Source organism: Fulvivirga sedimenti (genome assembly GCF_020328055.1).
The window spans coordinates 230,686-288,356 of the sequence record NZ_JAIXNE010000005.1; the positions used below are offsets into that span (position 1 = coordinate 230,686).

The 57,671-nt window shown below is 44.5% G+C and carries 48 protein-coding genes (2 of these 48 only partly in view); 22 read left to right on the top strand and 26 right to left on the bottom strand.

Features of this window, described 5'->3' with window-relative positions; all coding sequences use genetic code 11:
• The 4 genes from LDX50_RS24770 to LDX50_RS24785 form a co-directional block, all read right to left on the bottom strand.
• Positions 1-616 carry the start of a sensor histidine kinase gene (locus tag LDX50_RS24770; protein ID WP_225698962.1) on the bottom strand. It extends 872 nt beyond the left edge of the window, so the window shows 616 of its 1,488 coding nt (coding positions 1-616); the start codon lies at positions 614-616; its stop codon lies off the left edge, out of view.
• Between the two features lie 95 nt (positions 617-711).
• Entirely contained in the window at positions 712-1,215 is a 504-nt protein-coding gene (locus LDX50_RS24775; protein ID WP_225698963.1) for a phosphoribosyltransferase family protein, read from the bottom strand.
• The gene (locus LDX50_RS24780) at positions 1,212-1,685 is read right to left on the bottom strand and encodes an Lrp/AsnC family transcriptional regulator (RefSeq protein ID WP_225698964.1); all 474 of its coding nucleotides are present in this window, start codon (positions 1,683-1,685) and stop codon (positions 1,212-1,214) included. Before LDX50_RS24780 ends, LDX50_RS24775 begins: the two co-directional genes overlap by 4 nt.
• Before the next feature lie 46 nt (positions 1,686-1,731).
• Positions 1,732-5,253 carry a T9SS type A sorting domain-containing protein gene (locus tag LDX50_RS24785; protein WP_225698965.1) on the bottom strand — a complete coding sequence of 1,174 codons (3,522 nt, stop codon included), beginning with the start codon at positions 5,251-5,253 and terminating at the stop codon, positions 1,732-1,734.
• A 299-nt stretch (positions 5,254-5,552) separates the two neighbouring features.
• Here LDX50_RS24785 and LDX50_RS24790 point away from each other — a divergent pair, with 299 nt between their 5' ends.
• Positions 5,553-6,653 carry a glycosyltransferase gene (locus tag LDX50_RS24790; RefSeq protein ID WP_225698966.1) on the top strand — a complete coding sequence of 367 codons (1,101 nt, stop codon included), beginning with the start codon at positions 5,553-5,555 and terminating at the stop codon, positions 6,651-6,653.
• Complete coding sequence (locus LDX50_RS24795; protein WP_225698967.1) at positions 6,643-7,716, top strand: glycosyltransferase family 4 protein; 1,074 nt, start codon at positions 6,643-6,645, stop codon at positions 7,714-7,716. Before LDX50_RS24790 ends, LDX50_RS24795 begins: the two co-directional genes overlap by 11 nt.
• On the opposite strand, the gene LDX50_RS24800 is transcribed toward LDX50_RS24795, so the two are convergent.
• Positions 7,668-9,002: a hypothetical protein gene (locus LDX50_RS24800; protein ID WP_225698968.1), complete on the bottom strand. Its 1,335-nt coding sequence runs from the start codon at positions 9,000-9,002 to the stop codon at positions 7,668-7,670. The genes LDX50_RS24795 and LDX50_RS24800 overlap by 49 nt on opposite strands.
• A gap of 78 nt (positions 9,003-9,080) precedes the next feature.
• The gene (locus LDX50_RS24805; RefSeq protein WP_225698969.1) at positions 9,081-10,274 is read right to left on the bottom strand and encodes a tetratricopeptide repeat protein; all 1,194 of its coding nucleotides are present in this window, start codon (positions 10,272-10,274) and stop codon (positions 9,081-9,083) included.
• Positions 10,275-10,381: 107 nt separating this feature from the next.
• Between LDX50_RS24805 and LDX50_RS24810 the strand changes: the two genes are divergently transcribed.
• Positions 10,382-11,014, top strand: a complete 633-nt coding sequence (locus LDX50_RS24810) for a hypothetical protein (RefSeq protein WP_225698970.1) — start codon at positions 10,382-10,384, stop codon at positions 11,012-11,014.
• Between the two features lie 102 nt (positions 11,015-11,116).
• On the top strand, positions 11,117-14,095 hold the full coding sequence (locus LDX50_RS24815; protein ID WP_225698971.1) for a glycosyltransferase family 117 protein: 2,979 nt from the start codon (positions 11,117-11,119) through the stop codon (positions 14,093-14,095).
• Positions 14,096-14,191: 96 nt separating this feature from the next.
• Here LDX50_RS24815 and LDX50_RS24820 read toward each other — a convergent pair whose 3' ends face one another.
• The 4 genes from LDX50_RS24820 to LDX50_RS24835 form a co-directional block, all read right to left on the bottom strand.
• The gene (locus tag LDX50_RS24820; RefSeq protein ID WP_225698972.1) at positions 14,192-15,394 is read right to left on the bottom strand and encodes an acyltransferase family protein; all 1,203 of its coding nucleotides are present in this window, start codon (positions 15,392-15,394) and stop codon (positions 14,192-14,194) included.
• Positions 15,387-17,966: a family 20 glycosylhydrolase gene (locus tag LDX50_RS24825; RefSeq protein ID WP_225698973.1), complete on the bottom strand. Its 2,580-nt coding sequence runs from the start codon at positions 17,964-17,966 to the stop codon at positions 15,387-15,389. The genes LDX50_RS24820 and LDX50_RS24825 overlap by 8 nt, the downstream gene beginning before the upstream one ends.
• A gap of 13 nt (positions 17,967-17,979) precedes the next feature.
• Entirely contained in the window at positions 17,980-18,768 is a 789-nt protein-coding gene (locus LDX50_RS24830; protein ID WP_225698974.1) for a glutamine amidotransferase, read from the bottom strand.
• A 72-nt stretch (positions 18,769-18,840) separates the two neighbouring features.
• Positions 18,841-19,614, bottom strand: a complete 774-nt coding sequence (locus LDX50_RS24835) for a class I SAM-dependent methyltransferase (protein WP_225698975.1) — start codon at positions 19,612-19,614, stop codon at positions 18,841-18,843.
• 110 nt (positions 19,615-19,724) lie between these two features.
• On the opposite strand from LDX50_RS24835, the gene LDX50_RS24840 reads away from it, so the two are divergent.
• Together LDX50_RS24840 and rlmB are read left to right on the top strand one after the other, a co-directional pair.
• Positions 19,725-20,912, top strand: coding sequence for a GWxTD domain-containing protein (locus LDX50_RS24840; RefSeq protein ID WP_225698976.1), 1,188 nt, complete (start codon positions 19,725-19,727; stop codon positions 20,910-20,912).
• 8 nt (positions 20,913-20,920) lie between these two features.
• Positions 20,921-21,676 carry a 23S rRNA (guanosine(2251)-2'-O)-methyltransferase RlmB gene (gene rlmB, locus LDX50_RS24845; protein WP_225698977.1) on the top strand — a complete coding sequence of 252 codons (756 nt, stop codon included), beginning with the start codon at positions 20,921-20,923 and terminating at the stop codon, positions 21,674-21,676.
• On the opposite strand, the gene LDX50_RS24850 is transcribed toward rlmB, so the two are convergent.
• Positions 21,677-22,753, bottom strand: coding sequence for a mannose-1-phosphate guanylyltransferase (locus LDX50_RS24850; RefSeq protein WP_225698978.1), 1,077 nt, complete (start codon positions 22,751-22,753; stop codon positions 21,677-21,679). It abuts the gene before it with no gap.
• 10 nt (positions 22,754-22,763) lie between these two features.
• Positions 22,764-23,732, bottom strand: coding sequence for a KpsF/GutQ family sugar-phosphate isomerase (locus tag LDX50_RS24855; RefSeq protein ID WP_225698979.1), 969 nt, complete (start codon positions 23,730-23,732; stop codon positions 22,764-22,766).
• Positions 23,733-23,807: 75 nt separating this feature from the next.
• Between LDX50_RS24855 and recQ the strand changes: the two genes are divergently transcribed.
• From recQ to LDX50_RS24895, 8 genes are all read left to right on the top strand, one after another.
• A complete protein-coding gene (recQ, locus tag LDX50_RS24860) occupies positions 23,808-25,997 on the top strand; it encodes a DNA helicase RecQ (protein ID WP_225698980.1) in 2,190 nt (729 codons plus the stop codon).
• A gap of 138 nt (positions 25,998-26,135) precedes the next feature.
• Positions 26,136-27,374, top strand: coding sequence for a hypothetical protein (locus tag LDX50_RS24865; RefSeq protein WP_225698981.1), 1,239 nt, complete (start codon positions 26,136-26,138; stop codon positions 27,372-27,374).
• Positions 27,374-28,060, top strand: a complete 687-nt coding sequence (locus tag LDX50_RS24870; protein WP_225698982.1) for a hypothetical protein — start codon at positions 27,374-27,376, stop codon at positions 28,058-28,060. The genes LDX50_RS24865 and LDX50_RS24870 overlap by 1 nt, the downstream gene beginning before the upstream one ends.
• 68 nt (positions 28,061-28,128) lie before the next feature.
• A complete protein-coding gene (purD, locus tag LDX50_RS24875; protein WP_225698983.1) occupies positions 28,129-29,421 on the top strand; it encodes a phosphoribosylamine--glycine ligase in 1,293 nt (430 codons plus the stop codon).
• Positions 29,422-29,533: 112 nt separating this feature from the next.
• Positions 29,534-30,685 carry a PSP1 domain-containing protein gene (locus LDX50_RS24880; RefSeq protein ID WP_225698984.1) on the top strand — a complete coding sequence of 384 codons (1,152 nt, stop codon included), beginning with the start codon at positions 29,534-29,536 and terminating at the stop codon, positions 30,683-30,685.
• Entirely contained in the window at positions 30,682-31,161 is a 480-nt protein-coding gene (locus LDX50_RS24885; protein ID WP_225698985.1) for a gliding motility lipoprotein GldH, read from the top strand. Before LDX50_RS24880 ends, LDX50_RS24885 begins: the two co-directional genes overlap by 4 nt.
• Positions 31,162-31,173: 12 nt before the next feature.
• Complete coding sequence (gene trkA / locus LDX50_RS24890) at positions 31,174-32,514, top strand: Trk system potassium transporter TrkA (RefSeq protein WP_225698986.1); 1,341 nt, start codon at positions 31,174-31,176, stop codon at positions 32,512-32,514.
• Positions 32,515-32,520: 6 nt separating this feature from the next.
• Entirely contained in the window at positions 32,521-33,975 is a 1,455-nt protein-coding gene (locus LDX50_RS24895) for a TrkH family potassium uptake protein (RefSeq protein ID WP_225698987.1), read from the top strand.
• A gap of 53 nt (positions 33,976-34,028) precedes the next feature.
• Here the strand turns inward: LDX50_RS24895 and secDF are convergent, their stop codons facing one another.
• Both secDF and LDX50_RS24905 read right to left on the bottom strand, forming a co-directional pair.
• Positions 34,029-37,046, bottom strand: a complete 3,018-nt coding sequence (gene secDF / locus LDX50_RS24900) for a protein translocase subunit SecDF (RefSeq protein WP_225698988.1) — start codon at positions 37,044-37,046, stop codon at positions 34,029-34,031.
• A gap of 90 nt (positions 37,047-37,136) precedes the next feature.
• Positions 37,137-37,496, bottom strand: a complete 360-nt coding sequence (locus tag LDX50_RS24905; RefSeq protein ID WP_225698989.1) for a hypothetical protein — start codon at positions 37,494-37,496, stop codon at positions 37,137-37,139.
• A 213-nt stretch (positions 37,497-37,709) separates the two neighbouring features.
• Here LDX50_RS24905 and LDX50_RS24910 point away from each other — a divergent pair, with 213 nt between their 5' ends.
• Positions 37,710-39,113: an MATE family efflux transporter gene (locus LDX50_RS24910; protein ID WP_225698990.1), complete on the top strand. Its 1,404-nt coding sequence runs from the start codon at positions 37,710-37,712 to the stop codon at positions 39,111-39,113.
• Here LDX50_RS24910 and LDX50_RS24915 read toward each other — a convergent pair.
• Genes LDX50_RS24915 through LDX50_RS24935 form a run of 5 tightly spaced genes read right to left on the bottom strand, consistent with a single transcriptional unit; the run spans position 39,110 to position 43,190 of the window.
• Positions 39,110-39,733, bottom strand: coding sequence for a uridine kinase family protein (locus LDX50_RS24915; protein WP_255647395.1), 624 nt, complete (start codon positions 39,731-39,733; stop codon positions 39,110-39,112). The two genes, LDX50_RS24910 and LDX50_RS24915, sit on opposite strands and share 4 nt — an antisense overlap.
• Before the next feature lie 3 nt (positions 39,734-39,736).
• Entirely contained in the window at positions 39,737-40,333 is a 597-nt protein-coding gene (gene rdgB / locus LDX50_RS24920) for an RdgB/HAM1 family non-canonical purine NTP pyrophosphatase (RefSeq protein ID WP_225698991.1), read from the bottom strand.
• A 9-nt stretch (positions 40,334-40,342) separates the two neighbouring features.
• On the bottom strand, positions 40,343-41,215 hold the full coding sequence (locus tag LDX50_RS24925) for an FKBP-type peptidyl-prolyl cis-trans isomerase (protein ID WP_225698992.1): 873 nt from the start codon (positions 41,213-41,215) through the stop codon (positions 40,343-40,345).
• An 8-nt stretch (positions 41,216-41,223) separates the two neighbouring features.
• Complete coding sequence (locus LDX50_RS24930; RefSeq protein ID WP_225698993.1) at positions 41,224-42,159, bottom strand: FKBP-type peptidyl-prolyl cis-trans isomerase; 936 nt, start codon at positions 42,157-42,159, stop codon at positions 41,224-41,226.
• Positions 42,159-43,190, bottom strand: coding sequence for a DHH family phosphoesterase (locus tag LDX50_RS24935; RefSeq protein WP_225698994.1), 1,032 nt, complete (start codon positions 43,188-43,190; stop codon positions 42,159-42,161). The genes LDX50_RS24930 and LDX50_RS24935 overlap by 1 nt, the downstream gene beginning before the upstream one ends.
• A 180-nt stretch (positions 43,191-43,370) precedes the next feature.
• Between LDX50_RS24935 and LDX50_RS24940 the strand changes: the two genes are divergently transcribed.
• Positions 43,371-43,790 carry a nucleoside-diphosphate kinase gene (locus tag LDX50_RS24940; RefSeq protein WP_225698995.1) on the top strand — a complete coding sequence of 140 codons (420 nt, stop codon included), beginning with the start codon at positions 43,371-43,373 and terminating at the stop codon, positions 43,788-43,790.
• A 28-nt stretch (positions 43,791-43,818) separates the two neighbouring features.
• Here the strand turns inward: LDX50_RS24940 and LDX50_RS24945 are convergent, their stop codons facing one another.
• Genes LDX50_RS24945 through LDX50_RS24955 form a run of 3 tightly spaced genes read right to left on the bottom strand, consistent with a single transcriptional unit; the run spans position 43,819 to position 47,062 of the window.
• Positions 43,819-44,823, bottom strand: coding sequence for a coiled-coil domain-containing protein (locus LDX50_RS24945; RefSeq protein WP_225698996.1), 1,005 nt, complete (start codon positions 44,821-44,823; stop codon positions 43,819-43,821).
• 3 nt (positions 44,824-44,826) lie between these two features.
• The gene (locus LDX50_RS24950) at positions 44,827-46,269 is read right to left on the bottom strand and encodes an aldehyde dehydrogenase (protein ID WP_225698997.1); all 1,443 of its coding nucleotides are present in this window, start codon (positions 46,267-46,269) and stop codon (positions 44,827-44,829) included.
• A gap of 1 nt (position 46,270) precedes the next feature.
• On the bottom strand, positions 46,271-47,062 hold the full coding sequence (locus LDX50_RS24955) for an SDR family oxidoreductase (RefSeq protein WP_225698998.1): 792 nt from the start codon (positions 47,060-47,062) through the stop codon (positions 46,271-46,273).
• Between the two features lie 44 nt (positions 47,063-47,106).
• Between LDX50_RS24955 and LDX50_RS24960 the strand changes: the two genes are divergently transcribed.
• Genes LDX50_RS24960 through LDX50_RS24970 form a run of 3 tightly spaced genes read left to right on the top strand, consistent with a single transcriptional unit; the run spans position 47,107 to position 50,317 of the window.
• Positions 47,107-47,634 (top strand): 3-hydroxyanthranilate 3,4-dioxygenase, encoded by a 528-nt coding sequence (locus tag LDX50_RS24960; protein WP_225698999.1) that lies wholly within the window; start codon positions 47,107-47,109, stop codon positions 47,632-47,634.
• A 39-nt stretch (positions 47,635-47,673) separates the two neighbouring features.
• Positions 47,674-48,999: a kynureninase gene (gene kynU / locus LDX50_RS24965; RefSeq protein ID WP_225699000.1), complete on the top strand. Its 1,326-nt coding sequence runs from the start codon at positions 47,674-47,676 to the stop codon at positions 48,997-48,999.
• Positions 48,980-50,317: an FAD-dependent oxidoreductase gene (locus tag LDX50_RS24970; RefSeq protein ID WP_225699001.1), complete on the top strand. Its 1,338-nt coding sequence runs from the start codon at positions 48,980-48,982 to the stop codon at positions 50,315-50,317. The genes kynU and LDX50_RS24970 overlap by 20 nt, the downstream gene beginning before the upstream one ends.
• Here LDX50_RS24970 and LDX50_RS24975 read toward each other — a convergent pair.
• Complete coding sequence (locus tag LDX50_RS24975; protein ID WP_225699002.1) at positions 50,304-51,770, bottom strand: MltF family protein; 1,467 nt, start codon at positions 51,768-51,770, stop codon at positions 50,304-50,306. The genes LDX50_RS24970 and LDX50_RS24975 overlap by 14 nt on opposite strands.
• 90 nt (positions 51,771-51,860) lie before the next feature.
• Between LDX50_RS24975 and LDX50_RS24980 the strand changes: the two genes are divergently transcribed.
• Positions 51,861-52,166 (top strand): DUF4286 family protein, encoded by a 306-nt coding sequence (locus LDX50_RS24980; protein WP_225699003.1) that lies wholly within the window; start codon positions 51,861-51,863, stop codon positions 52,164-52,166.
• 2 nt (positions 52,167-52,168) lie between these two features.
• Here the strand turns inward: LDX50_RS24980 and LDX50_RS24985 are convergent, their stop codons facing one another.
• Together LDX50_RS24985 and LDX50_RS24990 are read right to left on the bottom strand one after the other, a co-directional pair.
• Positions 52,169-52,645 (bottom strand): GNAT family N-acetyltransferase, encoded by a 477-nt coding sequence (locus tag LDX50_RS24985; protein WP_225699004.1) that lies wholly within the window; start codon positions 52,643-52,645, stop codon positions 52,169-52,171.
• Positions 52,645-54,795, bottom strand: coding sequence for a prolyl oligopeptidase family serine peptidase (locus tag LDX50_RS24990; RefSeq protein WP_225699005.1), 2,151 nt, complete (start codon positions 54,793-54,795; stop codon positions 52,645-52,647). The genes LDX50_RS24985 and LDX50_RS24990 overlap by 1 nt, the downstream gene beginning before the upstream one ends.
• Positions 54,796-54,890: 95 nt before the next feature.
• On the opposite strand from LDX50_RS24990, the gene LDX50_RS24995 reads away from it, so the two are divergent.
• A complete protein-coding gene (locus LDX50_RS24995) occupies positions 54,891-55,616 on the top strand; it encodes a TspO/MBR family protein (protein WP_225699006.1) in 726 nt (241 codons plus the stop codon).
• Here LDX50_RS24995 and serS read toward each other — a convergent pair.
• Positions 55,606-56,886: a serine--tRNA ligase gene (gene serS, locus LDX50_RS25000; RefSeq protein WP_225699007.1), complete on the bottom strand. Its 1,281-nt coding sequence runs from the start codon at positions 56,884-56,886 to the stop codon at positions 55,606-55,608. The two genes, LDX50_RS24995 and serS, sit on opposite strands and share 11 nt — an antisense overlap.
• Before the next feature lie 300 nt (positions 56,887-57,186).
• On the opposite strand from serS, the gene rho reads away from it, so the two are divergent.
• Positions 57,187-57,671 carry the beginning of a transcription termination factor Rho gene (gene rho / locus LDX50_RS25005; protein ID WP_225699008.1) on the top strand. 1,150 nt of this gene lie beyond the right edge of the window, so the window shows 485 of its 1,635 coding nt (coding positions 1-485); it begins with the start codon at positions 57,187-57,189; the stop codon falls past the right edge of the window.

A 57,671-nucleotide genomic window follows, 5' to 3' on the forward strand; every position in this document is an offset into this window, starting at 1 on the left:
CCAGCACATCCCGAAAGTGAAAAGTTTCACGATCGTTCGCGGGAACTTCCAGAAAAGTCCAGAATTTTTCATTGCCCTCAAGGATTTCGGTGAGGTCGGGTCGCATTGTACCCATGGCTACAAGTGAGTTCTGGAAAAGGTTCCGGTATTTGCGCTCACTGCGTTCCAGCGCGCTGGCAGCCTTCTTTTGCTCTGTAATGTCTCTATGTGATCCCGACACACGTATGAGCTTATCATCGGCGTCACGAATGGCAGTCGCTTTGGAAAGGATCCATCGATATTCACCATTTCGATGTCTCAGTCTGAATTCCTGGTTGTAGTGGTCCACGTTTCCTTGGATAAAATCTTTAAAATTTGCGATAGCCCTTTCCCTGTCGTCGTGGTGCAGCAATGATTCCCAAAGATTATTGGGGACCGTTTCTTTTGCCCTTATGCCCAGCATTTCCTTCCATGCACTGCTCACAAAGACTACATTATCGATCAAATCCCAGTCCCAGAGTCCTTCTCTGGCGCCGGAAGCTGCTGCTTCATAGTGCACTAATCTGTCATTCAGGGCACTTTTCTCACGCTCAAGGCGAGCAATGCGCTCCCCAAGATCTTCTTCCCTAACTTTCACGTAACCTGTTTTAGTATACCCTTAAGATAATTGAGTATCTATGAATTTCAAATGAGATGTACCTTTCGTGCAAGGTTTAGGATAACATTGTAGTATTACTGAAGAAATACTGAAAGTTTTTGTTTTCCTAACTCCACTTTTACATGCTCATTGATGGTGGTGGCTAATTCATATCCGGTGTATTGGGTGGAAACCGGAAACTGTGTGTGACTTCGGTTAACCAGAACAGCAATTTCAAGTCTTTTCACCTTAACCTTTAAAAATGGCTTTAAACTGTAAGCAAGTGTTCTTCCGGTATTCAACACATCATCTACAAGGACAATAGACTTGTTTTTTAATTCCTTTTCATCGCAATCCAGTGATATTTCACTTTGTGTAGGTGCGAATTTATCCAGGTTGACTTTAATAAGACGTACCCGAATCGGTGAAATATGTTCCAGGGCTTCTGCAATTAGCTTTGCAAGTTCAAATCCCTGCTCAACAATTCCGGCCATAACCAACTCCTTCTCACCATAATTATTTTCATAGATTTCATAGGCAATCCGGCGAATCTTCTGCCGAATCTGCTCATCATTAAGAATGGGAGTGTTGTCTTTCATTTTAGTGGCATTACTTTGCTGTCCTTGAAAGTGGAAAGAATAACCATCGATTGCATATTATCGACGATATCAATGTTGCTTACTGTTTCAAGCATCAGCATCTGGTAGGAAGAAATATCTTCTGCCACAATTTTCAAAATGAAATCGCCGCTGCCGGTGACATGATGACATTCGACAATCTCAGGAATTGATTCAATTCTGCTCACAAACCGTTCAATATTCTCCTTGTTATGCCCCTTTAAGGACACCATTACGAACGTACTCACTCCCAGACCAATCTTATTTGCGTCAAGTTTTGCATGATAACTCTGTATCACACCTGAATTTTCAAGCTTTTTGACACGTTCCAGCGTTGGAGCCGGAGAAAGGCCGATTTCCTGTGAAAGCTGCGCATTGGTGATTTTTGCATTTTTCTGCAAAATCTCAAGGATCTTCCTGTCTGTGGCGTCTAATTTAATGTTGCGTTTCATCGAATCTCATTGAATGGCAAAGATAATCAAAAATGATTGGTGCGTGTTAACGACTGATCACGATTCTGTGCATATGTACCGCCTGTCCGTCGTTGATCATCAGGAAATATACACCCTGCCGCAGAGCTGACGTATTCAATGTGACCGTAGTAATTCCCGAACGTTCCGTCTGAGCAGCAGGTGTATTTACAAGCTGTCCAAGGCTGTTAATAATTTCCATTCTCACTTCAGAAGCTTCACCTGAATAAATCTGAACATGAAGTTCGTCACCGGCGGGGTTGGGATAAGGCACAGATGTTTGAACGGTGGTTCCGAAGGTGACGCATGAGGAATTATTTGAAAGATCTGAATCGGGAAATCCCCCGATCTCATCAGCAATTTCGACACACATATACCCAAAATTCTTATCCTCCAGATCGAAAGGAAGCAATACGACAATCTCAGACCCGGGGGCAATGGGTGCATTAACAATGCCATTTATAGACACCTGATCATCAAGCTTTAGCTGAACGGGAAACGACTGAACGTTAATTGAACCGTTATTTCTCACATTCATCTGAAGTTGAATCCGGTTGTTATTTCGGATTGCCACCAATTTACCTGCGACCATGTCCATAAATGGCTCTACCACGTCGATCATTTGCGTGGCAACTCCTGCACAATCGCTACTGTTGTAGGCAAGCAGCATAACATCATAGGTACCAAATTCACTGAAGGTAAATTGAAAATTGGCAGTTTGTGCAATTAATTCGCCGTTCACATACCATTCAAATCTTTCTGCATTAGCCGTTGTATTTGTGAAATTGACACTTAACGGCGGCGCTCCTGCGATAGTGCTTGCCGTAAAGGAAGCAGCCGGAGGGTTTCCAATTGAAATCAGCTGCTGCGTGGAGTACGAGCATCCGCTTTGGGTCTCTACGGTGAGCGTAACGGAATATGTACCTATGCCGGGAAATTCAAAGGACGCTACATTTCCTGAGGCTACTCCAAGGCCAGCAAAGTCCCATTGATACGAAACCAATGGATCCTGTGGTGATTGAGAAATATCCGTAAATGTTACAGCATCGCCAACACAGGGATTATCAACCTGAAAAGCAACATTTGGTGGCTGCGGAACCCGTACTGTTTGTGTCACCGTACCGATACATTGATTTGAACCTGTCACAATCAGTGTAACCTCATAATCAGATGGAAAATCGAAAACATAATCCGGATTCCGGCGCGAGCTGAATTCTCCGCCAATATCCCAGGCCCATGACGTAATGGATGTTCCGGCAGCGGGGATCGATTCATCGGTAAAGAAAACAGTTTCATTTACGCATGATGTGCTAAATGAAAAGGCCGCATCAGGCGAAGGAAGCACATTAACTGATTTTGTAATTGTGGCTTCGCATCCAAACGTACTGGTAACGGTGAGATTCACCAGGAATGTTCCTGAATCATCAAACTGAAACTGGGGCGACTGGTCGGTCGACGTATTGCCATTCCCAAAATCCCACAACCAGCCTTCGATATTTGCATTTTGCACGGTTGATTCATCGATGAATTGGATGGGGTTACCGGCACATGCGAGCTCGGTGCTAAATTCTGGTAACGGTTCAGCATAAACCGAGACAATCTGATCAATAAATGATACACACCCCGCGCTGTTAAAGGTGGTCAGACGAACCGTATAATCACCTGGTTGATCGTAGGTATATAATGGATTTTCTGCTGTGGACGTCGTGCCATCACCAAAGTCCCATATATAGGATGTAATAGCCCCCTGGGAGGTATTGTTGAATTGGATTCCCGCTTCGATACACGCATCCGAAACGGAGAAAGAAGGGGCAGGCCCGTCAATTACATCAATACTGCGCGTAACCGATGAAATACACCCTGAAACTCCGGTCACCTCCAACCGGATGTTGTAACTGCCGGAATTGACAAATCCCAGTTGAGGGTTCTGGTCCTGTGAAACAAGTACACCGTTGCTGAACCATGCCCACTCCCTGGGCATATCATTGGTAAAGGTTGACTCATCAGTAAACAAATTGGACGTATTCGTACATACGACTGCATCTGCGGAAAATCCTGCCTGCAGATCATCGGCAGGAAAAATATTTACCTCGCGGACCAATGATTGGGATTCACCGCAGCCATCTGTCATTGTGAGCGTTACGTTAAAAGTTCCTGAGGAAGAAAATGTATGGCTCGGATTTAAATCAGTACTTGTAGTTCCATCACCAAAGTCCCAAAAAGCAGTTCCGGGCGTTACATCGAGAATCGTTTCATTTATAAATTGCGACGCAGAGCCAATGCACTGACCCGATACGGAAAACTGTGGATCAGGACCTCGATTCACTAAAAGTGAATCAAAGTAAATCCATTTCCCAACCCCGCGGGTTTCCGTAAGTGAAATCAGTTTGACGCCTGCCCCACTATATTGAATAGCGGGAGGATTCGCTGCATCTGAGGTAAAAACAGATGCATCACAGGTATTGTTGATATCGAGTCGATATAGACTGTTATTACCGGGATTCGATAAAAAAGCATGATAACGACTGTCTGACTTGATCCAACCGAAGTCGAAGGCTAACGTAAAAGTTCCGAAATTACCAATATAATTATATGCCGGAATCACGTCGGTATCTGATGAATAGATTAATTGATGTAATTCGCCAGTGCGTGATAATACTAAGGAAACCAGCTTATCCCCCTGCGGAAAGAACTCAACTGAATATGGTGTGTTCATAGGTGGGAGTGCCTGGTTGATCTGTTTAACCTGAATTTCACTCCCCGGCAGCATGGTTGTCTCAAGTTGATAAATCTCTCCGTTCTCATAGACTGCAAGACCAATGTAGGTGCCATTGAAATATTCAAATGCTACATTCCTGAAAAAATTTGTCACCGGAAGTTGCTTAACATCCAGGACCGGTGGGTTGGCGATGCCATTATTAAAATCGAGCTTCAGCAGTCTTCTTGACGACCGGTCCGCAATAAAGAGAATAGGGTGATCAGTAAGAACAAGATCTGCTCCAAATGGGGTAGTAATCTGACCTGAAAAATTTCCCAGGTTACGAACAGTCGGAATATTGACAGGATCATTTCCAAATTCAAGGATAAGGAGATCATTCCCGCTACTTGCGTTCAGGCTAAAGGCAAACCAGTTACCATTTTCACGAAACAATTTGATTTTTGTTGGGCGGGAAAGGATACCCAGGTCGCCAAGGTTTGTAATTATCGGGGTATTTGTAAGTGATGTACCAAACTCAAGCCGTACCAGATCATTGGAGTTGGCAGCCAGAATAAACCCAAAGAAACGTCCTGAATGCTCGATGATCTCAATTCCATCTATTCCTGCGGCCCCGGGTATTCCTGTTAGAGTAATTCCATTGCCCGAAATATCAAGCAGATCATCATCACAAAAATCCCACTCTATAGAGTCATATCCGGTAATGGAGGTGGAGAACAAGACATCCTGATTTCTGCATGCCTGGGCAGGCCCATCAATCGGATTCTGGGCCATTGAATTAACACAGCATACCAGCGCGATAAACAAAAAGAACCCAGGAATAAGAATCTTCATATGATTCAAAAATAAAAAAAAACTGATGCATGGCGTAAAGTATAACCATACTGCCGTAAGATAAGATATTTATCTATTTTTGGTTTCGAATATTTACCGAAACCATACGAAGGAAGTTTTTGAAGGAAACTCTCCCGGAAGGAACCTAATTCATTCGATCGTTGAGCAGTCATATACTTTACATCACATACGACGGAATACTTGATCCTCTGGGGAAATCCCAGATTCTGCCTTATATATATCTCCTGAGGTCAAAAGGTTACACCTTCCATATTCTTAGCGTCGAAAAACCTTCGAACATGGGTGTCCCCAAAGATGAAATGGAGAAAGAACTGGATAATCATGGGATCCAATGGTCATTCCTTCAGTTCAACTCTTCAAGTATTGGGAAGATTACTGATATGATCTCCTTTTCACGAGCCGTCAACTCTATAATAGAATCGGGAGGGATAGATCTTATCCATGCGAGGAGTTATGTTGCCGGGGATGTGGCACTGAAAATGCATAAAAAATATGATATCCCCTATCTGTTCGACATTAGGGGATTCTGGATTGATGAAAGGGTTGAACGCGGCATTTGGAATTTACGCAACCCGATTCGCTATATCGCTTACAGGTATTTCAAAAAAGTGGAAGGTGAATTATACAGAAATGCTGCAGGTGTGATCACGCTCACCCACCTTTCAAAAGGAATAATATCTCAAAAATGGTCAACGGATTCAGATTGCATTACTGTTATACCTTGTGCCGCAGACTTCTCTGTCTTCAGACCTGAAAACGATCAACAGAAAAAAGAATTCAGAATTGAACAGGGCATTCCAGCTGACGACTTAGTAATTTCATACTCAGGATCCATCGGAGGTGTATACCTGCTGGACGAAATGCTGGATTTCTATGAGTTACTTCAAAAGCGTTACCCCGAAGCCTGGTTTTTATTTTTAACTCCTTATCCTGCCGAATTAATCCTGGCCAGGTGCAAAACCAGAAACACGAATAGTGACAGGATTCGAGTCACTTATGTTGACCACAGGGATATAAACCGATTCCTTAACTTGTCAGATATAAATATCTTTTTCCTTCGGGAAAGCTATTCAATAAGTGCCAGTATGCCGACTAAGCTCGGGGAGATATGGGCAGCTGGTATTCCTGTTATTGCGAATGAAATTTCTGATTTCCCCCGATATTTTGTTGAAGGAACTAATGGCTTACTAATACAATCGATTACTTCGGCTGCCATGCAGCAGTGTGTTGATCAGGTTGATCGATTGATTTCGACCGACCCGGAAGAGATCAGATCACATGCGCAATGTTATTTCAGTCTTGAAGATGCTATTAAAAAATATGATCTCGCATACAGCAGGATTTTAGGAAAGTATAATGAGCCTGCATATGACGAATAAAAAGAAAATACTCTTTCTATTGCCATATCAATTTGATGAAATAGCGGGGCAGCGGTTTCGATGCGAACACTTTTATCCGCTGCTTAGGGAAAAGGAATATCAATTTGAAATAAGGGCTTTTTATGATGCAGAAATGCACCGTATCATGTATAAGCCAGGTCACGCGCTGAAAAAAGGATTTAAAGTGCTTTCCGGATTTATACGGCGAATTGGTCATACATTTAAAAGCCTGAAGTACGATTACGTTTTCATATATCGTGAACTAACCCCGATCGGTCCGCCATTTTTCGAATGGGTCATTAGCAAGGTTTTTCGCAAAAAGATCATTTTTGATTTTGATGATGCCCTTTGGCTGCCTGATGAAAATGAATCTGCATTCAAATCTTTGGTGAAGTGTAAATGGAAAATAAAATATTTAATCAAATGGAGTAGCGTGGTCTCTTGCGGGAATCCCTATTTGGCTGAATATGCTGCGCGATTCAACGTTAATGTAACAGTCCTGCCGACAGTGGTAAATACCCGCGATAGTCATTTCCCGAGAAAATTAGAAAAATCTGAAGTGCCCGTAATCGGCTGGACCGGGAGCCATTCCACATTGATTTATCTGGACCAGATGTATCATACCCTGGAAAAGCTGAGGGAAACCAAAGAGTTCAACTTTAAAGTAATTTGCAATAAAAAACCACCGGTAGATTATCCGTGGCTTGTTTATAAAGAGTGGACAAAAGATACTGAAATTGAGGACTTGTCTGAAATAGATATTGGTATCATGCCCCTGGCAGAAACTATGTGGAGTGAAGGGAAATGCGGTTTTAAAATTATACAATATTTGGCGCTGGAAATTCCCGCAGTTGCAAGTCCGGTTGGCATCAACCAAAACCTGATTAAGAATGGCGAAAACGGTTATTTGTGTTCAACTCAGGATGAATGGATGAATAGGCTGGGTGAACTACTTGACGATCCCGAAAAAAGAAAAAAAATGGGAATTGCAGGAAGAAAGGAGATTATCGAATCTTATTCTGTAGCCTGTGCATCACCTATATTCCTGTCGCTCTTTGAGTAATCCAGAATCATTACGAGCATGGAGAGATAAAACGGTATCAGTGGAATTTTATATCGGGCCAGTGAACCGAAATTATACGTTGAAACGCCAACCGCAAAAGCAAAAACCAGCGAAAAAACCATACAAAAAAATATGACCGGATTTGATAGAGATCTGAAAAATCGAATTCCTCCTGCCCGGATTAGTACATATATTGTAAGCAATAGAATCAGAAAGGACTCAATCGACAGAAATGCCATCAGGGCGTTTCGTATTTCCCATGGAAACGGCCTGAAGAGTGAAACTAAAACACCTTTAGGAGCCAACCGCAGTAATCCAACAAATGTACCATCCATTTCCCCCAAATCGTACGTAGAACCTGCAGACCTTCCCGTCCAGAACGCTATATCATAGGCTGTAGTTCTTGCGGTTTTTGCAAGCGCATCCACCGAATAGCGAGGATCATCCCTGGTTACATTTATGGCGGAATAGTAGGCCGCTAGGATACCAATGATTAACAGAACCGGGGCTACCAGGGATCTTAGTACGATATTACGGATCGAACTGATCTGACGCAGGAAAAACCAAATCATGATGGCCGGTATGATGGCTAGTAAAAGGTAAATCTTGATCTGAAAAATGAGCCAGGAAGAAATTAATATTATCAATGAATTCCTGAATACTCCATTTCTAAGGAAGAACACCTGATGGATACCAAATACGAGCCATCCTAATGCTCCAAGGGTAATGGTATCCTTCAGGATTCCTGAACCCCAGAATATCACAGAAGGAACAAAGAGCACAGAGTAAGCGAGCAAATTGGTTTGACGTGGAAAATAATAAATGAAAACGTTATACAACACCCACAGACCGCTGAATGAAAAAAGCGCAAAGAATAAGGCAGTTGCCGAATATGTACTGAATGTGATCAGATCAAATACAGCAGCGATCCGAATGATCATGAATGAGCTGCTGTCACGGTAGAACGGAATTTCAGAGGTCGCATAATAGAGTCCTTTAATATTGTTGCCGTTTGAAAATAGTAATTTGAGGCCGCTTATCGGGTTTTCCCAAAAGACATCAGCAATGATCTCACTGCCTCGGGTATGAAAGTTATAGGTATCCCCACCATTGTAATAATACTGATAAAGAAGGCCCAGAAGAATAGCAGCCACCAATCGTGCTGATAGGGCAGGAATAAAATACTTTCGTGTAGTTTCAGTCGTAAAATACGGGCGTAAAACAAACGCCACAAACAGGATCAGTGAAAAATATATGGGGGTTACGATAAGATCTTTGAGATCCATAATTTCAAATATAGAATTCTAAATTTGAATTTACCTTCAGAATCACAGAAGTGATTTGTATCTCCGTCTCAAAGTTCACTAAAGATCATTAAGCTTCTCCCGTGCCAGCTTATGCACACGGTCCCCCCGTTTGGCTTCATCCTTAACCAACCGGTAGTATTCCTTCGCCTTTTTTTTATCCCCGTTTTTTGCGGCAATATCACCCATTGAAAGAAGTGAATAATGATAATAGCCGGAATCATCTGCTCCAATATCCCTGGCAAAATCAATAGCACGCTGGTAGTAATTTGCTGCCAGGTCATATTCCTTCCGGTTTTCGTAAATCTGCCCAAGGAAAAAGGCAGCATACCTGCCACTCGTCGATTCATACCCGATCATACCACGGTCAATGCGATCCATTATTTCCTGCGCCACCGGAAGTGTTTCCCTGAATCTGCCTGCCGAATACAGCATTCGCGCATAATAGCGATGGAAATACGGGTTATCGGGATAGGTCTGATGCAGATATTCAGAAATCTGCATGGCGCCCCGTTGGTCATTTTCATAACTGTTCAATATGCGCATCAGAAACACCTGTGCTTCGGTTCGGGTATAGAATGCATTAAACGAAACTTCTTTGAGTTGTTTCAATCCGAGCTCCTTATCCCCCTTCGGGAAAAAGGCCATAACAGGACGAAGTAAAACATAGTTTTCAGGAACCCAAACAGAAAAATAATTATAAAGCCCGTCGCCAAAGAGAAGTTCAACGCTCAGGTATTGCTTGTCTCTCACCTCCTGCATATATCGCAGGGCGTTCTTACCCGCAACCGCCGCTTTTCTCCAGTTTTTTCGCTCCTCACTGCTGTAGAGCCTTCCCTCGAAACCGTATGCGGCCGCAAGGAAAAATGTGGCCTCCACCTCATGCCTGGGAATCTCGTATAAACGCTCAGAAATCATGACTACCGTATCCATATAGGCCAGGAACTTTTCATCATGACTGGTATCATTCATGTTCGGCATGATCTTCCACCACTCACTCAAACCCAGCAAAAAATACGGCAATGGATGCCAGCCATATTTATGCTTCATGTAGCGGAATTCCCTCTCTGCCTTTTCAAATTTGAAGTTGTAGAGATTATTCATCGCCTGATTCACATCAATCTGCGTCTGCATATCAGAGATCAGGATGATCTGATTTCCATCATCACCCAAACTATCCAGCTTCAATTCAGAATCCTGGGCAGAAGCATGCCATGAAAGAAGCACCCCAACGAAAAATAGTAATTTCCGCATACCACAAAGTTACGTCATTGCATTGAATCAATACGGAAATCGTGTAAAAGGTTCCACCCTCAAATGAATGGAGAAGTTAGTTTGTGAGAATTCTGTAATTTTCGGTCATGCTGAAAAGAAATTATCTTCCTGTATACAAGACCAATATGTGGGGTGTATTTGTGCTTCTTTGCATCGCAACACTTTCTCTCCTTCTAATAAAAAAATCGTTCATTGAGAATGAAACTGCTGCATTTGAAGTACTTGAAATGGAAGGTAATGCAGGTTTTCTTCACTTCCTGAACACACTGCAATATCTATCCATCCCCGTCGTCTACCTCTTCAAGTTCCTTATTATCGCTTTTTTGCTCTGGGCGGGTTGCTTCCTGTTCGGGTACCGGCTCACATTTCGTGAGGCGTTTCAGACCGCCATTATCGGGGAATTCATTTTTCTCATTCCGGAATTCCTGAAGATCCTCTATTTCCTGTTTATTGAATCAGATCCAACCCTGTTCGAGGTGCAGAGTTTTTATCCATTGTCGTTGATGAATTTTGCCGACCCCGGGACGCTCGACAGAAAATGGTTCTATCCGATGAAGGCTGCAAACCTGTTTGAAATTGCTTACTGGTTTTTATTGGTCTACCTGCTGCATTCGGTACTTAGAAAAAGCATTAAAATAACCGCAATTTTGGTTGTTGTAGCTTATGTTGTTCCTTTCATCGGTTGGCTTTTCTATTATGCCGGCATTTACAAGGGCTGAACAGCTTTTTCACCAGATTTTAGGGTAAGTTCGTATGTTTATGGCAGCGGCGTCCGTTTAACATTTAATAATTTATTAATTTCGCCATTTAATTTTTAAGGAATGGAGTTTAGAAAAATCAACAACATTGCAGGCTGGACTGTTTTTGGCATTGCTACACTTGTCTACCTGTTAACGATTGAACAAACAGCCAGCTACTGGGATTGTGGGGAATTCATCGCTGTTTCATACAGGCTCATGGTACCACACCCTCCCGGAGCTCCCTTTTTCCTGCTGGTAGGAAGAATTTTCTCATTTCTGGCGTTTGGCAATGTTGAAAGTGTTGCCTTCTGGATCAATATCGTAAGTATATTAAGCAGCAGCTTTACCATACTGTTCCTTTTCTGGACTATCTCGATGCTCATACGAAAAACACTGGGCATCAAGGCTGATGATACGATTTCTGATGCACAAACCTGGAAGATCATTGGCGCAAGCCTGGTTGGCTCACTGGCCTACACCTTTTCAGACTCATTCTGGTTTTCAGCAGTAGAAGCTGAAGTATATGCCATGTCAAGTTTCTTTACCGCAATTGTGGTGTGGGCCATGCTTAAATGGGATCTGATCGAAGACAAATCACGCGCCAATCGCTGGCTTATTTTTATTGCCTATATGATGGGTCTTTCCATTGGGGTTCACCTTCTTAACCTGGTGACAATCCCTGCACTCGGACTTATCTACTACTTTAAGAAATATTCACCCAGTACAAAAGGTATCCTGTTCACGCTGATCATCAGCGGCCTGATCGTGATTCTGATCAACGACCTCATTATTCCGGGCCTGCCCAGTATTGCCGGAAGTTTCGAGCTTTTATTTGTGAATACACTCGGACTCCCGTTTGGGTCAGGCGCTGTATTTTTCGCGATTATTGTGATCGCTGCGATGGTCTTTGGAATACGATACTCTCAACAGCATTCCAAACCCCTGCTCAATACAGCCATGTTATCACTGGCATTTATCCTGATCGGATATTCGTCCTATTCTATTATTGTGATCCGGTCTAACTATAATCCGCCGATCGATGAGAATAATCCTGAAAATGTGATGACATTCGTCAAATATCTGAAACGGGAACAATACGGCAGCAGGCCGCTTCTCTATGGACGGTATTACACCGCCGATCTGTTACGGGATGCAAGTGGCCGGCCTGTTTATGAAGAAGGTGAAGCTAATTACAGAAAAGGTGAAGATAAGTATATTGAAGTAGACCGGAAGATCACTTATAAATATGATCCAAAGCAATCCACACTGCTGCCACGGATGTATAGTGATGATCCGAATCATGTGCAAAAATATTTATCTGTTACCGGTCTTCGGCCAAATGAGAAGCCAACTTTTATCGACAACCTTCATTTCATGTTCTCCCACCAGATCGGTCATATGTACCTGAGGTATTTCATGTGGAATTTTGCCGGGCGCGAAAGTGATATACAGGATGCAGGCTGGCTGGGACCTGTCGAAGCCATGAAAGATGTCCCACAGGAACTTGCAGAGAATAAGGGCCGAAACAATTATTTCATGATCCCCTTGCTGTTTGGTATTATCGGTCTGGTATTTCAGCTTCAAAAAGATGTTCGCAACTTCGCTTTTGTAGGTTTACTCTTCATTCTAACCGGTGTTGCGCTCGTACTTTACCTGAACTCGCCCCCGATTGAACCACGGGAACGCGATTATATTTATGTAGGATCGTATTACGCGTTTGCTGTCTGGATTGGGTTCGCCGTACTGGCTTTTGCCGAGGTTCTGGGCAAATTCCTTTCCGCGCGTGTAGCCGCCATCGCCGCAACATTGATCGGGCTGGCAGCCCCTGCGATCATGGCGCAACAAAACTGGGATGATCACGACCGTTCAAACCGTTATTTTTCAGTTGATTCCGCAAAAAATTTCCTGGCTTCAACGGCCGAAAACGCCATATTGTTCACCGGGGGTGACAACGATACATTCCCGCTCTGGTACGTTCAGGATGTCGAAGAATTCCGCACGGATGCACGCGTGGTAGTGTTGAGTTATTTTAATACCGACTGGTACATCGAACAAATGATGCGAAAGGTCTATGAATCAGAACCATTCCCATTTACCCTTACCCTCGAGAATTATCGCTCGGGAGGTCCGAATGACTACCTCCCGTTCGAGGATATGAATATCAATTCACTGGATATCAGAGTATACATTGATCTGCTCAAGAATAACGACAAACGACTTCGGGCCTATCCACAGGCGAACATTGTACCCAGTCGTAACTTTACCCTTGCCGTTGACAAGGAAAAGGTAAAAAGCCTGGGGATCATTCCGGAAGGTATGGACAGTCTGATCGTCGACCGAATGACCTTCAGCCTTAAACCCGGACGCAACGGACTTGAGAAAAAGGATCTGGCTATTTTGGATATCCTTGCTACCAATGACTGGAGCAGGCCTATTTATCTTAACAATACCTCACGGGAACAAATAAGTTTTGATCTTAGTCAGTACGCTATTCAGGAAGGTAATGCATTCCGTATCCTGCCCATCAGAAACCCCAACCAGCAGGAAGCATTTGTGAGTTCAGAAGTGATGTACAAAAACCTGATCGAGAATTTCCATTACCGGGAACTTGATAATCCAAATGTATACTATACTGAAGATTACAGGAATTTCGTGCTGAATCATCGTGGCAGTTTTAATAATCTGGCGGCGGCCCTGATCGATGAAGGAAAGCTGGATATGGCACGTGCCGCTTTAACTTTCTCACTGGAAAAGATGCCGGACGAAGCCATTCCGTATGACTATACCACCCCGCGAACAGTGGGGCTGCTTTTCATCCTTGGTGAAAACGAGAAAGCACGGGAGATTGGTGAGGTTGTAGGAGACCGATCCATAGAAATGGTCGACTATCTGATCAGGGAGAATAAGCCCCTGGGATACGAGCTCCAAAGTAATCTTATCATATTGGGTGAATTACAGCGAACTATGCTCATGAATGGTGAGGAAGACCTGGCCAAAAAATATGAGGAAGCATACCAGGAAGCGGTAGGCACCTATCAACGCCTTCGCGGTAACTTCTAAAAAAGAAAGCTGCCTTCCGGCAGCTTTCTTTTTAGGGAATAGGGAATAGGGAGTAGGGAGTAGGCGGTCTATTCCCTATTCCCTATTCCCTATTCATTAAACTTTGATAAATATCTTCTTTCGATACAGGATCAGGGCCGGTATGTAAATGATCAGCATGTAAATGATGGCATAGAGAAAAGAGGCAAGTTTAGCCGACATTCCGATACTGGTCATGCCGTCCATAAATGCACGGTTCGGTGCGAACCCAAGTACCGCATCACTGTAAAATATGATCGTGAGCATACCCGCTAAAACGTATGACGTAATAGCATTTGCTCCATAAACCCGACCCAGACCTGTCCACTTAGTGTATCCAAGTAAATCAACTACCAGCATACAGGCTGCCAGGCCCATGGTTGCCATCCCGGCGGTCCAAAGGGTATAGGAGCTTGTCCACAGGTTCTTATTTAATGGCATGGACCACGACCATGCTTCTGCGAGAAGGTACATGGCAAATCCGGCAAAGAATATCCAGGTAAGCTTTTCCCATTCATTCTGAACCTTCAGCACCAACCTGCCGATCAACATTCCTATGATACCGGTAACAATTGCAGGCAACGTACTTAGCAAACCTTCAGGGTCCCAGGTAACTTCCCAGAATCTCCCGGGTAAAACTTTGCGGTCGAACCAGGCGGCGATGTTGATGCCCGGCTGATAGTTGGCGGCAATAGTGCCTTCTGAAAGTCGCTCAATTTCACCCAACTCTACAATACCGCCACCACTGCGCTGTACAGTACCCGTGTCCAGAGCAGATTGAATGACGTCGTCAACCGGAACAGGTATCCATTCAAACAACATCCAATAAAGAAGCAGAATACCTCCTCCGATCCAGAATTGTTGTTTCCAGTTCGTATTCAGGAAAAGCACGGCACATGCCAGGAAAACCAATGATATTCTTGGCAGAACTCCTGCATACCGCATGCCCTCAAAACTAAAATCAGGCCACAGCCATAAAAACCATCCCAGCAGCATGATTTTCACTGCCCTCGACAGAATCTTTTTATACATGTCAGGCTTCGACGCCCCTTGTTGCTTTCTCTTTTCATAGGCAAGGGTAATGGAAACTCCCACCATAAAAAGGAAGAAAGGAAAGATCAGATCTGTAGGTGTCACCCCGTTCCAGTTCGCATGCAACAAGGGGTCATAAACCGAACTCCATGATCCGGGATCATTTACGATCACCATCGCGGCAATGGTAAATCCGCGAAGTGCATCAAGCGAAATTAATCGCTTGGTAGGGTTTAGTGTTTCAGTCATTGATTTGGGATAAATATGTGGTTAAACTTTTCCGCCCACGCGAATCTACGGTCACCAGCTTCACATTGCCGCCGTTATAATCAAATGGGCCTTCATAGAGATCAGAATTGGCTGTCGGTTCTGAACCATCCGTTGTATAATAAATCTTCAACCCTGGATAAAGTGTGTTGGCATTCACTTTGCCATCTAATATCACTGCACCCGGGGGCGGTAACCTGAAATTATAGCCGCTATTCAGATATGTGAGTCGTTGTAATTCTATTTGCCCGATGCGATTTGCCATTTCATTCCAGGCTTCATCGGCTGCTTTTTCCCTGGATTCAGGGTATAGCCTGGACCAGGCCGGGGTTCCCACCCATGCACGCTCTGCCAGACCCAGCAGTTTAGGCAGGACATAATATTCAACCATATCACGTCCTTTTATAGTTTCAGACCAAAGCTGTGCCTGAATACCAAGCACATTGCCCCTGCCCTCATTGGTAAGCCGCTCCATGTCTGTAAAGTCTTCCGGGGTGTAGGGCACACCCATTGCAGAAACCTCGAGCGACTGGAACATATCATACGGCACAAAGGAAAAAGCATCACGGGTATCTACAAATCCACCCCAATACAATCCTGGCTCTCTCGGATCTTTGTTATAGGCCAGATCAAAATACAGATTTGCCACACTGCAAAGGATAACAGGATAGCCCGCGTTGGCCATTTTATTTCCAAGATCTTCGGCACCCCAGAGACTATTCCAGACGTATGGAATAACCTGTCCTCCAGCAAAATCTTCGTTAACGGTCCAGGATCCGTCCTGACTGAAATTCTGTGCTATTTCTTCCCAGCCAGCCGCCTTCAGCCCCTTCTCTTCCAGGTATCCGTTTACCCGTGCAAAAAAGTACTTTTGAAGATTTCGTTCGTTATCGATTTCAGGATGACTTTGCATAAACTCCTGGCAAAGGGGTGACTTCGTCCATGCTCCCCGGGGTACTTCGTCCCCTCCAACATGGAATGTCGTTAAAGGAACCCCGGCTTCATCATACATTTCGATGATATCATCAATTACCGTGGTTACAAACGTAAAAGCAGATTCCCTGCACACACAAACCGTATTATCCGTATACCATTGGGCAGACCGATATTCAGATTCGTCATTAGGATCGGCCAATCTGAATTTTTCAGCCTCCTCCATATTTCCCTCAGACTGGTACTTACGGAACCTGTATTCCATACTTTTAATAGCCGCTCTTGAGTGTCCGGGAACATTGAACTCCGGAATTACATCGATATGACGCGCATGAGCGTACCGGATCAGGTCTTTGAACTGTTCCCGAGTATAAAAGCCACTTCCATACCCCTTTTCAGGATCAGTAAACGGACCCGAGCCGTATGCGGGAGCGAGATGATTCATTTCATCTGTTGTATGACCTCGATTCGATCCGTATTCTGTAAGTTCAGGCAACTCCTCAATCTCAATCCGCCATGCTTCATCCTCGGTCAGGTGAATATGAAGCTTATTCAATTTATAAAGTGCCATTACATCGATCAGTCGCTTGATGGTTTCAGGCGAGTTATAATTTCTGCATATATCGATGAAGAATCCCCTGTACTGGAATTCAGGTTGATCTTCCACATGTATGGAAGGAACCGTAATGTTGGTATGTTCCTTGCCAAAACTACCAGGAGGAAAAAGGGCAATCAACGAGCGTGTACCATAAAACACACCTGCCTGGTCGCCTCTGATCACGATGCCTCCAGAAGCTGAGATGTCGAGTGTATACGATCCCGGAACGTCCACTTCTTCCAGCAACAGCGTGATCGCCGTGGAATCGACCGTAATCTCCCCTTTAACCGTAAAGGATCCCTGAAATAACGTGTTTAATTCAGAAGCAAATACTGCTACTTCCGCTTCCAGGCCTGCAGAATGTTGTATAACACCGCCTGATTTGATCTGAATTGAATCCTCCAGGTATGTGTATAATACCGGGGATGGCAAAATGGGTGTGAGTTCGCTCCGTTTAGTCATGGATATCGTACCATACTCCGCAAAAAGCTGCTGTGCTGTAGGAATAGGCTCCTGATCAAAAGACGTTCGGTTCACCTGATCCGGGGCATCAAATGCCATGATCCTGTAATCTCCGGCCGAAACGATCTTTTCTGTCCCGTCGATTTGAAGAACGAAATACACGCCCAGCGGTGCATCCGACTCCTTGATCATCCATTCACTGCCGGTATAGGTGATTTTCACGGAATCCCCGGGCGGAAGGGAAAATCCCTCCATGGGAACCATCTTGTAGAAGTCCCCGTTAATCCATTCCATTTTTACCGGCTTGTCGATACTGTTTGGGTCGATATCTCTCGGTGCCATATTCCAGTACATTGCCCAGTTCTCACCCGTTAATGCTACATTCCCTTCGTTTTTCAATAAAAACCACGCCTGGTGATCCCCTTTATCGGAATTAGCAACCAGATTCCAGCGGACTGCCGCCATAAAGGAATCCCCTCCCGCTTCATCAGGACGCTGGCAACTTCCAGTCAGCAATAATAGTGATACCGTTATTGCAATGTTTATTCCTCTTGTAATCACCAATTTCATTTAACTAGTATCTCGTAAATAATTGCGCCCATAATTGTCTGTACTGAGGCCACTTAACCAGATTAATCCCCCAATGAGGGGAAGCGCTGGTCGTGAAGGCTGTTACTTTACCCTTACCGACATGATGTCCTGCTAATAAAGGATGCCATTCCCCCCATGCGTGTATTTCAAGTAATGCTTCAGCTCCGGGCCGGAGGGTAGTTTGATTAAATCCCAGTATGGGAGGTATTTCGCTTACATCTATGCCGCTCATTACGGCATGGCCTTCAACCTGGGTACGAACCATGTAACTCGACGTCGATTCAATCAGGTCATCACCTTCCCTGCAAACTACCGGAAGCGCATCGTGAAAAACCGATCGCCCCCAGCCTCCTTTACCAAGCTCTCCTCCAAAGCTGTACCATCCGCCATTCATATGAAAATGCCCCCCTTTGGCAACCCAATCACGGAGTATCTCAAATCTGTCGGGAAAAGTAACGTAGCCCTCGGTCCATTTATTCCGGTTAAAGAAATCAGGATGAAGCATGAGGCACTTGGTTTCCACATCACCAAATATTATGCAGGTTGCCCAGGAAAGTCGCTCTTCAAACGCTTCGGGCGACATATTGTATAAGTCCCAGGAAGGCTCTGAGATTACTTCCGAATCAGGGATATCCCGCAACGAATCCACAAATTCTTCCGCATAATTGAGGATTTCAACACCTTTGGTGGGGCCCAGAAAAGGAGATTCAATGTATTTTTGACCGGTGTGAATACACCAGTTTCCAACATGCCAAAAACGATAGGTGCTCATTGTTAAAACAGAAATCTGCCTCCCAATATAATAATTGATTCAACATCAACCTATCCGTTAAAATAAAAGACGTTATCGTTTTAGAATGCAAAACAGGTCAAGAGCTGAACCTGCGTCTTCTGTTAATATGTAGTCATCATGCTGAATCGAAAGAGTTAAAGCATCATCGGTTTCCTTTAATTTATTCCTGTTCAGCCTGTTAAAAAATTCATAGGGTATCCTGAGTATTGGAGCCGGCAGCCTGTACTGAAGATTAAAGATATCAAAACGGGTAAATTTCCTGACGGATGCCTTATTCAATTCATAATATCTCATCACTTTATCATTTCCCGTAATTCCCTTCATTTCCACCTCAGGGAAATATTTCTTTGCCAGGGAAGTAAGTTCAGCGGCGGTATACTCCCGAATATGCCAGGGGTTTCGGGATAGACTCATTTTCCGGTTCGGTGTTGTAAGCAGGGCTACTCCTCCGGGCTTTAAAACCCGATACAATTCCTGCAGATAGGCGTGATCGTCCCGAATATGTTCAATTACCTGGAAGGAAACAATGCTATCGAAAGAGGCGCTTTCGAACATACTCAGAGGCGGAATATTTCCACTAATAAACGTTTGATCCGGATATTGTGCGCGGAGTGAGTTGATTACTTCCTCAATTTTATCAATTCCTGTATAGGAGTCACAATGAGGCAGCAGAACAGCAATCCCTCGCCCTTCTCCACAACCTACTTCGAGCAGGTCCCCCTTCAGATAATCCCTCGACAAATAATATGCCTCCAGTAATCGTTGGTGAATCGGATTATCAGAGGTAATCCGGTCAGATGCTATTTCAGTGGTGTATACAGCCATACGCTTATTTTATGCGGCAAAAATAGAGGATCAGGGCGAGAATACCCGATTTTGAAATGAATCTGATCATTTTGGCTCTCTTTTTGATGTATATTTATAAAAAGAGTCGAATGAAAGCTTTAGTATACGCGTCCATTTTCCTTTTATCAATAACCTCACTGTATTCCCAGAATACACCTGAACGCATAAATTATGCGCATCAGTATAATCCGGAGGAAGAGATTGATATGCATGTTATTTACGGACTCCGGCCTTCGGGAGAGTATGAAATAATGATCGGCATCACCGACCGCACCGAGCAGGTGGATCCGGAATATGACTTTTCATTTTACGGACTTTCAAACTACGAGGAGACTCTGGAAGGCAATGAAATATATCCCATATCAAGTCAGCTGATCAAAAGATTGGGCAGTGAATCCGTCTATTCTTTCCGGTTTTCAAGTTTATCTGATCCCCTTATCATCAGTGAAGTAAAAAGTGCTTCCAGCGGTTTGTCATTCTATGAAAATATTGATTTTGAGGAACGCCCTTTTCCGGCGCTGTTGATCAACACGTTTGGAATACCCATGCTTAAAAGCTATCTGAATGAGGGCAAATATGATATATCGGCCGCGGTCCCGATCACATTCGATATTTATGACCATGAATTTCCGGTTGCTCTGCCGCCTATGAGCACAAGTGAACCGGAAGTTGCCCGTACACTGTCGTTGAAATCCAGTTTTCAAATGGACTCGTCCTTCAATCACATTTTCGATGAGCCCGGGTTATACGTAGGTAGGTCGGCAGATAAGGAGATTCGCATGGTATATCGCATCCAGGGGCCCTACTTTCCTGAATACGTCACTATATCTGATCTCATCGAACCACTGGTATATATCACTACACGGGAGGAGCGTGAGCGCCTGATGTTGAATATCGAAAACAAACAGGTCTTTGACCGCTTCTGGCTGGATATGACCGGTTCGAAGGAAAATGCGAAATGGATCATTAAAAATTATTACCGGCGTGTGGCCGAGGCGAACGACCTTTTCACTTCTTACAAGGAGGGCTGGAAAACAGATCGCGGAATGCTTTATATCATTTTCGGGCCACCCGATGAAGTGATACGTACCGGCAAGCAAGAGATCTGGAGTTATAAAGGTGGGGATAATATACCAGCGTTGATCTTTAAATTCGTTACTTTGCGGAGCCCCTATGCACCCCGACAATACGTCCTTGAACGAAATCCGGTTCTTGCTGAAGATTGGATCAAGGCGGTTAAGATCTGGAGGCAGGGTATGCCAATAAATGACCTTTAATTAACCTGATGAACGCATCACAAAGCCCCAAGGATTACCTTTTTGGAATACGGGCCATCATGGAGAATATTCATGCGGGCAAGGAAATCGACAAAATTCTTCTGCAGAAAGGAACCAATAACCCCCTTATGAAAGAACTGATTCAGGAGGCAAAAAAACACCGTGTTCCGATCAGCTATGTACCTGGTGAAAAACTGAACAGGATCACAAGGAAGAATCATCAGGGTGCGATCGCGTTTGTATCCGCAGTTCAGTATGCTTCGCTTGATCATGTCATACAGGAATGCTATAACGCTGGCAAGGAGCCATTTATTCTTATTCTTGACCGGGTTACTGATGTTCGGAATTTCGGCGCAATTGCGCGTACAGCCGAAGGCGCCGGAATGAACGCAATTGTAATTCCTTCCCGTGGAAGTGCAGCAATAAACGCCGATGCCATGAAAACGTCGGCAGGAGCCCTGGGCTATATCCCCGTATGCCGCGAAGAAAATTTGAAATCCACCCTTAACTACCTTCGCGAGAGCGGGATCCGTATCCTGGCATGTACCGAAAAAACAGAGGATCTGCTGTTTGAAGTTGATATGACAGGACCGCTCGCAATATTGATGGGATCTGAAGAGGACGGCATTTCACCGGAATACCTCAAGCTTTGCGATGCACGTGGAATGATCCCGATGTTTGGAAATATTGAATCCCTGAATGTATCTGTTTCAGCGGCTATCGCGATTTATGAAGCGGTAAGGCAGCGTTCGCTTACCTCCTGATCAAAGGAACTCTTTGCCCTTCTTTTCCTTAACATCTGCGACGTAATCACGAAACCGCTTTTCGTCACCTCTTTTGCAAACGAGAAAAACATTGTCGCAGACCGTAACCAGGTAATCATCCAATCCCTGAACCAGGATCAGCTGGTCTTTTGGGCCGGTGATCAATGACCCAGTCGTATCATACAGCAGGGCATTGGCTTTTACCACATTCCCATCCTCATTTTTTTCAGACATGTCATACAGGGCATCCCAGGATCCCAGGTCAGACCAGTCAAAATCACCGAGCACAACGTACACATCCGAAGATTTTTCCATAATCCCGTAATCGATCGAGATATTGGCAGTATGGGAGTAAGCATTGTATATCGAATCATTTTCGTGACTTGTCCCCAGGTCAGCCCGTATTTCGTCGAATGTAGCCGCAACTTCAGGGAGATGTTGATGAAACCCGGTAATAATGGCCCGGACTCCCCATACAAATATTCCTGAGTTCCAAACAAAATCACCGCTTTCAATAAATTTTTCGGCAAGGCTCTTTTCCGGTTTCTCGGTAAACGTTTTAACCTTTTTCAGGTCATTGCCGGTATTTTCCAGGTATTGAATATAGCCGAAACCTGTTTCAGGCCTGTTTGGATTAATGCCGATCGTAATCAGCTTTTCCTGGTCAGCCGCCTGTTCCACCGCCGTTGAAACCGTTTTTATAAAAAGATCAGTATTCAGGATAACATGATCTGACGGTGCAACGATCATAACAGCGTCAGGATTTTGCTCTTGGATTTTATAGGCTGCATAGGCAATGCACGGAGCGGTGTTCCTGCGAAACGGCTCCAGCAGAATTTGCTCCGAAGACAATGCAGGCAATTGTTCTGCCACCAGATCGGCATATTCAGCATTTGTGACCACCAGGACATTTTCTGGCGGGCATAATGAAGTAAATCTTTCAAACGTCAGCTGGATCAGTGATTTCCCGATCCCCAAAATATCAAGAAACTGTTTCGGTTTATCATTTCTGCTGAATGGCCAGAAACGGCTTCCGATACCCCCGGCCATGATGACCAGATAATTATTTTTATTCATCAGGATTGATTTAAATTATACCTTCCTTAAGAAGATCATGCAAATGGACAAATCCACATACTTTCCCTTCTTCAATTACGATAACCTGGCTGATACTGTTTTGCTGCATGAGGTGAAGGGCCCGCACCGCATACTCGCCTTTCTCGATCGTTCTTGGGCCAGGACTCATGAGTTGTGCCGCATTCGCATCCACGACATCAGCACCTTTCTGAAGATATCGTCTTAAGTCACCATCGGTTACGATGCCTTGGAGAATCCCCTCTGTATCGACTACCGCTGTGGCACCCAGTCGTTTTGAGGAAATCTCAATTATAACATCTTTCAGCGGAGTGTCCAGCCTTACGACAGGTACCTCATTATTGACCATAATATCATCCACTTTCAGGTAGAGCTGTTTACCCAGTGAACCTCCCGGATGAAAGCGTGCAAAATCCCGGCTGTCAAAATTCCGTAGTTCGAGCAGGCATATGGCCAGTGCATCGCCGAGGGCCAGCGCAGCCGTTGTTGAGGTTGTCGGAGCCAAATTTAACGTACATGCTTCTTCCCCGATGGTCGCGTTCAACACGTAATCGGCCTGGCGGGCGAGAAAGGATTCAATATTGCTTACCAGGGCAACCAGTGGAGCACCGGTCCGTTTTATCAGGGGGACGAGCACTTTAATTTCAGGTGTCTCGCCGCTTTTGGAAAGGCATATAACTATATCATCCTTCTGAACCATTCCCAAATCACCATGGATAGCATCGGCTGCATGCATGAAAATGGCAGGGGTGCCCGTTGAATTAAGTGTAGCTACAATTTTATTGGCTATGATCGCACTTTTACCGATTCCGGTAACGATAACACGTCCCCGGATTTGCAAAATAGCCTGCACACAGGAAGCAAATTCATCGTTAATGAAAGTGGATAATTGACGGATAGCGTCGGCCTCATTTATGAGGACTTTTCTAGCTATGTTTTGAATATTTTTTACTAACTTCAAATGAGTTGTAATTGTGATCAGCACAAAAACAAAGATACACAAATCGATATGAATTAATCCAAACTTATTGTCAAGATGCTGGTTGAAGAGAAGAAGGATGCGCTAAAATCCAAACTAAAAGAAGTTTTTGGATTTAGTCAGTTCAGAGGGAATCAGGAAGCTATAATACGTAACATCCTGAGTGGAAAAAATACGTTTGTGATCATGCCGACTGGTGCGGGAAAATCATTATGTTATCAACTACCCGCTATTGTTTCCGACGGACTTGCCATCGTTATTTCACCCCTGATCGCATTGATGAAAAATCAGGTCGACCAGTTAAATGCCTTCGGTGTAAACGCACATTTCCTGAACTCTACATTGAGTAAAGGTGAAATCAACAAGGTAAAAAAGGAATGTCTGACGGGTTCCACCAAACTCCTTTATGTAGCTCCTGAGTCACTTACAAAACAGGAAAATATTGATTTTCTTGAAACCGCCAACATTTCATTTGTGGCCGTAGATGAGGCCCACTGTATTTCAGAGTGGGGTCATGATTTCAGGCCGGAGTACAGGCGGATCAAAGAAATTATACAGCGAATCGGAAATCTCCCGGTCATCGCCTTAACTGCCACGGCAACACCCAAGGTACAGCTGGATATTCAGAAAAACCTTCAGATGGAGGATGCTGACATATTCATGTCATCATTTAACCGCACCAATCTCTACTATGAAGTGCGGCAAAAAGTTCATGCAAAGAAGCAGTTGATCCAGTTCCTTGCCAATCACAAGGATAAAAGCGGCATCATATATTGTCTGAGCAGAAAAAAAGTCGAGGAGATCGCAGAATTGCTTCAGGTGAACGGGTACCGGGCAGCTCCCTATCATGCCGGACTGGATGCATCCGTTCGGGAAAAAAATCAGGATGATTTCCTGAATGAAGATGTGGATATCATTGTTGCAACCATTGCATTTGGTATGGGGATCGACAAACCTGATGTCCGGTTTGTTATTCATTATGATGTGCCCAAATCACTTGAAGGTTATTACCAGGAAACCGGTCGTGCGGGGCGGGATGGCCTCGAGGGTGTATGCCTGATGTTTTACAGTCAGAATGACATCAATAAACTGGAGAAATTCAACAAGGATAAATCTGTTCAGGAACGAGAAAATGCACGACTACTCCTTCAGGAAATGTCTTTCTATGCTGAATCTCCTGTTTGCCGCAGACGTCAGCTCCTCCACTATTTCGGAGAGGAATACGATCGCGACAATTGTGAGGGGTGTGACAATTGCCTGCACCCCAGGGAACAGTTTGAGGGCAGGGAATTTGTAAAGCTGGCACTTGAAACCGCCAGGGATACCGGTGAACGTTTCGGACTGAAACATTTGGTTCACGTTATTCGCGGCTCCGAAAACCAGTATGTGCTTTCCTATCATCACAATGAACTTGATGCATATGGCAAAGGCGCGGATGAATCAGAGGATTTCTGGAAATCAGTAATTCGCCAGGCGCTTATTTATGAACTGCTACTGAAGGACATTGATAATATCGGTGTGCTTAAACTTTCCGACAGAGGCAGAAACTTTATTGAAAACCCCGAATCGATCATGCTCTCCAAGGATCATGATTACGATTCCAACCTTCCAGAAGAAGAAGAAGCAGCACGGCCTCTTAATAACAGCAAAGCATACGACGAAAAACTTTTCGGTATGCTGAAGCATCTGCGTAAGAAAGTGGCCGATAAGAAAGGACTGCCGCCATTTGTAATTTTCCAGGATCCTTCGCTGGAAGAAATGGCAACCACCTACCCAACAACGGAGGCAGAACTTGCACAGGTTAACGGGGTTGGCATGGGGAAAGTGAAAAAGTTTGGAAAAGACTTTCTCGCAATGATTTCAGAATATGTTGATGAACATGATATTGTCACCGCCTCCGAAGTGGTAGTGAAATCTTCCGTTAATAAATCGAAAATCAAGATCTTCATTATTCAGCAGATCGACAAGAAGGTTGACCTTGAAGAAATTGCAGAATCACTGAATATACCCTTTGAAGAGATGCTGGATGAGATCGAAAATATTTGTTATTCAGGAACAAAATTGAATCTGGATTACTATATTGATGAAATCCTGGATTATGACAAGCAGGATGACATATTCGAATACTTCATGAATGCTGAAACGGATAGCATCGAGGATGCTCTGGATGATGAAGATAATGATGAATATTCCGAAGAGGAACTGCGATTAATGCGTATTAAATTCATGTCTGAATACGCCAACTAAAAATAATTACCCCCGAGACAGCCGGATTCCGAAAGGGTCCGGTTTTTTTTTGACCGTGGCCATACAATGGCCGTCCCACACGATATTCTTGTTTCAGTTTCAATGGCCATTGAATTCATTTTTCAAACAAAACTACATATGAGAAACTGGATAATACTATTTGCCTTTGCGGGTGTATTAGCCGCCTGTCAGGACGAGGCGGAAATAACCCCCGGCCATTCCCGAGACCAACGAATGAATCCTGTCTTCATCAGAAATGGTGGTGAGTTCATTGCCCGTGCCCTTTCCGTTCAACTAAAGAACCCGGATCTGAGGCATTATTTAAAAGAAAAAATCCTCGAAAAATTTGATGGTGACTATAATTTTCTGCTGGCACTGCATCAGAAAGATCTGATCAACTCCGAAACAGCCTTTGGTGATTTGTTCCGCCAGGACTTTGAAAGGTTTTCACTGGATGAGATCGTAAAATCAGACCCTTTATTACAGGTTGCGATGCCGAGTTTAACTAATCTGACAGCCGATAACTGGGAACCTGAAAATGAAATTCCGCTCGTGGTATACAGACCGCCGGACATAGACTTGTCATCTACAGATCATCTGGTCGCATTTCGCGACGGGATACCGGAACTCTTCTCGCTGAAGAAGGAATCATCCGAATTAGTACTGGTAATAAGTCACAACGAACGAACAATCGTCGTTCGCGAAGGCGAAGACCCGCGCAAGGAGCTTAACGGCCTGGCGAGGAGTGAGTGTATTGAAAATGTACGTTCGGAGGGTACCTTTCATAATCTTGCTTTTTTCCTAAAGGAATCACTCCTTCAGTGCTACTATGAAACCGAGCCGGAACCACCGGTTAGTGAAGGCTGTGAGCGGGATATGTACCCTGGAATGGATCAGGTAACAAGAGCAAAATTTACAACCATGAACTACATGCGGGAAGCAGAACATTATCTTGACGGTAACCCGGAAGTCTATTTCATCGTGACACTCGCGTCCAAAAACCCTTCGGGATTTGCCTCTTTAAGGAAATCATTCCCCTCGAATGACCGCAGCCAATGGAAAAATTGTGGAATATTCAGCTGTGTTCCTGAATGGCATGAAAAAAATCAACCCGTCTTCATATGGGATAAAGAAGTATTCGGGAACCTGGTGCGCTATGACTGGTTTGAAGAGGATTTTTCAACGGGTAAAATTGATATTACCCTTGGTCTGACATCAAAATTTGAAAATTTAACTGTCTCCGGGAATGTCAAGATCACTATCAGTAAGAAGGACTATTTCCTGGATCAGGACTTTGTAAATTTCTGTGACAGGGCCAACGGAACCGGCACTGATTACAACACCGGAAAACTTTATTTCACCATCAATCAACATTGATGAAGGTCCTGCTTATACTTTTCCTGATGATTTTATTAGTGAATACCAGCCCGGCACAGGATATACTTGTCGGCGCTGGTTTCGCCACCGGCAGTCACAGTGAGAGGAATCTTGTGAACAATTCCTTCACCCTCGAAACGAGCAATTCCAGAGGTAGAAAATTCATTATTCCGTCCATTTCTCTGGAGGCCAATCTAAGCCCGCGACTGAAGGCCGGAATGAGTCTCGGCTACCGCCGACATACCATAAGTCTTCGCGGATGGGAAAACAGTGCTGATACCTGTGCACTGTGTCCGCTTAAAAAAGGCGGTGGGCCAACTATTCGAGAGATCCGAACTACAGCGAATGTTTCCGTCAGCATTAAGCAATGGCACCGTTCAACGCTATCCCTCATCGCCGGCCTGGGATTTGCTCTGCCATTAACTGTCGACACCAATGATTCAGGCTTAAAGGTACCCGTCAGGAATTTATTCACAGCTGCCAGATCTCTGGCAAGTCCTTCTGTTTTATTTGAAGCAGGGCTGGTTTTAATGATGGACCGGTTCCAACTCCGTATCGTACACGGATATACACCGGTTTACACGAGAACATTGAAACTTCACAATCAGATTTTTCCATTTCAAATGAATGAGTCACTATGGTCATTTTCAATAATGTACCGTGTTTTTCAAAGAACAAGTGACTAAAGAATTCAGATAATGGTTTCCGCGAATGTTCTGGAGTTCCTACCTTTATCCCGACAAATGCGGAAACCATGAATATACTGATCCTTGGAAGTGGTGGCAGAGAATTTACTTTTGCCTGGAAAATTGCTCAAAGCGAATTGTGCAGCCAGCTTTACATAGCCCCGGGCAATGCCGGCACTTCGCAATTCGGCATGAATGTCGACCTGAAATCAGATGATTTCGGCGCCATCGAAGCATTTGTACTAAAAAGGAATATCGGGATGGTGGTTGTCGGGCCTGAAGCACCACTTGTTGAGGGCATCCGTGATTATTTCGAATCAAAACCTGAACTTGATAAAATCCTATTTATCGGACCCGGAAAAATGGGTGCCCAATTGGAAGGAAGTAAAGATTTTTCCAAGGCATTCATGCAAAAGCATTCAATTCCGACGGCAAAGTCCCAGACATTTACAGCCGAAAACCTGGACCAGGGGTTAGAGTATATCAACGGTTGTAACATACCGGTTGTATTAAAAGCAGATGGTTTGGCGGCAGGAAAAGGGGTAATTATCGCTCAGTCAAAGGAAGAAGCCCGTGAATCACTAAAGTCAATGCTGGTCGGCAGGCAGTTTGGCGAAGCCAGCAGCAAAGTACTGATCGAAGAGTTTCTTGAAGGCATCGAACTATCTGTATTTGTGTTGACGGATGGTAAAGATTATGTGATTCTACCGGAAGCAAAGGATTATAAAAGAATTGGAGAAGGTGATACCGGGTTGAATACCGGTGGGATGGGTGCTGTTTCACCTGTGATTTTTGCCAACGATGAGTTTATGGAGAAAGTGAGAACCAATGTGGTTGAGCCTACCATCCAGGGACTTCAAACAGAGGGCATCCCCTATCAGGGCTTCATATTTATTGGTTTGATGAAAGTAGGTTCAGATCCATACGTCATTGAATATAATGTAAGGATGGGTGACCCTGAAACACAGGTTGTCCTCCCACGGATTAAGAATGATTTTGTTGAGATTCTTGCCAGTTGTGCTCAGGGTTCCTTAAAAGGGCAGGCTATTGAAATTGATCCCAATTATGCTGTAACCGTTGTTCAGGTAGCCGGGGGATACCCCGAAGCATATGAAAAAGGCAAGGAAATATCCGGGCTGGCGGATGTTCCTCCCAATTTGATAGTGGTTCATGCTGGTACACGGCAGGAGAAGTATCATGTTTATACAAATGGCGGCAGGGTTCTGTCTGTCACAGGAAGAGGCTCCACACTTGAAGAAGCATTGAATCATGTCTACAAGGGTCTTCCTTACATCCATTGGGAAGGCAGTTATTACAGGAAAGATATAGGAAAAGATCTTCTCTCATTTCACCTTGATTAATTCTGGCTTTCCTTTTTCGTATGTTTTAAATTACATTTGATAGATTTAACTAAGAAGAAGGACGGGGCATCGGGAAAATCCGGCGCCCAATTGATATCACAACCAAAAAATTATGGGATGTAATTCGTGCAGTACGGCCGATGGCAAGGTTGCGGGATGTCAGAATAACGGAGGTTGCCTCACCGGAGGCTGCAATAAAATGAATGTTTTCGACTGGCTGTCGAATATGGATATGCCGGTTGAAGACAAGTTTAATATAATAGAAATACGATTTAAAGGAGGCCGGAAAGAGTTTTTTCGGAATTCCAACGGGTTGCAGCTTACCACAGGTGACGCTGTAGTTGTTGACGTACCGAATGGACACCATATCGGATACGTTTCACTACAGGGTGAACTGGTGCGACTTCAGATGCAAAAAAAGAAAATTCGCGATGATGAGGAGATCAAATCCATCTACCGCATTGCGCATGAAAAGGATCTTGAAAAGTATTTGGAAGTACAACAAAGGGAACTCCCTACCCTGTACAGAACACGACAGATAATTCAGCAATTAGGACTTTCGATGAAGCTGAGCGATGTTGAATATCAGGCAGATAATTCCAAAGCAACCTTTTATTATTCTGCCGACGACAGAGTAGATTTTCGCGAATTAATTAAAGTGCTGGCAGGGGAATTCAGAATTCGCGTGGAAATGAGACAGATCAGCCTTCGCCAGGAGGCCGGAAGACTCGGCGGTATAGGCTCCTGCGGAAGGGAATTATGTTGTTCAACATGGCTATCCGACTTCAAAAGTGTATCTACAAGCGCCGCACGTTACCAAAATCTGTCACTCAATCCGAGTAAATTATCCGGTCAGTGTGGTCGCCTTAAATGCTGTCTGAACTATGAATTGGATACCTACATGGAGGCATTGAAGGATATTCCAGATCTTAACGGACCATTGGTTACAGAAAAGGGCACGGCGCGACTTCAAAAGACAGATATTTTCCGGAAGATAATGTGGTTTAGCTATGATGCAGAAAACACCTGGCATCCGATTGGGGTTAAACGTGTATCACAGATTATCAGCCTGAATCAGAAAGGACAGAAGCCATCTTCCCTGTTGGAGGATGAAGCAACGGGTACAGACGATGCCGTTCAACTTAACAGTGATCTTGAAAGGATCGATCGCAAATACAGAAACAAAGGTACGGTAAGGAAAAAAAAGAAAAGAAAATCGGGTAGAAACAGAAGAAAACCCCCTTCAAACACGAATAAAAAATGATCAAATATATTCTCCAACTGCTGATTGTGATTCCATTTCTGGTATCATGTGATAATTCAAGAGTTTATGAGGTAAATAACGAACTTTCAGGCAGGCAATGGCTGGCAGATTCAACACAGTCATTCACCTTTTCGATTCCTGATACCTCTCAAAAATACAACGTATATTATAATCTCAGGAATTCAGTAAGCTATCCCTTTCGAAACATATACGTGAAATACAGCCTGACTGATTCAACGGGAGAAATGCTCGAAGGCAAATTGGATAATGCTAACCTGTTTGACGCGAAATCAGGTAAGCCTTTAGGGGACGGTCTGGGTGATGTATTTGATCACCAGTTCCCACTCCTAAAGAATTATGGATTTCCCGCCCCGGGGCAATACCGATTAGAAGTAAGCCAATACATGCGCAGAGATACCCTGCCCGAAATCGTGGCGGTAGGTGTGCGTGTGGAAAAGGCGACGGCGACAAATTAACGAAAAGAACCAATGAGGATAATAATTGCAGGTGCCGGTGATGTGGGCTTTCATTTGGCGAAGCTCCTTTCCTATGAAGAACAGGATATAATACTTATAGACCGTGACGCTGAAACGTTGCGGCAGGCATCATCCAGCATCGATGTGGGAACCATAAAAGGCAATTCCACTTCCTACCGTGTCCTGGAAGAAGCCGATGTGAAAAATGCGGACCTGCTCATTGCGGTAACGTCCTCAGAAGAAACAAACCTCACGACGGCAATTATCGGCAAACACCTGGGAGCCAAAAGAACCATTGCCCGAATCGAGAATCTGGAATACCTTTTGGATAAGGAAAAACTCGATTTGAAAGAACTCGGCATTGATGAAATCATTTCACCCGAATCTCTTGCCGCACGGGAAATAAAACGGCTCCTGAAAGAAGTTGCACTCACTGATACTTTTGATTTTGATCAGGGGAAACTGTCGCTGATCGGTGTGATCATCGACAGTAGCAGCAAACTGATGGATCATTCACTTATTGAACTGGCAAAAATCAATCCCAGCCATAACTTTGTTACGGTTGCCATACTTCGGGATAACAAGACCATCATACCCCATGGTGATAACAGGTTCCGGGAAGGTGATCACGCCTATTTCATTGCCGAGCCAGAAGGTGTGGATGCCGTTCTGGAATTATCAGGCAAGGAAAAAAAGGAAATCAAGAATATCATGATCCTGGGAGGCAGTAAAGTTGGGTATCACGCTGCAAAAAGGCTTTCCCGAAAATTCAATGTCAAGCTGATCGAAAGAGATAAGGAGAAATGCTTTGAACTTGCAGATCAGTTAAGAAATGTAATGGTCATAAATGGAGATGGCCGGGATGTTGAATTACTCGAAGAAGAAAGTATCCATGAAATGGATGCATTCATAGCTGTAACGGGGAACTCAGAAACCAATATCATTTCCTGCCTGGTAGCCAAAAATCACGGTGTCCAAAAAACGGTAGCGTTGGTGGAAAACATTGATTACATACACCTGAGTCAGAATATCGGTGTGGATACCATGATCAATAAAAAACTTATCGCTGCGAATTTTATTTTCCGATATATCCGCCAGGGTGAGGTTATTTCATTAACAAGTATTCACGGTGTTGATGCCGAAATTTTGGAATTCATCGTGAAAGCGGGCTCCAAAATCACACAGCGTGAGATCAAAAACCTGCAGTTCCCGAAAGGAGCAATAATAGGTGGTGTAGTGCGTAATGGTGAAGGACATACAACTATGGGTGATTTTCAATTCAGGCCGAAAGACCGGGCTGTAGTGCTTTGCCGTCCGGAATGTATTCATCAGGTTGAAGAGTTCTTTAAATAATTCAACATGAGGTTTAACTTCCGACTCATTCTCAACCTTCTCGGCCTGCTGGTATTACTGAACGGAATATTCATATTTCTGTGCCTGCCGTTTTCCATTTATTACGATGAGAATATCTATCACATTATAATTTCAGGCGGGATAACGCTGCTGGCAGGCGGACTCACATGGTTTCTTACCCTTCGTGGCCTGAATACCGAATTGAAGAAAAAAGATGGCTATCTGGTGGTGACACTGGGATGGCTCACAATGTCACTTTTCGGAACGCTCCCATTTATTGTATCCGGTACAATACCGAATTTTACCGATGCTTTCTTTGAAACCATATCCGGTTTCACTACGACCGGTGCATCAATCCTCACGGATATTGAAGCTGCGCCAAAAGGAATCCTTTTCTGGCGAAGCCTTACGCAGTGGATCGGTGGAATGGGTATTATTGTACTGGCTGTAGCCATCCTTCCAATCCTCGGAATTGGCGGCATGCAGCTGTTCGTTGCAGAGGCCCCTGGCATCACGCCAGACAAAATGAAACCCAGGATTAAAGAAACAGCCAAGAGACTATGGATCATCTACCTGGGCCTTACCTTACTTGAAATGGTATTACTCATGTTTGGGGGAATGACATTCTATGATGCCATAAACCATTCACTCACCACCATGGCTACCGGAGGTTTTTCTACAAGAAATGCCAGTGTGGCATATTACGATTCAGCCTATATTCAGTATGTGATCATTTTCTTTATGTTCCTTGCAGGAACAAACTTTACCATTACATATTGGGGTCTTAAGGGAAAATTCAGGAAAACTTTCGAAAATGAAGAGTTCAGGAACTATGTATACATCACACTCGGAGTGTCTTTCATCGTTTCCTTTTTTGTTTTCAGTTCAGACTGGCAGGGATTCGAACGATCATTTCGTGATGCACTGTTCCAGGTAGTATCTGTAATTACTACTACAGGCTATGTCACAGCTGATTACACTGCCTGGACACCGTTCATAACAGCCATTTTCTTCCTCCTCATGTTTTGCGGAGGTTCCGCAGGATCAACTGCCGGCGGAATCAAGGTTGTCCGTCATACATTATTGTTCAAGAACAGCTTCCTCGAAATGAAGCGGCAACTTCATCCTTCTGCAGTTATACCCGTGCGACTTAATAATATTGCTGTTAGCCGCGAGATCACGTATAATGTTCTGGCATTTATTATGATATATCTGCTTGTATACGGTGTGGGTGTATTCCTGATGTCCTTCACAGGAATAGAACTTGATACAGCACTGGGTGCGGTAGCTACATGTCTCGGTAACATTGGACCAGGACTCGGAGAAGTGGGGCCTGTAGATAATTTTTCAAAAATCACCCCATTCGGAAAATGGATTCTGTCTATACTTATGTTACTGGGTCGTCTGGAACTGTTTACCGTATTGATGCTCTTTAACATGCATTATTGGAAACGTTATTAATAAAAAAGCCGCCCGGAAACCGGGCGGCTTTTTTAATGTTTGATTCGCTTTCCTCAGCCCTTCTTCACATTTCGTTTTGTTTCAAGGTCAATCACTACCGGTGATGCAATGAACACAGATGAATAGGTACCCACAAGAATACCTACCAGCAATGCGAACGAGAATCCGCGAAGCACTTCACCACCAAAAATGAACAGGATCAATACTACTACCAGAGTCGTAAACGAGGTAATGAGCGTACGGTTAAGTGTGCTGTTGATCGCCGAATTGAAAATCTTCACATTATCTGTACTTGTTCCCAATCCAAGGAATTCACGAATTCGGTCAAATACAATTACCGTATCGTTAATCGAATAACCAATGACCGTAAGCAAGGCAGCAACAAAAACCTGATCGATTTCAAAAGTGATCCCGAAAATGCTGGCAATGGCAAACGCAGAAAAAACGAATGCCGTATCATGCAACAAAGCAAGAATTGCCCCGGTACTGAACTGCCATTTACGGAAGCGTATAAGAATATACAGGAAGATCACAATGATCGAAACAATCCCTGCTTCCCATGAAGCAGTGACGATATCATCTGCGATTGTGGCTCCTACTTTCGATGATCCTGATATTGTAAAATGCTGGTCGTCAATAGTTGCTGCGTCAGCCACATATTCCAGTCCCGTATAGGATTCAATTCCGCTTACCAACGCATTTTTTACCTCATCATCAGCGGAATCACTTTCATCGTCAACCTTGTAGGAGGTCGTCACTTTAACAATATTATTCCCACCGTAATTCTTCACCTCAGTTCCACGACCTTCGAAAGACTCACCCAGAGCGAGTTTAAGATCTGTAGCTACAACAGGCTGACTGAAATTCACAACATAGGATCTTCCGCCTTTGAAATCGACGCCAAGATTCAGACCCTGAACCGCTGCCAGTGTAATACCAATTACAATAACGATGGCTGAGAATACATAAGCCTTTTTTCGGCGAGACATAAAATCAATGTTGATATTACTCAGCAAATTCTTCGAGAACGGTGTATTGAAAGATACATGACTTTCATCGCCCTTTCGTGTCATCCATTCAATGATTACCCGGGTAATGTATACAGCCGAGAAAAATGAACAGAAAATACCAATCATTAACGTGATCGCAAATCCTTTGATGGGACCCTGTCCCAGAATATAAAGAATCGCCGCCGTTAACAGCGTGGTAAGGTTAGCATCCACAATCGAACTGAATGCCTTCTGGTATCCCATAGTGATAGCTTCACGAAGCCTTACACCATTGCGCAATTCCTCTCGAATACGTTCAAATATCAGAACGTTAGCATCGATCGACATACCAATGGTAAGCACAATACCCGCAATACCTGGTAAAGTGAGTGCCGCATTGAACTGCGCCAAAATGCCCAGGATAAAGAATACGTTAAATACCAGTGCAATATTCGCGACAAATCCACCTCTGGCATAATATGCGATCATAAACAAGACCACAATACCTAAACCACTGATGATGGAAACAATTCCCTGACGCTGCGCGATTTTACCCAGGGTAGGACCAACAATGGCTTCTTCAACAATTCGGGTTGGTGCCGGCAATGATCCGGCTTTTAATATGTTTGCAAGGTCTTTCGCCTCTTCAACAGTGAAATTACCCGAAATCCTGGAACTACCGTTTGGAATAGGCTCTTCCACGTAAGGGGCGGAATAAACATTGTTATCAAGAACAATAGCGATTCGGTCAGACAAAGATGTCGCCGTTGCTTTAGCTGCAGCTTTCTCTGTCATATTTCTCCAGCCCTTCGTTCCAACGGCATTCATCTGCATGGTAACAACAGCGCGACCTCTTTCATCGATATCCTGACGGGCATCCGTAATAACTTCACCTGTCAGCTGAGCTTTACCTCCACGTCCAACGCGCACAAAATAAAGTGTCAGATATTCGGTTCCTGTTTCTTCGTCAATATTTGGTTTTACTTCCCATACAGGTTTGACGTTTCTGGGAAGCATCGACTTCACCTCGTCCTTTCGAAGTATTTCGCCAATAACCGAAGTATCCTTTACTTCATAGATCAGTTCATTCTGCGAACGCAGCAATGAGAACAACGGTGAAATTTCAGTATTGGTCAGTGAATCCAACCCATCCGTTCCTAATGAATCCGCCGCATTTCCTGAAAGAGAATCGTCATCCGCAGATAAGAGATCACTCAGATCTTCCTGGGTGTCTGCAGCGGCAACCTGGTTCAGGTTCGTTTCAAGATCACCACCCAGGGTCTTCTCCTTTTTCATCTCTTCAACAAGCATCTCATTAATAGAGATGAGTGAAGTGAGGTATTCTTCCGGATTAGCCACCTCCCAGAATTCAAGTTTCGCAACGCCCTGGAGCAGCTTTCTGATACGTTCCGGATTCTCCGCTCCGGGAATTTCTATCTGAATACGGCCGGTTCCCTGCAAACGCTGAATGTTTGGCTGCGAAGTACCAAACTGGTCAATCCGGGTACGAAGAATAATGAAGGACCGATCGATGGCATCTTCAATCTCACGATCAATAACGTCCATCACCTCATCATTGGACATATCAACACTAAAACGTTCTCTGTTAGCAGCCGTCACAAATAAGGGAGCCAATCGATCATCGCTGGCTATCTCCTCATAAGCTGTCCTGAAGAGTGATGAAAATCTCTCCTGGCTGTCTTTCTGGCGCTCCCTTGCCAAACGCATGGCTTCAATAAACTGGGGATCGGTATTATTACCGCTTAATCCCTTGATAATATCAACAGGAGAAACTTCAAGCGTCACATGCATTCCACCCTGAAGGTCAAGCCCGAGACTCAGCTCATTATCCTTTACCTCCTTGTAGGTAAATTCAGCTCCGAAAAGATTGTACACAGGAATATTCCAGATAGAATCCAGATAGGCCTGCTTTTTAGACAGATTGATAACGTCATTTTGCTCGGTTGCATAGGAAATAGCATCCTGTTGTATGTTTCTCGAAACAAATGTGAACGAGAGATAGTAAACACAAAGCGCGGTTATAACCAGCGTCAGAAGAATTACTGCACCTTTATTACGCATTTTAATTTATGATTAAGAATGAAAAAACTAATGTAAATGTGATTTTTATTCGGATATAATCATCCGTACTTCCGGCATATACCGGATAAGTTATGGGGCGTTAGGAGATATGATCCGCCGGAATAACGTTCTGAAAAAGGTATTGAAATCTGGTATTTCAGGACGAAGGCTTGAAAAATCAACATAATCATTCAGCTGAATCTCGATGATAGAAAAATCGGTTTGAGTAATACTCAGCTGTGCAATGGTCGAAAGTAAATCATTCGAAGAGGAAACCTTAATTTCCTTCTCCTGATCTCCCGAGGTTTTCTTTGCTACAGCAACTTTTTCCTGTACCGAACTCAATGAATAATAGAAGCTTTGGGAAAACAGGATCGTAAGCGCAGCCAGCAGTCCAATGACTACACCTGCGTTGAATTTCCATGGTTCTATTTCTGAATGGTTCTCCATTTTGGGCTACAAATGTAGCTATTATCAACAATATATCAAGCAACTAAAAATTTTAAGAGAAACACATACCCGGGAATGAGTTGTATTTTATATAAAAATAAATGACCTTTAACCTAAAGATACCCACGATGAGCACTGATAAGGCCTGAAACCAACCCACTTTGCATCAGCCACCGCTGATGAATGTCTCTTTTTTCAATCAGCCGAATCAGTATGTCTTCTTCAAAACCCCGCCTCAGAATATTTCAATCCCTGTTAGCCGCGCTACAAGGTAAAGAACTGGATTTTACACAAGGCAGTATCAACCGGGCCATCTTCATGCTCTCCATCCCTATGATCCTGGAGATGATGATGGAATCGCTGTTTGCTGTTGTCGATATATATTTCGTGGGAAAAATCAGTGTAAATGCCATTGCTACCGTGGCGCTCACGGAATCTGTGATCATGATCATATATTCCATTGCTATGGGACTCAGCATGGCAGCGACCGCCCTTGTTGCCAGAAGAGTGGGTGAAAAGGATATTGAAGGGGCAGGTCGTTCAGCAGAGCAGGCCATCCTTCTCGCCATCCTTGTATCTCTGGTATTCAGCCTTATCGGTATAATATTTCCCAAAGAAATTCTCTCTGCCATGGGCGGCGAACCCGAATTAGTCGCTGAAGGATACCGTTACACGATGATCATGTTTGGCGGTAATATGACCATTATGCTCATATTTCTGATTAATGCCATTTTCAGGGGTGCCGGTGATGCCGCCATCGCCATGCGCGTACTAATTTTCTCGAATGTCATAAATATGGTCCTGGACCCGGTCCTGATATTTGGTCTGGGTCCGTTTCCCGAATTAGGACTGGAAGGTGCTGCGATTGCTACGACGACCGGTCGGGGATTGGGCGTGCTTTATCAGATTTATATTCTCACCGGCTCAAAGAGCAAGGTTAGTATTAAATTCAGGGAGATCAAGTTCATCAGGACAATCATCAGAAGCCTGGTCAAAATTTCCATTGGTGGGATCGGCCAATTCATGATTGGAACTGTATCCTGGATATTAATGGTGCGTATCAGCGCCATTTTCGGCCCGGATGTGTTGGCCGGATATGCCATCGCATTTCGCATTATCGTTTTTACGATACTTCCATCATGGGGACTGAGCAATGCCGCTGCAACACTGGTGGGTCAGAATCTTGGGGCAGGGTTGCCCGACCGGGCTGAAACATCGGTATGGCGTTGCGCGCACTTTAACATGGTATTCCTGGCTGTGGTTTCCATTATTTTCTTCTGGAATGCAGAATATTTCGTAAGCCTATTCTCCAGTGAAGCAGAAGTTCTGAAATATGGGGCAATGGGATTACGATATATCTGTACCGGATATATTTTCTTTGCTTACGGCATGGTGATTGGCCAGGCATTCAACGGAGCGGGAGATACAAAAACACCCACGATCATGAACATCATCTGTTACTGGGTTCTTGAGCTGCCCCTGGCTTACGTGCTGGGAGTAGAATTCGGTATGGGTCCGGCCGGAATCTATCTTGCTATTGCGATTTCGGTGGCTTTACTTGCCATCATGAGTATCCTGGTTTTCAGGAGGGGGAAATGGAAAACATTTGAGGTTTAAATACGCTGCTGGGAAAGCTTCGTTTCAATAAAACCCCGCAATACTGTGAGCGCATTTTTATAATGAAGGTTGTTTGGAATAATCAGGTCAGCTTCGTGTCGGGTAGGGCGGAGATATCGCTCATATGCCGGCATGACGTGTTTTTCAAACCTGTACAGCACATCATCCAGATCATATCCACGCTCTTCCTTATCACGGATAATACGCCGTTTCAGTGCCACATGACTTTCTGTTTCCACAAATAATTTCAAATCAAGCAACTCCTTGATTTCTTCGAAATAGAGTACAAAAAGCCCCTCGATCACAACAATCGGAGCCGGCTGAAATGTGAGCATTTTTGGCACCACCAGCGGATTATTAAAGGTATATTCCTCCTTTTCCACAACCAGGCCCTGTTTAATCCGGAGAACATCATTGTGAAAAGACTTTCGGTCAATCGATTCCGGGCGGTCGAAGTTGATCACCCCGGATTCATCCTTTTCCTGAAGATCTCTGGAGATATAATAATTGTCCTGGCTTATCAGGCAGATATCATCTTCAAATGTGGCCATCAATTCCGACAAAAAAGTTGTTTTGCCCGATGCGCTACCGCCAGTTATACCAATCAGATAAGGTTTCATAATTCAGGAAGAAATTAAGCTATTTTCCTGACTTTTTAAATAGTCAACCAGTTTTCTAACAGCGCGCCCCCGATGGCTGATCGCATTTTTTTCATCGGACGTCATTTCGGCAAATGTAACATCGTGCCCTTCAGGCATGAATACGGGGTCATATCCAAAACCCGATAAACCGCTGAGTGAATGTGTAATACAACCTTCAACCGTCCCTTCAAACTGACGAACAACATCCGGTGTGATAAAGGTTATTATGGTGCGGAATCGCGCAGCCCTGTTTTCAGTATCTCCAAGCGCCTGAAGAAGCTTCTGAATATTGGACGGGCTGTCGGCGTCCGGGCCGGCGTATCTGGCTGAATATACACCCGGGCGGCCATTCAGTGCATTAACTTCCAGTCCGGTATCGTCTGATATGCAGGGAATACCAAATTTATTGAAAACATATTCGGCTTTTTGAAGGGAATTTCCTTCAAGGGTGTCCCGCTCCTCCGGAAGTTCATCCATGCACCCGATTTCTTTCAACGTCAATAAACGAAAAGAAGGAGGCAACAATGATGCTACCTCCTCCACTTTATGTTTGTTATTTGTTGCAAAACAAATATCCATACCTACATTTTATTGTACACCGATCAAGTCGACATCAAAAATCAGGTTTGCATTTTGGGGTATATCCGGCGGCGCGCCTGTGGGCCCAAACCCAAGCGATGACGGTATGTACATAATAATTTCACCGCCAGCTTTGATCTGCGGTAAACCTATATGCCATCCGGTAATCAGGTCACCCAACAGAAAACCTACGTTTTCCCGTCCGTCAAATACTGCTCCATTGCTTAACAAGCGACCTTCATAATTTACGATAATCACACTGAAAAGATTAGGATGGTTCCCCGTTCCTGCATTTACGACGTTATAACGTAATCCAGAAGGATGTTTGATCGCTCCCAGATTATTGTCTTCCAGGTATGTGTCGATCGTGGCAATATCTGCTCTCAGCTGCTGTGCATGTACTTCATGAAGCTGAAAATTGTAGATCAGTGTCGCATTTGCCGGAATATTACCGCCATTTCCAACCGTTCCGTACGCATACGGTGATGGTACAAAGAACTGTATGGAACCACCTTCCTGAACGAAATGTAATCCATACCGAACCCCGAGGATCAACTCGTTATATGGAATCTTCGCGTTAGTAACAACTTCCACAGTTTCTTCCGTATCCAGGAGACTCACTGTGTAGGATGCGGTAATGGAATCTGCAGCCCAGGGCTGAATACCCGTTCCGGGATTTATCACACGATAACGCAATGCACTGTTAGGATCTGTTTCTGTTGCCAATCCCTTGTTTGCAATATATGCGTCAATTTTCTCATTTTCGAATTTAAACTGGTCCTGAACCGATAGCGTGCCATCGTCGTCATTGCAGGATGACATGAACAAGGTCAGCGTCATCAGTAAACCAGTTACAACCCGAACACCTTTTTTAAACATCATAGTTTCTCTTATTTTACCTCAACTAATTCCAGATCAAAAACCAGGATTGAATTAGGCCCGATAACTTCACTGCGCTGCTGGGGGCCATATGCAAGTGTCGACGGAATAAAAAACCGTGCTTTATCACCTTCCTGAAGCTCTGTAATGCCTTCATCCCATCCTCTGATTACCATACCCTGACCCAGGACAAACTCATATGGTTGGTAGGGACGTCCCTCCTGGTAAAGATTTTTTTCCCGGGCAAGGTCCTCATAGCTTGTGTCAAAGAATTGACCATCCAGTTTATAACCGGCATAAGCCACGCGTACGGTATCCCCCGTATTGGCTTCCTTACCACTTCCCTCTTCCAGCATTTCGATGAAAATTCCCGATTCAGTCGGTGTTGCTTCTATTCCATTTTCAGATAAGTATGCCGAAATTATTTCCTGATCGATAGCGAGTTGTTCCTCCGCCTGCTTTTCCATTTTCACCCGCTGCTTATCCATTGCCTCCTGGTACCATGCCATCAGCTCATCCTGCTTGAGGATTCGCTCTAGTCCGATATTGAACTGAATGACCTTTGCCGGATCGATCCCCGGAGGAACCTGCTGATTCCATGTTTTTGTAAAGAGGTCCTCTGCTGAAATGTCAAATGTCACACTGTCACCTTCATTCATTTCGGCAAATATTACCTGCACCATCTGATCCCCGGCCATCCACATTGAATCTTCCTGCTGAATTACCTGAGGCATATTCTCAGCAGTATCATACCACAGTGAATCGGTATCCTTCTCCTTGTACATCATATTCAGCACGAGATAATCGCCTTTTTCAGATGTCTTCTCAGAACCTTCGGTGATCACTTTATATGCGATCCCATTTCTGGAAGTTATCTCACTCTTGTTACATGCGGCCATTATCATTACGATAGCCAGCATACCTAATATTGATTTTATTGATTTCATTAGTCTGCGTATTCTACGATAGTTGTTGTTAACTCTTTTTTATAATCCTTCAGTAAAGCTTCAAATTTCGATACGGTCTTTTCAAGACTCTCGTCCGACTTACCTCCCGCTGCATTTTTATGTCCACCACCTTCGAAATGCTTCCGTGCAAATGTATTTACACTGAAGTCCCCGATCGATCTGAAAGACATTTTAATCGCTTCTGTTCGGTCTATGATCACGGCTGCAAAAATGATCCCTTCAATCGACAGCGCATAATTCACCAGACCTTCGGTGTCGCCTGTCCTGGAATGATATTTCTTCAGATCATCTGCACTGATAACAAAATATGCAGTTCTTAATTCAGGGATTACAGTAAGTCGTTCACTTAAAGCAAACCCGATGAACTTTATACGGTCTACAGAGTTCGAATCATATATTAATTTGCTGACACGTGCGGTATCCGCACCAAGTCCGACAAGTTCCCCGCATACCCTGAAAACATTTTTCGTAGTATTCGGATGATGAAAACTTCCTGTATCGGTCATGATCCCTGCATAGAGTGATTCAGCGATCGACTTGTCGATCAATGATTCATCGCCAAGATCATATATGAGCTCATAGATCAACTCTGCCGTAGCCGCCGCTTCAGTGGTCCATTTCACGAAATCCGCAAAATCTTCCGGCTCCAGGTGATGATCTATCAAGACCTTCTTTGCCTTTGACTCACGTACCTCCGCTCCCAGTTCATTAATCCTGTCAAGTGAAGAAAAGTCAAGACAAAATATAAGGGTTGCATCTGCGACCAATGCCGCACAATGATCTTGTTGATTCTCATTGTAAATAATCACCTCATCATTACCGGCCATCCATCGAAGGAAATCCGGATAATCGGTTGGCGTAATTACATGAACCTGGTGACCTTTCTTTTTAAGATAGGATGCCAATGCAAGTGATGAACCCAATGCATCCGCATCCGGCTTGTGATGCGTTGTTATCACTACCCTCTGAGGTTTTGATAGGAACGCTTTGAATGCCTCTATATTTTGCATTTGTCTGTGAATACCCCTCTGCCTGTCTGTTGGGCTTCCATTTTGATCAAGCGGCAAATTTCAGAATAAATCCCGTATCATCAAAATAAAGTAGGGGCCGATGATTATAACGAAAAATAAAATGTATTTGTGCTTCATATGTTCTAATTTTGCCGCTCGAATCTAAAAACAAGATATAAAATGGCTGGAAAACGCACATTCACCATGATTAAGCCCGATGCTGTAGAAGCGGGAAATTCCGGAGCAATCATCAAAATGATTGAAGAAGCCGGTTTTAAGATCGTGGCAATGAAAAAAACAAAGATGACCCCAGGGGTAGCGGGAAAATTCTATGCGGTGCATAGTGAGCGACCTTTCTATGATGACCTGAAAAATTATATGTCATCCGGTCCGATTATTCCCATGATCCTTGAAAAGTCAAACGCTGTTGAAGATTTTCGCAAATTGATCGGAGCAACAAATCCTAAAGAAGCAGCAGAAGGAACTATCCGCAGACTATTTGCTGCATCTATCGAAGCAAATGCCATCCATGGAAGCGATTCTGATGAGAACGCCGAGATTGAGAGCAGTTTCTTTTTCTCTGAGCTGGAAAGATTCTAATACACAGACCCCTCTTCGGAGGGGTTTTTTATTTTATTGACGCGAGTTTGGTCTTATAGGCCTCTACCAGTAATTCCTGTTTCTTTATTGACAGCAACATATCCCTTTGATCATTCAGGTTTTGTGATATCAGCTGCTCATTTTCCTGGATTTCCTTTTGATAATCCACCAGTTGATCATACATCTTGTTACGGTCTTTATCCAGCTGCTTTCCTTCCTTTTCAGCAGTTTTCAAAGCTTTCTTAGCATCCTTTTCTTCTTCGGAGGTTCGTGCATTCAAGAGGATGTCCTTCCGTTCAGAAATTCGTTCAACCGAATTTCTTCGTTCAATCTTATTGGTTTCCAGCTTCCGGTTGTTATCCTCAATTTTAAGATTATTATCAGTGATCTTCTTGTGCATCTTCTCATTATCCTTGATCAACGACTCCAGGTCATTATTCAGATCCCGTAATACTTTTTCCTCCCTGTCGATCTCATCCTGAACCTTTGAACGATAAATCTCAAGCCCTTCATTACGCAAATAAGATTCAAGCGCGGTAAATAGCTGAGGTTCGTCATTGGAAGAGAGCGCTACGGAATCCCGCTCGAGTGCCATCCAGAGATTCACCAGATCCGGAGTTTCTTCAATTTGTACCTCTACATCAAATGGATCTGCCGCCACACTTTCAATTACCACCTGATCGATCGTAAGCCGATTTCCGTCAGTGCGCAGCTTGCCATCTCCACTTTTCTTAAGGGATCTCGACCAATATTTCCTAACCTGATCGAGGCCCACCTCCGGAATGATCAGCTTCCTTGCCTCGTGCCGGTCGAAACGGGTGGATATATAATCCTGCTGAACCTCAACCGCGCCAACTGCCAGAACCGGTTGCTCCATCGCATCAAGCTGATCCTGAATTTGCGCCCGATCATAGATCACGGGTTGCTCACTAAGGATCGGCACGATCTTCGGACCGTCTACACTATCACTCTTTTGAGCATACAGCGTAAAACTCAGCAGAGTTATTATCGGAAGCAGCATGAGCTTTTTCATAATTCAAAGTTTTATACAAATATTCTTAGGTTCAGTAAAGAAGTCCAGCGCGTCCCAGCCGCCTTCCCGCCCTACACCCGACTGTTTAGTGCCACCAAAAGGTGTACGCAGATCCCTTAGTAACCAGCAATTTACCCAAACGATTCCTGAATGCAACGCATGCGCCACGCGATGGGCCCTTTTGAGATTCTCGGTCCACAAAGTCGCACTCAGTCCATAAGCTGTCTCATTGGCCATTGCAACTGCCGACTCTTCACTTTTGAAGGAAGTAATCGTTACCACAGGGCCAAAAATTTCCTCCTGATTGGTTCTGCAGTGCATATCAAGGCCGGTAATGATCGTCGGCTCATGAAAATATCCTGCGGCACACCGGCCAGGCAGCTTAACTCGGTCTCCTCCTGAAGCGATCTTTCCGCCTTCCTCTTTGGCAAGTTTAACATAACCCATTACTTTTTCGAGGTGAGCCTCAGAAACGAGGGCACCCATATGGGATGTCTCTTCGGTGGGGTCTCCAACTCTCAGCTTATTGGCTTTCTCAACAAACTGATCAACAAAATTATCATAAATCGACTCCTCAACCATGATACGGGAACCACAAAGACATATTTCCCCCTGGTTGGCAAAAGATGATTCTACAGACTTGCTCACAGCTTCTTCCAGATTACAATCTGCAAAAACGATGTTCGGATTTTTTCCGCCGAGCTCCAGTGAAAGTTTTTTGAACATCGGTGCAGCAACACCTGAAATATGTCGTCCGGTAACGGTTCCCCCGGTAAATGAAATCACCGGTACCTTCGGATGGGCCACCAAGGCCTGACCGGCACGCTTACCTGTTCCATGTACAACATTAAGAACTCCCGCAGGTAATCCTGCTTCTTCGCACAATTTGCAAAAAAGGTAGGCTGTCATGGGCGTAAGCTCCGAAGGTTTGGCTACAACACAATTGCCTGCCGCCAAGGCCGGAGCGATTTTCCAGGTAAATAAATAAAGCGGCAGATTCCAGGGCGAAATACATCCGGCAACACCGTGCGGTGACCTGACCGTGTAATTTACCATTTCTCCCGCGGTTACATGGGCCTCAGAGGCGTAATGACGTATGGCAGTCGCGTAAAAACGCATATTTGCTGACGCTCTGGGGATATCTACCTTCATCGCCAGCTTCACAGTCTTACCATTGTCTTTCGACTCAGCTTGGGCCAGCATTTCGAGATCCCTGTCAATGAGGTCCGCAATCCGAAGCATGAACTCACTTCTTCTTTCCGGGGTCATCCCTGCCCAGGACGGAAAGGCTGCCTGAGCTGCATTTACTGCTTCGTTGATATCACCTGTATTGCTATCGGGAAGCCGACTGTAGACCTGCCCGGTCGCGGGTTCAACATTGTCGATCCAGTCTCCGCTGTCTGATGCCTTCCACTGGCCATTGATATAATTTAGAATATCTGCCATATCAAAGGCATGTTAACCTGCCGCCATCTACAGGTAGATTAATTCCATTGATATATCCAGCCTCCCTGCTGGCAAGAAATGCTACTGCAGCAGCAATTTCCCTTGCATCTGCAAAGCGCCGTGCAGGTATTTCTTCTATCATCTCCTCACGAACTATCGAAGACGACAGTCTTAGCTTATTCGCTTTGTTTTCGATGATGCTCTGAAGCCGCTCTGTGGAAGTTGCGCCTGGAAGAACATTATTAACCGTGATTCCAAACGGACCAAGCTCGCCGGCCAGGGTCTTAGCCCAGCTCGCTACAGCACCCCGTATTGTGTTTGAAACGCCCAGTCCGGGAATCGGACTTTTCACCGATGTACTGATAATGTTTATTATTCTCCCAAACTCTTCGCGGATCATGGCAGGAACAATTGCCTCCGTCAATAATTGCGAAGCTATCAAATGACGTTCAAATGCAATTCTGAAATCATCAGGCTGCGCACCCCGTACGGTTCCCGCAGGTGGTCCGCCTGAATTATTCACCAGAATGGTTGCTGTACTCAGGCGATTATGCTCCTTCTTTAGCACTTCACTCAGGGCAGCCGTATCATTAAAGTCAACCGCTATGAAATCATGATTCTGATCTTCGCTGTTGGGCAGTTTCCGGACAATCTGTTCCATCTTTCCCGCGTCCCGTGCCATGAGGGTTATGGTAGCGCCCTGTGCCGCAAACAATTCGGCAATTGCCAATCCAATTCCCTGCGTACTGCCGCAAACAACCGCATGTTTTTCTTTCAGTGACAAGTCAAGCATAACTGTGTTGAATTTTAGTTAAATTTAACAGAAAAATAGAGCATATGGCAATCAGAAGACCATTTAACCTGAGAAAGTGGATTGAAGACAACCGGGACATCCTCAAACCGCCCGTGGGCAATAAAAACCTGTATACCGAGGCAGATGATTATATTGTTATGATCGTTGGCGGGCCGAATGCCCGAAAGGATTATCACTACAATGAAACCGAAGAGCTCTTCTACCAGCTTGAGGGAGATATCACTGTTAAAATACAGGAAGACGGAAAGGCTGTGGAAATTCCGATCCGTGAAGGCGAAATGTATCTTCACCCCGCAAAGGTTCCTCACTCGCCGATCCGTCCTGCCGGAAGTGTCGGATTGGTAATTGAATGCATACGTGACAAGGATCAGAAAGACGGACTCATGTGGTTCTGCGACAATTGCAATAACAAATTGCATGAGACCTATTTCCCGCTTACCAATATTGAAAAGGACTTTCTTCCACGGTTCCGTGAATTTTATGGCAGCGAAGAACTGCGCACATGCAGCAAATGCGGCCATGTAATGGAGACCGATCCCCGATTTGTGTAATGAGCCTTTTACTTTTATCCCCCGCCCAAAGCTTTTATCATGACTGAAGTTTTTGAAAATTCGGCATCCTTTGCTTCTGATCTTGATAGTAAGGATGAATTACAATCCTTTCGGCGGGAGTTCAGCATTCCCCAGAAAAATGGTAAGTCTGTGCTTTACTTCACGGGTAATTCACTTGGATTACAACCTGTGAGGGCGAGAAAATTAGTCGAAGAAGAGCTGGCTAAATGGGCTCAGTACGGTGTTGATGGCCATTTTGAAGGCGGCCGTCCATGGTTTACCTATCACGAACACGCAAAAAAGGGTCTTTCGGTCCTTGTGGGAGCGCGGGAATCGGAGGTGGTTGCCATGAATAATCTTACCTCAAATCTTCACTTGATGATGGTTTCATTTTTCAGACCAACGAAGAGCAGGTTCAAAATTATCATGGAAGCCGGAGCTTTTCCGTCAGATCAATATGCCGTAGAAAGCCAGTTGAAATTCCATGGACTCGATCCGGAACAGGCACTGATCGAAATTTCGCCCCGTGAAGGAGAATTTACACTCCGAAATAAAGATATCCTGCAGGTAATAGAAGAGCATGGAAATGAGACTGCACTGGTCCTTATGAGCGGCATCCAGTATTATACAGGTCAGAAATTCAATATAAAGGCAATTACAGAAATGGCCCATCAAAAAGGGGCAGTTGCCGGATTTGATCTGGCGCACGCCATTGGCAACATTAAAATGAACCTGCACGATGACCAGGTAGATTTTGCTGTTTGGTGCAGCTATAAATATCTGAACTCAGGCCCGGGTGGCGTCAGCGGAGTATTTGTTCATGAGAGACACGGTGATAATCCCGGCCTGCCGAGATTTGCTGGCTGGTGGGGTCATGATCAGGATAGCCGGTTTCTAATGCAAAAAGGATTTAAGCCGATGCCCGGCGCTGATGGGTGGCAGTTAAGTAATGTAAACATTCTTGGTACAGCAGCACATCTGGCAGCATTGAACATCGTCCTTGACGCCGGATGGCAAAAGTTGCTTGACAAAAGCAGAAATTTAACGGCATACCTGCAATACCTTCTTGCTGACCTGGGAAAAACTTTTAATGATTTCAAGGTAATCACCCCGGAAAAGCCGGATGAAAGGGGCTGCCAGCTGTCATTGTTCTTTTATCGGAATGGCCGCGAGGTATTTGATTTCCTAACCGAAAACGGCGTTGTTGCAGATTGGAGAGAACATCCGCTTAATGAAACATCCGAACGTGCAGGCGTAATCCGAATAGCACCGGTACCCTTGTATAATACATACCAGGATGTATTCCAATTTTCAAGACTTTTAAAACTGGCACTGGAAAAAGAACATGAAAGAATCACGGAATAAATCTATTGCGATTGCCGGTGCCGGATTGGTAGGCTCTGTAGTTGCGTGCTACCTTGCACAGCGGGGCTACCAGGTTGATATTTTCGAACGCCGCGCGGATCCAAGACTTGTGGGTAGTGAACACGGAAGATCCATCAACCTTGCACTCAGTAACCGGGGGTGGCTGCCGCTAAAAGAAATCGGACTGGAATCTGAAGTGAAGAAGCTCATTATACCAATGAACGGGCGTATGATGCATGACACTTCCGGTGAGCTGACCTTTCAACCCTACGGCAAAGAAGGACAGGCGATAAATTCAATTTCACGGGGCGGGCTCAATATGCTTCTGCTCAATGCAGCCGAAAAAGCGGGGTGCTCAACACATTTTAATTGCCAGGTGGAACACGTGAATTTTGAGACAGCGGAGCTGAAATTCAGGAATGGCAGAACCTTTTCTGCGGACATTATCATCGGCGCCGATGGAGCGTTTTCAGCCATTAGGTCTCAAATGCAGCGAACGGATCGATTTAATTATTCACAATATTTTATCGACTACGGATATAAGGAAATGACCATGCCGGCCAGCATTACAGGTGATCATCTGATGGAAAAGAATGCCCTTCACATATGGCCAAGAGGCAACTTTATGCTGATTGCTCTGCCCAATCTGGATGGTAGTTATACCTGTACACTTTTTCTGCCTTTCGAAGGGAAGAATTCATTTGAAAACCTTGATACTGATGAGAAAATTAAAGAATTCTTTGCCACCACATTTCCGGATGTGATCCCTTTGATACCTGAAATCCTTGAGGATTTTCATGACAATCCGACATCCTCACTTGTAACGATCCGATGCTTCCCCTGGAGGAATGGGAACGTCCTGATCATTGGCGATGCCTCACATGGAATCGTTCCTTTTTATGGCCAGGGCATGAATAGCGGCTTTGAAGATTGCCGTGTACTCAATAAACTTTTAGATGAGCATGATGACAACTGGGATGAAGTGATGGAGATCTTTCAGGATCTTCGCAAACCCGATGCCGATGCCATCGCTGACCTGGCCCTTAGAAATTTTGTGGAAATGCGGGATCTTGTGGCCGATGATGATTTCCTGCTGCGCAAGAAGATAGAAGCCCGGTTACACGATGCTTTCCCGGATGAATGGGTTCCCCTCTATACCATGGTTACATTCCGAGAGGATATTCGCTATTCAGAAGCGCTTGAAAGAGGCCATCACCAGGCCCGGATTATGGACAAGGTTATGGCAAACCCGAACATTCATGAAGATTGGGAAAAACTTGATCTGAAGGCGATTGTGGATCAACTCAAACCGCAATAAATTGCTTATACTGCTCGTAACGGTTTAATATTTCACGCACGTAGTTTACAGGCTCATCCCCGCGGCAGTATCCCGATTTGACTACTTCATCCTGGTAAATTTCGGGGTCTGACTTGCGCTCTAGGAAATATTCCACATTGCCTTCCCATTTCAATGGATCCCTGCCGTATTTCTGTGCGAGATCGCGCGCATCCACCACATGGCCCAAACCGACATTGTATGAAGCAAGTACAAATTTTATCCGCTCTTCCGGATCGGTAATGGTCTTCGACCATAGTTCATCGAGGTGAAGCAAATAACCCATGCCTGCACGTATATTCTGTTTTGGATCTGTTAAATCAGTTGCTCCAAATCGGGATCCCGTTTCAGGCACAACCTGCATTAAACCTACAGCTCCGGCCCATGAAACAATGTCTGTATCGAATTTCGACTCCTGATAAATCTGCGAAGCCAGCAAAAGCCAATCCCAACGCAGGGTATCAGCGGCTTCGCGAATGAGATCATCGAATGGCGAAATTTTTTCACCGCCCATCGAGGAATAATCACTCCGTGCCAGCATGTTGGCCTTTCGCCTGTACTTAAAATACCGGTTATAAATCACATTAGCTGTCGGCTCCTTCTTTACCGAGTCGATCCAGTTATTCAGGGTTGAAAGCAACTCTGTTGAATTGGGCCGTACCGCCCAGGCAATATTCTGAGGAAAACTGATGGGCGTTTTTACATCAATGTTCGGATAATAGGAGGCATTTACCAGCGCAACGGTTTCATCGGCTACTGTCATCGGTATCTCCCCCTCAGAAACCATATGAATCAATTGTTCCGTTTCAGCACTATCAACGTCAATTACAAGAATATCAGAGCCGATCTCGTCTGACAGGTTTTCGAGCCGCCTTGAATAACTTGAGCTTTTCCGCACGAATACCTCCTTGCCGGCCAAATCAACGACTTCCCGAATCAGTCCTTTATCTATATCATCGCGTTTCATACTCCGCCAGTTATCCGGCATACGTTGTACAAGCACCTGGCGTGTGGAATAATAGCTGTGGGTAAAGGCTGCACGTTTTTTTCTTTCTTTGGTGATGGTAAGGGCATACGCAAGGATATCCCCCTTACCACTATCCAGCAGATTAAATGCTTCATCAATACTCTTTGTGACTACAATCTCCAACTCTACGCCTATTGACTTAGCGAAGAGATCCAGCAAATCATGCTCAAACCCCATGGGGCGACCCTTATAAATGAAGAATCCTGTGGAGCTGTTTTCAACAATTGCGCGAAGCGTACCCCTTTCTTTTATGGCATCAAGATCCAGATCAACCCTTGCTAACGTAACCGGACCGTTGGTATCCATCCGGTTTTCCGTGCTTTCGCTGCCCGATCTCCGGCATGCTCCGAACAGCATGATCAGGATGAAGGCGTATGTAAGTAATCTGACTTTCTTTTGTGTCGTCATAGTTATTCAGTCTGAGGAATTTACATTATTTTTTGTTTCCGTAAAAACAAAAATGATGCGATTCCCGGCGAGTATGTCTAAATTTATCCCATGATTCTATATAATGTAACCATAGGGGTAGATCAGGATATCGAGAATGAATGGCTTAAGTGGATGAAAGAAAAGCATATTCCCGATGTAATGAATACCGGATTTTTTAACGAATTCCGCATATTTAAGGTATTAAACCAGGATCAGGAAGAAACTGTTTCCTACTCAGTACAATATTTTTCAGATTCGATTCACAAGGTAGTTGCCTACCTCAATGAACACGCCCCGAGACTGTCGGAGGAACACAGGATAAAGTTTAATAACCGCCATGTAGCATTTAGAACTTTGCTGGAACAGGTCGATTAAGATCAGCCATTGATTTTTTTGATCATTTGTTCACGGCTGATGGAACAGTTGATCCATTCACCGTCAAGCGAGGCACCATACACCTCACGGTAAAATTGAATGGCCGGCTCATTCCAATCAAGAACCTGCCAGACCATTCCCGAACATTGTGTTGCTATTCCCTGGCGAATCACCTGATCAAAGAGCGCCTTTCCAATTCCTTTTCCCCGGTGACTTTCGGTGACGATGATATCCTCAAGATACATTCGCTTGCCCTTCCAGGTTGAATACCGATAGTAATATAATGCCAGCCCCACAATACCATCCTGTACATCCTCTGCCACGTAAAACCCAAACAACGGTTCCGGACCGAAACCATCCTGTTCCATTGCCTCAACTGTGTTGGTTACCTCATCCGGGGCACGTTCAAAATCTGCAAGTTCCTGTATTAGTTCGAGAGCTCTGGGAAGATCAGATTTAATTCCTTCGCGAATCTTCATTACATATCTTCTTTCAGCTTCTCAGGCACAATTCCCATATTATACCAGGCAAAGGAATACTTATCTGCCTCCTGCTCGATTGTTTTGGAAATTGGTGTCCCTGCGCCATGACCTGCATCCGTTTCAATGCGAATCAGTACCGGCGTTTGTCCGCCATGTTTCTCCTGAAGATTTGCCGCAAACTTGAAACTGTGGGCGGGAACAACCCTATCATCATGATCTGCGGTAGTAACCAGTGTAGCCGGATAGTCCACTCCTTCTTTTATGTTATGAACAGGTGAATAGCCAAGAAGGTACTGGAACATCTCGGGGGAATCCTCTGAGGTTCCGTAATCATATGCCCAACCTGCTCCTGCTGTGAATTTATGGTAACGAAGCATATCCATAACACCTACAGCAGGAAATGCAACCCGCGCAAGATCAGGACGCTGAGTCATCGTAGCGCCCACCAGAAGACCTCCATTTGAACCTCCGGCAATGGCAAGATGCTCAGGGTCTGTATACTTATTCTCAATCAAATATTCACCCGCTGCGATGAAATCATCAAAGACGTTCTGTTTTTGCATCTTGGTACCGGCAATATGCCACTCCTCACCATATTCTCCTCCACCACGAAGATTTGGCTGAGCATAAATCCCGCCATTCTCAAGCCAAACGATCCTTGAGGTACTGAAAGATGGTCTCAGGCTTACGTTAAACCCTCCGTACGCATAGAGGTATGTAGGGTTTTTACCATCAAGTTCCAGCCCTTTCTTATGGACTATGAACATGGGAACCCGTGTTCCATCCTTGCTCGTGTAGAAAACCTGTTTGGTTTCATAATCTGACGGCTGAAAATCAATTTGAGGCTGCTCATACAAGCTGGATTCCCCGGTGGCAATATCATAGGAGTAAATTGAGCTGGGATACGTGAAAGAGGTAAAAGTGAAGTAAAGGATTTTATCCTCCTCCCTTCCTCCGAATCCTCCTGCTGTTCCAATGTCGGGCAATTCAACTTTTCTGATCAGATTGCCATTCATGTCAAACTGGGAAACCTCAGATTTTGCATCCACAAGGTAAGTTGCGAAGATATTACCGCCCGCTGTGCTGGCCGTCATAACGTGCTCTGTTTCAGGAATCACATCTTTCCAGTTTTCAGGACCGGGCGCTGCTGCATTCACTTCAACGATACGGTTATTAGGGGCATTCATGTTGGTGAAAATTAACAATCGGTCACCTTCATTGGCCAATACACCCAATTCGCTGTCAAAATTCGAGCTTATCGGAATTATTTTACTTCCCGGAACGGAAAGATCTTTCAGGTATAATTCATTACCGGATGTGCTGTTCGCTGCAGAGATGATCAGGAACCGTTCATCTTCTGTGAGATAGGCACCTACATAGCGACGCGGGAATGCCTCTCCGCCAAAAATGAGCTCGTCCTCCGACTGAGGAGTTCCCAGTTTATGGAAATACAGCTTATGGATTTGTGTCTTCCCTGAAAGTACCGAACCATCTTTCGGTTTATCATAACTGCTATAGTAAAAACCCTCATTGCCCTTCCAGGATATTCCGCTGAATTTTATGTCATAAAGGGTATCTCCAACCATTTCGCGGTTCGATGTATTGATGATAATCCCCTTTCTCCAATCAGATCCGCCCTCCGATATCAGGTATCCGAAAAGCGACCCGTCTTTCGAGAAACTCGATCCTGCCAGGGAAATGGTTCCGTCTTCACTGAATTTATTGGGATCAATAAATATCTCCGGGGTGCCGTCCAGAGTTTTTTTACGAAACAGAACGTTTTGGTTCTGAAGTCCGTCATTTTTATAGAAATAGAAATAATCTCCACGCTGAAACGGCTCGTAGACACGCTCGTAATTAAATAATTGTTCCAGACGATCGCGAACCTTGTCGCGGAACGGTATTGATTCCAGGTAGGAGAATGTCACCTTGTTCTGTGCATCCACCCAGCCCGCTGTCTCATCAGAACGGTCATCTTCCAGCCAGCGGTATGGATCAGGGACTTCGGTTCCGAAATAGGTATCTACTGTATCCACCTTTTTTGATGCAGGATAGTCAAAGGTCATTTCCTCCTCAGAGTTGCTCTCCTGCGCACATGAAAAAAGTACTCCGCAGGAAATTATAAATAAGATGATATGTTTATTCATAAGTTTTAAAATTTAACTTAAGATAAAGATTGATTGTTAGGAAGACGAATAGTAAATGACGAAAGGCATCATAAATCCATGAACAGATTTTGATTATGAAATACCTGAATATCATCGGGCTGGGAGGAGTTCTGTATATTAACTACCTGGCCAATGCACAACCCATCAACGGCTTAACCACGGGTGAAATTTCAAATTTGTATCCCAGTCTTTTCACACCTGCCGGCATAACATTTTCGATATGGGGCCTTATATATCTCTTACTGCTGAGTTTTGCAATTTATTCGTTGGTGAGGCATTATCAGAATGAAACCACGATAAACCCGCTTTTCCTTCTCACCTGTGTTTGTAACATTTCATGGATTTTTGCCTGGCACTATTTGCAGACCGGATTATCAGTTCTTATAATGATTGTATTCCTGATTTGTTTGATTGCCATTTTCAGGAAATTGCCGCGTCCCAACAGGTCGTCATCTGAATTTTGGCTTGTAGTTGTACCCTTCAGCGTTTACCTTGGATGGATATGTATTGCTACTGTAGCGAATATAAGTGCATATCTGATTGATCTTGGATTCAATCCCAGCTATGCACCTTACATCACCTCTGTCATGATTGGCATTCTTCTGGTCGTTGTCTTTATGATTCAGCAGGTAGAGCGAAACTGGGCCTACAGCCTGACCGTATTATGGGCACTTGGAGGCATCATACTCGCCCGGAACAACGATCCGGAACCCAACGCGCTGATCATCACAACAGCAGCCGCAGCCATGATTTTAGTCTCTGTGCTAACAGTCAGGGCACAATCTGCATCTATTGCCTGATCAGGTCGAAGCCTGTGTAGATTCTGAGGGCCTTTGGAATACGGATACCCTCAGGTGTCTGATTATTTTCAATGAGGGCCGCCATGATTCTCGGAAGAGCAAGCGCAGATCCGTTGAGGGTATGAAGCAACTGGGGTTTTTCATCCTGACCGGGCCTGAATCGCAACTTAAGCCGGTTTGCCTGGAATGTTTCGAAATTACTCACAGAGCTCACTTCCAGCCACTTTTCCTGGGCAGCAGAATATACTTCCATATCAAATGTTTGAGCAGAAGTAAACCCAAGGTCTCCGGCACACAGGTTTAATTTTCTGTAGGGAAGTTCGAGTTTTTCAAGTAGTCCTTCAACATAGGCACACATCTCCTTTAACACCTTGTAAGAATTATCGGGATGTTCGATACGAACGATTTCAACCTTGTCGAACTGATGTAATCGGTTTAAGCCGCGTACATGCGATCCCCATGAACCAGCTTCACGCCTGAAACACGGTGTGTAACCCACATGACGCACCGGTAAATCCTTTTCTTCAAGGATTACATCCCTGTATAAATTGGTGATCGGTACTTCAGCTGTAGGGATTAGGTAAAAGTTCTCCTCCGGGATGTGATACATCTGCCCGTCCTTGTCGGGCAACTGGCCGGTTCCGTATCCACTGGCCTCATTTATTACGATGGGCGGTTGCACTTCAATGTAACCCGCTGCCTGAGCTTCATCGAGGAAAAAATTGATCAGCGCCCGCTGCAGACGGGCTCCCTGGCCTTTATAAACAGGAAAGCCGGCACCGGTTATTTTAATCCCCAGGTCAAAATCAATGATATCATAATCCTTGATCAGTTCCCAATGCGGCTTGGCATTTTCCGGCAGTTGGGGAAATTCCCCTTTTTGTATAACCACTTCATTGTTCTCTGCACTCCTTCCTTCCGGAACTTCGGAATACGGAATATTCGGAACCTGGTAAAGAAGGGTTTCTAGCTTTTGGTTCGTGACTTCCTGCTGCTCCTTTAAGCGGCGGCTTACTTCTTTCAGTCGTGTAGTTTCCTGCTTAACGTTTTCGGCTTCATCCTTTTTACCTTCTTTCATCAGCAATCCGATCTGCCTGGATATTGAATTCAGGTCATGCAGGACCTCATCCAGCCTTGCCTGGTTCGCCTTCCTCTCCTGGTCCAGATCGAGAATCAATTCAATGGTATTGCGGGCTTTTTCAAAATGGCGCTTTTCAAGGCCCTTCACTACGGTTTCCTTATTATTGCTGATAAATGAGAGCTGTAACATTGATTTCTTGTTTACACCGCAAAATAAGGCAATTCCGATCTAAATAGGACTCCTTTTGGGGCTTAGATGATTATTTATTGGTAAATATTTGACTATTGAGGGTCGTTGGTCTATTATTGCATATCCTAATGGGATTTTTCAGGGTAACCGTGATCATCTCCGATACAGGTTCCAAGTCAAATAATCATTTTAACATTCAACAAGAAAAGTGTCCGTGAGGACCAAATCACATCCCGTGATATCCGCACATTATCATATAACTTTTGAAAATCTAAAATTCGCTTACCAAGATTACATTAAATGTACACAATTGAAGAATTGAACGTGCGTCTTCTTTCTGAATTGAAAGAGATCGCAGAGGAGCTCGGATTAAAAAACTTTAAGAAACTCTCCAAAAAAGACCTGATCTACCAAATCCTTGATCAGCAAGCCGTCCTCCCGGAAGATAAGCTTCCCAAGAAAAAATCATCATCTGAACAGCAACCACAAGCTGAGAAAGAAAATAAGGGTGATAAAAGCCGGTCATCAGAGCCGCAGAAAAAATCAGATCATAAATCTAAGGGTCCCAGAAAAAGGGAAAATGTAAAGCCGCAGGCTGAAAATTCAGAAAAACCTTCTTCGGGCAATTCTGAACAGGATGTGCTGGAATCATTCAACCTCAAGGTTGACGGCCCCAAATCACAGCCGGCTGAAAAGCCCAGGGAAGAAAAGCCTCAGCAAAAACATAGCCCTCGCAAACCGGATAATGCTCCCTCGCATCCCAAAGAGAAGAAGGAACACGATTC

Excerpts from the sequence above, each read along its gene's own strand:
- LDX50_RS24775 (WP_225698963.1), bottom strand. The coding sequence starts at position 1,215 with ATGAAAGACAACACTCCCATTCTTAATGATGAGCAGATTCGGCAGAAG.
- LDX50_RS24780 (WP_225698964.1), bottom strand. The coding sequence starts at position 1,685 with ATGAAACGCAACATTAAATTAGACGCCACAGACAGGAAGATCCTTGAG.
- LDX50_RS24785 (WP_225698965.1), bottom strand. The coding sequence starts at position 5,253 with ATGAAGATTCTTATTCCTGGGTTCTTTTTGTTTATCGCGCTGGTATGC.
- LDX50_RS24790 (WP_225698966.1), top strand. The coding sequence starts at position 5,553 with ATGGGTGTCCCCAAAGATGAAATGGAGAAAGAACTGGATAATCATGGG.
- LDX50_RS24795 (WP_225698967.1), top strand. The coding sequence starts at position 6,643 with ATGACGAATAAAAAGAAAATACTCTTTCTATTGCCATATCAATTTGAT.
- LDX50_RS24800 (WP_225698968.1), bottom strand. The coding sequence starts at position 9,002 with ATGGATCTCAAAGATCTTATCGTAACCCCCATATATTTTTCACTGATC.
- LDX50_RS24805 (WP_225698969.1), bottom strand. The coding sequence starts at position 10,274 with ATGCGGAAATTACTATTTTTCGTTGGGGTGCTTCTTTCATGGCATGCT.
- LDX50_RS24810 (WP_225698970.1), top strand. The coding sequence starts at position 10,382 with ATGCTGAAAAGAAATTATCTTCCTGTATACAAGACCAATATGTGGGGT.
- LDX50_RS24815 (WP_225698971.1), top strand. The coding sequence starts at position 11,117 with ATGGAGTTTAGAAAAATCAACAACATTGCAGGCTGGACTGTTTTTGGC.
- LDX50_RS24820 (WP_225698972.1), bottom strand. The coding sequence starts at position 15,394 with ATGACTGAAACACTAAACCCTACCAAGCGATTAATTTCGCTTGATGCA.
- LDX50_RS24830 (WP_225698974.1), bottom strand. The coding sequence starts at position 18,768 with ATGAGCACCTATCGTTTTTGGCATGTTGGAAACTGGTGTATTCACACC.
- LDX50_RS24835 (WP_225698975.1), bottom strand. The coding sequence starts at position 19,614 with ATGGCTGTATACACCACTGAAATAGCATCTGACCGGATTACCTCTGAT.
- LDX50_RS24840 (WP_225698976.1), top strand. The coding sequence starts at position 19,725 with ATGAAAGCTTTAGTATACGCGTCCATTTTCCTTTTATCAATAACCTCA.
- rlmB (WP_225698977.1), top strand. The coding sequence starts at position 20,921 with ATGAACGCATCACAAAGCCCCAAGGATTACCTTTTTGGAATACGGGCC.
- LDX50_RS24850 (WP_225698978.1), bottom strand. The coding sequence starts at position 22,753 with ATGAATAAAAATAATTATCTGGTCATCATGGCCGGGGGTATCGGAAGC.
- recQ (WP_225698980.1), top strand. The coding sequence starts at position 23,808 with ATGCTGGTTGAAGAGAAGAAGGATGCGCTAAAATCCAAACTAAAAGAA.
- LDX50_RS24865 (WP_225698981.1), top strand. The coding sequence starts at position 26,136 with ATGAGAAACTGGATAATACTATTTGCCTTTGCGGGTGTATTAGCCGCC.
- LDX50_RS24870 (WP_225698982.1), top strand. The coding sequence starts at position 27,374 with ATGAAGGTCCTGCTTATACTTTTCCTGATGATTTTATTAGTGAATACC.
- purD (WP_225698983.1), top strand. The coding sequence starts at position 28,129 with ATGAATATACTGATCCTTGGAAGTGGTGGCAGAGAATTTACTTTTGCC.
- LDX50_RS24880 (WP_225698984.1), top strand. The coding sequence starts at position 29,534 with ATGGGATGTAATTCGTGCAGTACGGCCGATGGCAAGGTTGCGGGATGT.
- LDX50_RS24885 (WP_225698985.1), top strand. The coding sequence starts at position 30,682 with ATGATCAAATATATTCTCCAACTGCTGATTGTGATTCCATTTCTGGTA.
- trkA (WP_225698986.1), top strand. The coding sequence starts at position 31,174 with ATGAGGATAATAATTGCAGGTGCCGGTGATGTGGGCTTTCATTTGGCG.
- LDX50_RS24895 (WP_225698987.1), top strand. The coding sequence starts at position 32,521 with ATGAGGTTTAACTTCCGACTCATTCTCAACCTTCTCGGCCTGCTGGTA.
- secDF (WP_225698988.1), bottom strand. The coding sequence starts at position 37,046 with ATGCGTAATAAAGGTGCAGTAATTCTTCTGACGCTGGTTATAACCGCG.
- LDX50_RS24905 (WP_225698989.1), bottom strand. The coding sequence starts at position 37,496 with ATGGAGAACCATTCAGAAATAGAACCATGGAAATTCAACGCAGGTGTA.
- LDX50_RS24910 (WP_225698990.1), top strand. The coding sequence starts at position 37,710 with ATGTCTTCTTCAAAACCCCGCCTCAGAATATTTCAATCCCTGTTAGCC.
- LDX50_RS24915 (WP_255647395.1), bottom strand. The coding sequence starts at position 39,733 with ATGAAACCTTATCTGATTGGTATAACTGGCGGTAGCGCATCGGGCAAA.
- rdgB (WP_225698991.1), bottom strand. The coding sequence starts at position 40,333 with ATGGATATTTGTTTTGCAACAAATAACAAACATAAAGTGGAGGAGGTA.
- LDX50_RS24925 (WP_225698992.1), bottom strand. The coding sequence starts at position 41,215 with ATGATGTTTAAAAAAGGTGTTCGGGTTGTAACTGGTTTACTGATGACG.
- LDX50_RS24930 (WP_225698993.1), bottom strand. The coding sequence starts at position 42,159 with ATGAAATCAATAAAATCAATATTAGGTATGCTGGCTATCGTAATGATA.
- LDX50_RS24935 (WP_225698994.1), bottom strand. The coding sequence starts at position 43,190 with ATGCAAAATATAGAGGCATTCAAAGCGTTCCTATCAAAACCTCAGAGG.
- LDX50_RS24940 (WP_225698995.1), top strand. The coding sequence starts at position 43,371 with ATGGCTGGAAAACGCACATTCACCATGATTAAGCCCGATGCTGTAGAA.
- LDX50_RS24945 (WP_225698996.1), bottom strand. The coding sequence starts at position 44,823 with ATGAAAAAGCTCATGCTGCTTCCGATAATAACTCTGCTGAGTTTTACG.
- LDX50_RS24950 (WP_225698997.1), bottom strand. The coding sequence starts at position 46,269 with ATGGCAGATATTCTAAATTATATCAATGGCCAGTGGAAGGCATCAGAC.
- LDX50_RS24955 (WP_225698998.1), bottom strand. The coding sequence starts at position 47,062 with ATGCTTGACTTGTCACTGAAAGAAAAACATGCGGTTGTTTGCGGCAGT.
- LDX50_RS24960 (WP_225698999.1), top strand. The coding sequence starts at position 47,107 with ATGGCAATCAGAAGACCATTTAACCTGAGAAAGTGGATTGAAGACAAC.
- kynU (WP_225699000.1), top strand. The coding sequence starts at position 47,674 with ATGACTGAAGTTTTTGAAAATTCGGCATCCTTTGCTTCTGATCTTGAT.
- LDX50_RS24970 (WP_225699001.1), top strand. The coding sequence starts at position 48,980 with ATGAAAGAATCACGGAATAAATCTATTGCGATTGCCGGTGCCGGATTG.
- LDX50_RS24975 (WP_225699002.1), bottom strand. The coding sequence starts at position 51,770 with ATGACGACACAAAAGAAAGTCAGATTACTTACATACGCCTTCATCCTG.
- LDX50_RS24980 (WP_225699003.1), top strand. The coding sequence starts at position 51,861 with ATGATTCTATATAATGTAACCATAGGGGTAGATCAGGATATCGAGAAT.
- LDX50_RS24985 (WP_225699004.1), bottom strand. The coding sequence starts at position 52,645 with ATGAAGATTCGCGAAGGAATTAAATCTGATCTTCCCAGAGCTCTCGAA.
- LDX50_RS24990 (WP_225699005.1), bottom strand. The coding sequence starts at position 54,795 with ATGAATAAACATATCATCTTATTTATAATTTCCTGCGGAGTACTTTTT.
- LDX50_RS24995 (WP_225699006.1), top strand. The coding sequence starts at position 54,891 with ATGAAATACCTGAATATCATCGGGCTGGGAGGAGTTCTGTATATTAAC.
- serS (WP_225699007.1), bottom strand. The coding sequence starts at position 56,886 with ATGTTACAGCTCTCATTTATCAGCAATAATAAGGAAACCGTAGTGAAG.